Here is a 56,155-nt window from a genome sequence, read left to right as displayed (position 1 = left end):
GTGGATCGCCGACAGCTCGTCGAGGATCGCCTTGAACGCGGCGCCGTTGAAGATCTGGCGTACCTGCGCGCGGATTTCATTCTTCCACGAGACGCGGATGGTGCGGTCCTGCACCATGTCGAACACGGTGGCGTCGGGCTGTTCGGCCAGGCGCGCTTCGAACATGGCGTCCAGCTTTTGCAGGCCGAGCTGGTACATCTGCTCCTTCGCATCGGCCAGCGGCTGGTCCAGGTTGTCCAGCAGCCAGCGCCAGCGCGCTTCGGCTTCGGCCATCACTTCATCGGCCTGCTGCACGCGGTCGCCCAGCATTTCGTCGGCGCCGATCGCTTCGCCGGTGGCGTCATCGCTCTTGCCGACCGGGAGGTTGCCACCGGCGAGCCAGGCGCGCAGCTTCTCCACAAGCTGCAGCTTGTTCCTGATCGACAGCTCGATGTTGATGCGCTCGATGCCGTCGGTGTACTCGCCCATCCGGTTCAGCGGGATGACGACGTCCTCATTGATCTTGAAGGCGTTGGTGTGCTTGGCGATGGCCGCGGTGCGGGCGCGGTCGAGCCAGAACTTCTTGCGCGCTTCCGGGCTGACGGCGACGAAGCCTTCGCCTACGCGGGTGTTCGCGATGCGCACCACTTCGGAGGCGGCCAGCGCCACGGCGTTTTCGTCATCGCCGACGATGTCGCCGAACAGCGCCATCTTCGGCAGCACCGCGCGCTTCGACTTGGTGGCGTAGCCGACCGCGCGCAGGTAGCGCTCGTCGAGGTGTTCGAGGCCGGCCAGGCGCACGGTGGCGAACTGCGCGCCCTTTGCCGGCAGGCCGTCAAGGTAGTCCTTGATTTCGACGATCGACGGAATCGCGTCGCGCGCCTGGCCGAAGAATTCAAGGCAGACGGTACGCGCGTGCTGCGGCATCTTGTGCAGGATCCAGCGCGCCGAAGTGATCAGGCCGTCGCAGCCTTCCTTCTGGATGCCCGGCAGGCCGGAGAGGAACTTGTCGGTGACGTCCTTGCCCAGGCCCTCCTTGCGGAACTTGCGGCCTTCGATGGTCAGCGTTTCGGTCCTGAACGGCGCGTCCTTCGATTCGCCGCGCACGTTCGGGTGCGTCCATTCGAGCTTGAAAGTGGCCACCGGCGCGTCGTGGATCTTCGACAGGTTGTGGTCCATGCGTGTCACTTCGAGCCAGTCGCCGTTCGGATCGACCATCTTCCACGACGCCAGGTTGTCGAGCGCCGTGCCCCACAGGACGGCCTTCTTGCCGCCGGCGTTCATGGCGATGTTCCCGCCGATACAGGACGCTTCGGCCGACGTCGGATCGACGGCGAACACGAAGCCGGCGCGGTCGGCGGCGTCCGAGACGCGCTTGGTGACGACGCCGGCGCCCGAGTAGATGGTCGCGTAGTCGCGGTCCACGCCGGGCAGGCGCGTCATCTCGACCGGGCCGAGGTCGATGAGCTTTTCGGTATTGATCACGGCCGACATCGGCGTCAATGGAATGGCGCCGCCGGTGTAGCCGGTGCCGCCGCCGCGCGGGATGATGGTCAGGCCAAGCTCGATGCAGCCGGTGACCAGGCCGGCCATTTCGTCTTCGGTGTCGGGGGTGAGCACGACGAAGGGGTATTCGACGCGCCAGTCGGTGGCGTCGGTGACGTGCGAGACGCGCTTGATGCCGTCGAAGCGGATGTTCTGCTTGTCGGTGTAGCGGCCCAGCACCTTGACGGCGCGCTTGCGCAGGTCGTACGTGGCGCGAAATTCGGCGCCGAAGTCGTCCACCGCCTTGCGCGCCGCGGCCAGCAGCAGTTCGACGTTGGCGCTGCGGGTGCGCGCGATGTCCGGGTCGCCGCCCTCGTCGTCAATGGCCAGGCGGCGCTTGTCCACTTCGGCCAGCCGGTGGTGCAGCGCGTCGATCAGCTCCTGGCGCCGCTTCGGGTTGTCCAGCATGTCGTCCTGCAGGTACGGGTTGCGCCGCACCACCCAGATGTCGCCCAGCACCTCGTACAGCATGCGCGCGGAGCGGCCGGTCTGGCGCGAGCCGCGCAGCTCGTCGAGCAGCCGCCAGGACGACTCGCCCAGCAGGCGGATCACGATTTCGCGGTCGGAAAACGAGGTGTAGTTATAGGGGATTTCGCGCAGCCGGGTCGGTGCGGGACCGTTCGGCGTATCGGACAGCAGCGCCTGGAGGGGGACGGGGGCGTTCATGTAGTGGTGGACTTTGTGGCTGACCCAGTGGAAAACCATTCTAGCTTATTGCGCTGCACCACGCTGGCGGCCTTGCCATTCTGGATACTTGAGCAGTCAAGTAATTTGCGCGCCGCGGCCCAAGGGCTCGGGTCAGGTCCGCCGTACCTGACCCAGGGATTGACGCTGGCGCCTGCTATCCCAGCATGTGCGCGATCTGCTTCCAGAAGCCGTCGGGCACGTACAGCAGCAGCGCGGTCATGCTGACGTAGCGGACGAATTTGCCGATCGCCATGTAGATGACGCTGGGCCAAAACGGCATGTGCAGCCAGCCGGCCATGGTGCACAGCGGATCGCCGATGCCGGGCATCCACGACAGCAGCATGGTCTTCGGGCCGTAGCGCCCCAGCCAGGCGAACCAGCGCGACTCGCGCTCCTTGGCGAACGCCACCTTGGCGCGGTAGCCGATGAAGTAGTCGAGCGCCCCGCCCAGCGTGTTGCCGACGGTGCCGACCAGAATCGCCGGCCAGAACATCGCGCCGTTGGCCTTGACGACGGCGAACACCGCCGGCTCCGAGCCGAGCGGCACCAGGGTGGCGGAGACGAAGCTGATGATGAAGATCGAAGTCAGGCCCACGGCCGGGGCGGCGATAAGCTTGAGCAGCCAGATGACGGCGGATTCGATCATTAAGAGGTATGGGAAGCGGCGGCGCGAGTCGTCCATTATAATGAGGAAAACCCATCGCAACGACACGATACGCCCAGCCCGCTACCCGCGGCCGGCTTTCGCACTGCACGCCTCGGTCATCCGCCGATAAGAACAGTCACGCATTCGCCAACAACTTTTTGTCCGCAGACTATGACTATCGACTACCTGAAAAAAATCCTGACCTCGCGCGTCTACGACGTGGCCGATGAAACGCCGCTCGAGCTGGCGCCGACGCTGTCCGAGCGCTTCGACAACCAGATCTATTTCAAGCGCGAGGACATGCAGGGCGTGTTCAGCTTCAAGGTGCGCGGCGCATACAACAAGATGGCCAACCTGTCGCCGGCGCAGTTAAAGCGCGGCGTGATCTGCGCCTCGGCCGGCAACCACGCGCAGGGCGTGGCGCTCGCCGCCAGCCGCCTGGGCGGGCGCGCGCTGATCGTGATGCCGACCACCACCCCGCCGGTGAAGATCGACGCGGTGCGCGCGCGCGGCGGGCCGAACGTGGAGATCGTGCTGCACGGGGACTCGTACACCGACGCCCACAATCACGCGATCACGCTGGAAAAAGAGCAGAAACTGACCTTCGTGCACCCGTTCGACGACCCCGACGTGATCGCCGGCCAGGGCACCATCGGCATGGAGATCCTGCGCCAGCACTCCGGGCCGATCCACGCGATCTTTGTCGCGATCGGCGGCGGCGGGCTGGTCGCAGGCATCGGCGCCTACGTCAAGGAGGTGCGGCCCGACATCAAGGTGATCGGCGTGCAGACGCTGGACTCGGACGCGATGGCGCGCAGCCTCAAATCGGGCGAGCGTGTCACCCTCCCCGACGTTGGCTTGTTCTCCGACGGCACCGCGGTGCGCCTGGTCGGCGAAGAGACCTTCCGCATCGCGCAGAAGGTGGTCGACGAGATCATCATCGTCGACACCGACGCGATCTGCGCGGCGATCAAGGACGTGTTCCAGGACACGCGCAGCATCCTCGAGCCGGCCGGCGCGCTGGCGGTGGCAGGGGCTAAGGCTTATGTCGAGCGTTCGGCGCTGAGCCGCAACCCGGTCAAGGGCGAGACCCTGATTGCGGTGGCGGGCGGCGCCAACATGAACTTCGACCGCCTGCGCTTCGTCGCCGAGCGCGCCGAACTGGGCGAGTCGCGCGAGGCGGTGTTCGCCGTGACGATCCCCGAGCAGCGCGGCAGCTTCAAGCGCTTCTGCCAGCTGGTCGGGCCGCGCAACGTCACCGAATTCAATTACCGCATCAGCGGCGAGCGCGAGGCGCATGTGTTCGTCGGCATCCAGATCGCCAACCGCGGCGAGTCGGGCGTGCTGGCGCGCTCGTTCGAGGCGCACGATTTCCACACGCTCGACCTGACGCACGACGAGCTGGCCAAGCTGCACATCCGCCACCTGGTCGGCGGCAAGAGCGCGCTGGCGCATGACGAGCTGCTGTATCGTTTCGAGTTTCCCGAGCGGCCGGGCGCGCTAATGCGCTTCCTCGACAGCATGGCGCCGAACTGGAATATTTCGCTGTTCCACTATCGCAACCAGGGCGGCGACGTCGGCCGCATTTTGGTGGGCCTGCAGGTGCCGCCCGATGAAATGGGCGAGTTCCGCGAATTTCTCAATACGCTGGGCTATCGTTACTGGGATGAAAGCGCCAATCCCGTGTACAAGCTATTCCTATAACTGAGGGGTCAGCCCCCTAGATCAATGACTACTGCAGACCAATCGCCCCTCGGCAAAACCTCCGCCTACCAGACGCAATACGCACCCGACCTGTTGTTCCCGATTCCGCGCCAGGGCAAGCGCGACGAACTGCAGCTGAACGGCACCCTGCCCTTCTTCGGTGTCGATATCTGGAATGCCTACGAAATTTCGTGGCTGAACATGCGCGGCAAGCCGCAGGTGGCGATCGCAACCATCACGGCGCCGGCCGACACGCCGAATATCATCGAGTCGAAGTCGTTCAAGCTGTATTTAAATTCGTTCAACCAGACTCGCCTGGCCAACGAGGAAGCGCTGCTGGCCTTGCTGCGCGAGGATCTGTCGGCCGGCTTCGGCGCACCGGTCCAGGTCACGCTGACCTTGCCGGAACAATTCGAGACGCTGAAGATGGGCGAACTCGACGGCCTGCTGCTGGACCGCCTCGACATCGAAGTGGACCAGTATTCGCCGATGCCGTCGCTGCTGTCGGCCAGTCACGACGAGGCGCCGGTCGAAGAGAAGCTGGTGTCGCACCTGCTCAAGTCGAACTGCCTGGTCACCGGCCAGCCGGACTGGGCCAGCGTACAGATTCATTACATCGGCCCGCAGATCGACCAGGAAGGCCTGCTGCGCTACTTGATCGGCTTCCGCGAGCACAACGAGTTTCACGAACAATGTGTCGAGCGCATCTTCGTCGACATCATGCGCGCCTGCAAACCGCAGAAACTGGCGGTGTACGCCCGCTATACCCGCCGGGGCGGTCTTGATATTAACCCCTGGCGCACCAACTTTACCAGTGGGCGCCCGCCCAACCTGCGTAACGCGCGTCAATGAGCGATTGATACAACTCAACGATACCAACCGCCCGTGTTGACGTTATTACCACAACAGGAATAGCGTGATCAAGGGGCGCACCCCGTGTTGTTGAACAGTTGCGGGGCCAGAATTCGCAAGCCACGGCCGGGAAACAGGCCTATAATTCTGGCTCTCAAGCACCTTTGTGCGTCGCACCATCATTGTGTCATATGACGAACCTTAGCAAAATTTTATCTCTCGAGAACGTGTTGCTCGATCTCGAAGTGTCCAGCAAGAAGCGCGCTTTCGAGCAGGCAGGCCTGATTTTCGAGAACAACTGCGGCATCGCCCGCTCGACCGTGTCGGACAACCTGTTCGCCCGGGAGCGTCTGGGCTCCACCGGCCTGGGCCATGGCGTCGCCGTGCCGCACGGGCGCATCAAGGGCAGCAAGAGCCTCAAGTCCCCGCTGGCCGCGTTCGTGCGCCTGGCCGAGCCGATCCCGTTCGAGTCGCCCGACGGCCTGCCCGTCAACCTGCTGTTTTTCCTGCTGATCCCGGACCACGTGACCCAGCAGCACCTGGAGATCCTGTCCGAGATCGCCGAGATGTTTTCCGACGACGCCATCCGCACCGCGCTGGCGACCGATCCCGACCCGAAATCGGTGCATTCGCGCATCGTCAATTGGCAACCTAGCCTGCAAGCCTTGGGTTAAACTTCCGGTGCCGGGCGCGTGCCGCCCTTCACTTTTCAGAAGACCCGTTCATGCTGCAAACCCCGCTGACGATCCAACGGCTGTACGACGACAACCGCGAAAGCCTGCAGCTTGGCTGGTTCGCCGGCTTCCCCGGCGGCGAGCGGCTCATTTCGGGCGATGTGGCGTCGGCGGCCGACCAGGTCGGCCACCTGAACCTGATCCACCCCGGCCGCATCCAGGTGTTCGGACACCAGGAACTCACCTACTACCACCGCCTCAAATCGAGTTCGCGCAGCCACGTCATCGGCGAGCTGATTGCGGGCGGCCCGCCGGCGCTGATCATCGCGCAGGGGCTCGACACTCCGCCCGATATCCTCGCCATCTGCGACGAACAAAACATCCCGCTGTTCTCCACGCCGCTGCCGGCCGCGCAAGTGATCGACTACCTGCGCGTCTACCTGTCGAAGAAACTGGCGCAGCGGATCATCATGCATGGCGTGTTCATGGACGTGCTGGGCGTGGGCGTGCTGATTACCGGCGACTCGGGCCTGGGCAAAAGCGAGCTGGGTTTGGAGCTGATCTCGCGCAGCCACGGCCTGGTGGCCGACGACGCGGTGGAGTTCTCGCGCATCGCGCCAAACATGATCGAGGGACGCTGCCCGGCGCTGCTGCAAAACCTGCTTGAAGTGCGCGGACTGGGCCTGCTCGACATCAAGGCGATCTTCGGCGAGACCGCGGTGCGGCGCAAGATGCGCCTGAAGCTGATCGTGCACCTGGTGCGGCGCAGCGCGCTGGAAGAAGAAGTCGAGCGCCTGCCGTTCATGTTCCCGACAGAGGAAGTGCTGGGACTGCCGGTGCGCAAGGTCGTCATTCCCGTGGCGGCCGGCCGCAACATCGCGGTGCTGCTGGAGGCCGCGGTGCGCAACACGATCCTGCAGCTGCGCGGTATCGACACGCTGCAGGAATTCATGGAGCGCCAGCGCCAGGCGATGTCGGGCGACTAAGAATGGGGATTCGGCGTCCGCGTCGCCCTGCGGGACCAGCCCCCGGCCGTCCTCCCGGCGCATAACGAAGTCTGGGGTCTGGTCCTGCGGACTGTATGGCCGGGGGACATGGGTAACACTTTGTCGGGGGACATGGGTTACACACGAAGTCCGATTTTAGGCGGTTTTTCGAAGGTCGAGCGTGCGAATTTTCTGGCTGCAGTAGAAGACGTCCATGACTCCATCAATAGCGGACTGACGCACCGCCACGGGCTGTCCTTTCAATCCCTCGCCGATAAAGTGTTCGTCGCTGTTGTATTTGATCCGGCCGGTGCGCCGCACCATGCGCACCTCGTCTTCGGGTTCGTACTCAATCGTGGGCAATGACTCCGGATAGGCGCGGCCGCTGACCGAATACCGGGAAACGGGGGGACATTGCCCTAAGGCTTGGTGGGGCCGAATAAGGTTGTACTCGTCGCGCCAGCGATCAAAACTGGCTTGGCAAAGCTCAATCGAGTTGAACCCGTAGCGCTCCAACAATTCGCGCTTTAAGGTGCGGTGAAACCGCTCGTCCTTGCCTTGCGTTTGCGGATGGTATGGCGTGCTGTGGCCGACGCGAACACCGAGTCGTATCATCCACGCCTCCAGGGCCGACACAGTCCCGCGTCCGGCAGTTCCCCACGGCGGACCGTTATCGCAGGTGATCCGCTGAGGTAAGCCATACTTCCTGAATGCCTGGATCAAGGCAGTCTGTACCTGCTCGCCAGACTCTGCGGAACAGGCGATCAGGCAGATATTAAAGCGCGAATGGTCGTCGAGAACGGTCAACGGGTGACAGCGTCTGGCAGCAGCGTCAGTGAGCGGGAAATGACCTTTGAAGTCCATTTGCCAAAGCAGGTTCGGCGCTTCGTGTTCAAACCTGCTCAACGCAAGCTTGCCAGGGTTGGTCAAAGGGACCAACTCGCAGCCATTGCGCCGAAGGATGGAATCAATCGTGGAGTGGTGAAGGTCGGGAAACCCGTCTGGCAGAAGCGCCTTCAGTTTACGCGCCCCCCAGCAAGGATACGCACGATGCAGGTCGACGATCGTCGCTTCAACATCTCTGCTGCTTCGCCCTGGCGAGTTGGAAGGACGGCGTGAACGGTTTGCCAAACCATCGACGCCGCCTAATTCATGGCGCTGCAGCCATTTGTAGCCAGTCTTCCTGCTTATGCCGAACGCCGTACAAAGCGCTGAGATATTGGCGTCGTGAGCTTGGGCCAACCGCACAAATTCAAGCCGTGAGGACATCTGAGAACACTCCATCCAAGGCATCGTACGCTCCACATTTATTGGAAAGTACGATGATGATAAAAGTGTTACCTATGTCCCCCGACAAAGTGTTACCCATGTCTCCCTACAAAACACGGACCTGACCCCGTTTTTGTCGCGGACGTAGTTTTGACGACAAGTCTGTCTTCATACGATCCACCAGTGAGAAATGGCCATGAGACGATTCCTCGCCCTGTCAGTCCTGATGTTCGCTTCGGCCGGCGCCTGCTTCGCCAATGATCCAGCCGGCTGGAACGCAGAATCCTTATCCTCATGGGTCGGGAAATACCCGACCACTACGGTGAACAAAAAGCGCGTGAGCATCCTGGCGGCTGCACCCATCAACAAGATCTTCAACAGCGTCGTGCCCGCCAACGAACGCAAGCTGCTGGATGGCTACCATGTGGAGACTCCCGTCACCCAGATGGGAAATTTCTTGGTAATTAACAAGTGCAAGCCCCACGACTGTCCATCGGAACACGCTATGGTGGTAGTGGACATGGAGAAGCTGCGATTGTGGGCGGGCTTTTTCACCCGCGCGGAAAATCGGACCTCATTGCGTTGGTACGGAAACGGCGACGACTACTCAGTTCTTCCATCGGAAATCCAGCAAGAATTTCGGTCTCGGCACGGCGACTGAAACAGGGATCACGCAGGCGCCGATGACTGAAAGACGGCGACTAGGCGTCCCCGTCGTTCCCGCGGACCTGACCCCAAAGCGCAGCTTGCGGTATCATCGATACATGCGCATCGTACTTATCACTGGCATCTCCGGCTCCGGCAAGTCCGTGGCCCTCAACGTCCTCGAAGACGGCGGCTACTACTGCGTCGACAATCTGCCGCCCGCCCTGCTGCCCCAGCTGGTCGACACCTTGCATAACGAAGGCACCGAAAGCCTGGCCGTCGCGGTCGATGCGCGCAGCGCCGAGTCGCTGGTGGACCTGCCCGCCAACGTGCGCATGCTCAAGGACCAGGGCCACGACGTGAAGGTGATGTTCCTGACCGCGAACACGCATTCGCTGGTGGCGCGCTTTTCCGAAACGCGCCGCAGCCATCCGCTGTCGCACGAGCTGCGCCCGCACGCCAATCCGGCCGCGCGCCGTACGTTGATCGAATGCATCCTGGAAGAGCGCGAGCGCCTGTCGGCGATCGAGCAGCTGGGCCACGTGATCGACACATCGGAGCTCTCGGCCAACAAGCTGCGCGCCTGGATCAAGGAACTGGTGGAGATCGAACGCGCGCCGCTGACGCTGTTCTTCGAATCGTTCGCCTTCAAGCTCGGCGTGCCGCTCGACGCGGACTTCGTGTTCGACGTGCGCGCGCTGCCCAATCCCTACTACGACATCACGCTCCGCCCGCTCACCGGCATGGACGCGCCGGTGATCGCCTTCCTCGACGCCCAGCCCAGCGCGGCCGACCTGCTGGAGGACATTCGCGCCTTCATCGAGAAGTGGCTGCCCTCATTCAAGACCGATAACCGCAGCTACCTGACCGTGGCCCTCGGCTGCACCGGCGGCCAGCACCGCTCGGTGTACATGGCCGAACGGCTCGCCGCCTACTTCAGCCCCACCGAGCGCGTCGTGCTGCGCCACCGCGAACAGTCTTAATTCCCCAGGTCGCGCAGCGGGTGCGCCCGCTCCGGCCACGGCGAGTTGAAGAACTGCGCGACCATCTCGTCGGTCACCTCCGCCAGCGTCGGCGGATTCCATTTCGGCTCGTTGTCCTTGTCGATCACCAGCGCGCGAATCCCTTCGAGTACTTCGCCGTGCTCGAAATTGCGCCGCACCAGGATGCGCTCGAGGCGCAGGCAATCGGCCAGGCTCATGGCGGCGCCGCGGCGCAGCAGCTCGATCGTCACGCGCATCAGCAGCGGCGAGCGCTTCTTCATTGCGGCCAGCGCCTTCTGCGCGAACACGCCTTCGTCCTTCTCCAGCGACGCCATGATCGCTTCGACGGTCGACTCGCCGAAATGGTGGTCGATCGACGCGCGCTCCGCTTCGAGCACGCTCGGGCCGGCCGAGAACGGCGCGGCAAATTGCGTGATCGCCGCGCGCAGTTCGCTGCCCGGCGTATCTTCGATCAGTTGGGCCAGCGCGGGCATCTGGGCCTGCGGCACGAAGGTGTCGGCCAGGCCCGCGTACAGCGCATCGGCGGCGCGCACCGTCAGGCCCGTCAGGCCGAGGTAAAGGCCAAGCTTGCCCGGCGCGCGCGCCAGAAAGTAGCTGCCGCCGACATCCGGGAACAGGCCGATGTTCACCTCGGGCATAGCCAGCTTGGTGCCATCGGTAACCACGCGCAGGCCGGTGTCCGGGCCCGCTTCGGAGATGCCAAGGCCGCCGCCCATCACCACGCCGTCCATCAACGCCACGTACAGCTTTGGGTAGAAGTGGATCAGGTGGTTGAGCGTGTACTCTTCGGTGAAGAAGTCTTCCAGCGAGGCGCTGCCGCCGGTGGTCGGCAGGGTGCCGACGTCGTGGAAGTAGCGGATGTCGCCGCCGGCGCACAGCGCCTTGTCGGTGCTGCTGCGCAGGACCACGGCGTCCACCGCGGGATCGTCGCGCCATGCCAGCAGCACGTCGGACAGCGCGCGGATCATCTCCAGCGACAGCGAGTTGAGCGTGCGCGGACGGTCCAGGGTGATGATGCCGGTGCGGTTGGCGATGCGGGTTTTGACGAAGTCGGTCATGGTGGCTGTCGAAGACGGAAAAAGCGTATTTTATCCGACCGCGCAAATGAAAAGGGCGCCGACGGCGCCCTCGCTTTCAGGTGATGCCTGCCTTATGCGGCGGCGGGGAGCTCAGGCTCCTGCAAGTGCTTGATGGCCTGGTGGTTGTGCTCCTGCACTTGGGATTTGTATTTCATGACCTGGCGATCGAGCTTGTCGATCAGGGCGTCGATGGCCGCGTACAGGTCGGACGACAGGCTGGCGACGTTCACGGTTTTACCCGGCAGCCTTAGGTTGATTTCGGCTTTTTGCCGTTTTTCTTTTTCAGTCAGATTATCGACGGTGAGGATCACGGCGATATCGATCACTTGATCGAAATGGCGCTTCACTCGCTCCAGTTTGTTCTGTACGTATTCACGGATGGCTGGGGTCACTTCGAGATGATGTCCACTGATTGTGAGATTCATACACACTCCTTTGATGATGTCGCTAGCTGTTCGTGCGTCATAAGCGCAGAGGGACAGTGTGAGGTCGATCTACAAACTTTTGCGGAGGGCGACGGGCGGGATCTTGAGCGCTTCACGGTATTTGGCCACCGTGCGTCGTGCAATGACCATCCCCTGTTCCCCCAGCATGTCTGCGATCTTACTGTCTGATAAAGGGTTTTTAGGGTCTTCGGCTCCTGTGAGTTGCACGATGAGTGCCCGTATCGCCGTGGAGGATGCTTCCCCTCCTGCTTCGGTGGCGACGTGGCTCCCAAAAAAGTATTTCAACTCAAACATACCATGCGGTGTAAGCATGTATTTCTGGGTTGTCACACGAGATATCGTACTCTCGTGTAGTCCCAGTGTATCAGCAATTTCGCGCAGCACAAGTGGACGCATGGCAACCGCGCCGTGCGAGAAAAAGTTCCGTTGCCGCTCAACAATCGCCTCGGCCACGCGCAAGATCGTGTCGAAGCGCTGGCGCATATTCTTGATCAGCCACTTCGCCTCCTGCAGCTGGGCGCCCAGCTGGCCCTCGCCCTTGCCGTTCTTGAGCAGGTTGGCGTACATGCTGTTGACGCGAAGGCGCGGCATCACATCCTGGTTCAGCGACACGGTCCAGCCGTTCTTCGAGCGCCGCACGATCACGTCCGGCACCACGTAGTCGGAGGCGCCGGAGCCGAACGCGGCGCCCGGATGCGGATTGCACTGGCGAATCACGGCCTGCGCCTCGCGCAGGTCCTCGTCGTCGCAGTCGAGGGCTTTTTTCAGCTTGTTGAAGTCGCGCTGGGCGAACCACGCGAGGTGCTTGCAGACGATGTCGAGCGCCATGCGCCGCGTCACCAGCGGCACGTGGGGCATGCGGCGGATCTGCAGCGCCAGGCATTCGGACGCGTTGCGGGCGCCCACGCCGACCGGGTCGAAGCTTTGCAGCAGCGACAGCGCGGTCTTGAGTTCGTCGATGTCGATCTCGAGCTCGGGCGGCAGGCGCTCGAGGATCTCTTCGAGCGTTTCGGTCAGGTAGCCGTTGTCGTCGAGCGCGTCGATCATCAGTTCGACCAGCGCGCGGTCGCGCGTGTCGAGCATCGCCAGGCGCATCTGCTCCATCAAATGGTCGCGCAAGGTGGTGGCCGACGCTTCGATCTGCGGGCGCGAATCCTCGTCGTCGGGCGTCTTGTTGCGGCCCGCCTCGCCCCAGTCCTCGCTGTCGCCGCCGGCCGCCTCCGGGGATTCTCCCTCGCCGCCGCCCTCGCCTTCACCGGCGGCGGGCGCGTCGCCGCTGCCCTCGCCTGGCGGCGCGTCCTGCGCGCCCGGGGCCGGCGCGGCCTCGCCCGGCGTGGCGGGAGCGCCGATTGCGCCATCGGCCAGCAGGCGCACCGAGTTGTCGAGCGGGTCGTCGAGCCGTTCGAGCAGCGGATTATCGGACAGCAGCTGGGTCAGTTCCTGGTGCAGCTCGAGCGTGGACAACTGCAGCAGACGGATCGACTGCTGCAGCTGCGGCGTGAGCGCGAGGTGTTGGGAAGTCCGTAGTTGCAGTGACTGTTTCATGGCTTACATCCGGAAATGTTCGCCCAGGTACACGCGCCGCACCGATTCGTCCGCGATGATATCGTCAGGACGGCCCGAAGCGAGCACCGCACCCTGGTTGATAATATACGCGCGATCGCAGATGCCGAGCGTCTCGCGCACGTTATGGTCGGTAATGAGCACGCCGATGCCGCGCTCCTTTAGGAAGCGCACGATGCGCTGGATCTCGATCACGGCGATCGGATCGACGCCGGCGAACGGCTCGTCGAGCAGCACGAAGCGCGGATTGGTGGCCAGCGCGCGCGCGATCTCGACGCGGCGCCGCTCGCCGCCCGACAGCGACATCGCCTGGTTCTCGCGCAGCTTCTCGATCTGCAGGTCGGCCAGCAGCGTATCGAGACGCTCGTTGATCTGGTCCTTGGTCAGCGCCTTGCCGTCCACCTTCTGCAGCTCCAGCACGGCGCGGATGTTGTCCTCCACCGTCAGCTTGCGGAATACCGAGGCTTCCTGCGGCAGGTAGGACAGGCCCAGCACCGCGCGGCGGTGGATCGGCAGGCTGGAGATGTCGACGCCGGAGATGTCGATCGAGCCGGCGTCCGACGGCACCAGGCCGACGATCATGTAGAACGAGGTGGTCTTGCCGGCGCCGTTCGGGCCGAGCAGGCCGACCACTTCGCCGCATTCGACCTGCAGCGAAACGTCGCGCACCACCAGCCGCTTGCCGTAGCTCTTTTGCAGGCCGCGCACGATCAGGGTGTTACCGCAGGATTTTGTCTCCATCATTGCTTTCCTGGGGCAGGCGTGGCGGGCGCCGGACGCTTGGGATGGTCGAAGGTGAACTCCACGCGGCCGCCGCCAACCTTGCTCTGGCCGGAAGGGGTGTTGATCGCCGCGAACTGCTCCTTGCGACTGTCGTAGGAAAGGAAAGGCCCTTCGGCGCGGTCGGTCACGCGGCTGCCCTCCAGGTTGGTCACCCTTGCGCGGCCGGACAGCTTGATGATGTCGGTCTTGTTGTCGTAGTCGATGCGTTCGGCCTCGCCCTCGACCCACAGGTCGGCGCCGCCGTCACGCTTCTGGCGGAACGTCGCGAGCGCGCCCGGCGCCGCCGTCAGCGTGGCGAAATTGTAGCCTTCCGGGTCTTCGGTGAGTTTCAGCTTGTCGCCCTTCATGACCACCGTGCCGCGGGTGAGCACCACGTTGCCTTCGAACGTGCCGCCCTGCTTGACCATGTCGGCCGTGCCGGTATCGGCCTTCACGTTGATCGGCTTGAGCGAATCGGCGCGCTCGGCCAGGGCGGCGCCGCCGGCCAGCATGCCTACCGCGATTGCCAACAAAATCTTCTTCATCTTTGCTCCCTGTTTCTTCTTGCCTGGTCCGCGTCAGCGTGCGCGCGGCGGAAAATTGAGCTGAACCCGGTTGTGCACGTCGAGCCGGCCGGTGGCGTTGTTGGCCTTCATGCCCACGCCGGCGAGGTTTGTCGTGCCAATCACGAGCTGGAATGGCTGCGCGGTTTCCATCCGGTCCTCGTCCGGGAACACGGTCAAGGCGTCGGTCTTGAGCGACATCGCCTGCATTGCGCCCTGCTGCGGGCGGCGGATGTCGACATCGCCCGCCAGGTCGACCAGGTTCTTATCCTGATCGACATGCGCGGTCTTCGCATGCATTGTCATCGGCGGCTTCTCCGAGCCGATGTTCAACACCACCGGCGCGACGATGTCGAAGGTGTCGTCGCTGGGACGGTGAGTCAGCTTGTCGCCGGAAATGATGTAGCCCGGCTTGCCGGCCGGCGTCATGCGCACGAAGCTGAACTTCTCGACGATGTAGTCAGGCTCGCTCTTGAGCGGGTCGGACGACGTGGCGACGTCGCCGCCATTGATCACCTGGACCAGCCAGAAGCTGCCCAGCGCGAACACCAGTCCGGCGGCGATCAGGCCGCCGACCTGCCAGCGATGCGCGGTGCGCTTGTGGGTGGCCCGGCTCATCGTCAGGCGAAGTACGGCGCCAGCGCCGCGTCGTAGTTGCCCTGCGCGCGCATCACCATGTCGCACACCTCGCGCACGGCGCCGCGCCCGCCCGGCGCACGGGTGACGTAATGGGCCCGGTGCTGCACTTCGGGATGGCCGCTCGGGACGGTGACGGCGAAGCCGACCTTGCGCAGCAGCGGCAGATCGATCACGTCGTCGCCGATGTAGCCGCACTGCTCCGCCGTGAAGCCGGTGGTGTCGAGCAGGTCGGCAAAGGCCACGCGCTTGTCGTGCGTGCCCTGGTAGACGTGCATGATCTTCAGGTCGGCCGCGCGCCGGATCACCACCGGCGACTTGCGCGCGCTGATGATGGCGACCTGCACGCCGGTCTTTTGCAGCAGTTCGATGCCCAGGCCGTCGAGCACATTGAAGGTCTTGGTCACTTCGCCGTGCTCGCCGTAGGTCAGGCTGCCGTCGGTCAGCACGCCGTCGACGTCGAGGATCAAGACCTTGATGGCGGCGGCGCGGCGGATGTGGTCGAGCGTGGTATCGGTCATCAGATCACCTTGGCGCGGGTCAGGTCGTGGATGTGCAGCGCGCCCACCAGCTTGTCGTCGGCGTCCACCACCAGCATCTGGTTGATGCGGAATTCTTCCATGATCGCCACCGCGTCGACCGCCAGCTGCTCCGGATGGATGCGGCGCGGGTTGGCGTGCATCACGTCGCGCATGGTGATCTTGGTGAAGTCCTGGACCTTCTCGATCATGCGGCGCAGGTCGCCGTCGGTGAACACCCCGACCGGGCGGCCGGCATCGTCCACGATGGCGGTCATGCCCATGCCCTTCTGGGTGATTTCGAGCAGCGCGGCCGGCAGCAGCGCGTCGGCGCTCACTTTTGGCACGTCGTCGCCGCTGCGCATCACGTCGCGCACGTGGGTCAGCAGGCGCCGGCCCAGCGCGCCGCCCGGATGCGAGCGGGCGAAATCTTCCTCCTTGAAGCCGCGCGCGTCGAGCAGCGCGACGGCCAGCGCGTCGCCCAGCGCCAGCGTGACGGTGGTGCTGGCAGTCGGCGCCAGGTTCATCGGGCAGGCTTCCTTGGCCACCGAGATGTCGAGGTGGACGTCGGCCAGCTGCGCCAGGCTCGAATTGGGCTTGCCGGTCATCGAGATCAGGGGCGCGCCCATGCGCTTGACGATCGGCAGGATCGCCATCAGTTCGGCCGCTTCGCCCGAGTAGGAAATGGCGATGAAGGCGTCCTGCGGCGTGACCATGCCCAGGTCGCCGTGGGCCGCTTCGGCCGGATGCACGAACATCGCCGGCGTGCCGGTCGAGGCCAGGGTGGCGGCGATCTTGCGGCCGATGTGGCCCGATTTGCCGATTCCCGACACCACCACGCGGCCGGTGCAGGCCAGCAGCAGGCCGACCGCATGGCCGACGCTGTCGTCGGTGGCCAGGCGCTGGTGCAGCGCGCGAATCGCGTCGCCTTCGATCTCAAGGGTCTCGCGGGCGAGCTCCATCGAGCGGCGGGTCAGGTTTTCGTCAAAAGCTTTCAACATTGTTTTTTCATCGGTTACACTCGTTCCAGCAGTATAAACGAATTGGGAAAGCAAAAAACTTGCCAGTCACAGTTAAACACAATTTCGCCACGGCGGCGCGCGGCCCATGGTATCAGGACTAGAACTCACATTACTGTTGCTGGGCAGCGCCGTGCTGGGCGTGGTGGCGTTTCGCATGCTGCACTTGCCGCCGATGCTGGGCTACCTGGCGGTCGGCATCCTGATCGGCCCGCACGCGATGGGCATGGCCGAAAACAGCGCCACCACCCACGCGCTGGCCGAATTCGGCGTGGTATTTCTGATGTTTTCGATCGGGCTGGAATTCTCGCTGTCGCAATTGAAGGCGATGCGCTCGATCGTGTTCGGACTGGGCATGGCGCAGGTGGTGCTGACCATCGCCGCCACCATGCTGTTCGGCTGGGTCATCGCCACCCAGCTGCCGCCCTCGATCCACATCGGCTGGCAAACCTCGTTCGCGCTGGGCGGCGCGCTGGCGATGTCGTCCACCGCGATCGTCTCGAAGATGCTGACCGAGCGGATGGAACTGGAAAGCCCGCACGGGCGCCGCATCATCGGCATCCTGCTGTTCCAGGACTTGGCGGTGGTGCCGCTGCTGATCCTGATTCCCTCGCTGGCGCAGGACCCGGCCCGGCTGGCCACCACCCTGGCCTGGGCCAGCTTCAAGGCCGTCATCGTACTGGTGCTGCTGCTGTTCTTCGGCCAGAAGCTGATGCGCAAGTGGTTCACGCTGGTGGTCAAGCGGCGCTCGCAGGAGCTGTTTATGCTCAACCTGCTGCTGGTGGTGATGGGCGCGGCCTGGATCACCGAGAAGGCCGGCCTGTCGCTCGCGCTCGGCGCCTTCGTGGCCGGCATGCTGGTGTCGGAGACCCAGTACAAGCACCAGGTGGAAGAAGACATCAAGCCGTTCCGCGACGTGCTGCTCGGGCTGTTCTTCATCACCGTCGGCATGCTGCTCAACATCCGGCTGGTGATCGAACACTGGTGGGTCGTGCTGATCCTGCTGGCCGGGCCGGTGCTGCTCAAGTTCGCGCTGATCGCGCTGCTGGCCAAGCTGTTCGGCGCCTCGGACGGCGTGTCGATGCGCACCGGCCTGGCGCTGGCGCAGGCCGGCGAATTCGGCTTCGTGCTGCTGAACCTGACCGCCGGCGCGCACCTGATGGACCCGTTCATCATCCAGCTGGTGCTGGCCTCGATGGTGCTGTCGATGCTGGTAGCGCCGTTCATCATCGCCAAGTCCGACCAGATCGTGATGAAGATCGCCACCAACGAGTGGATGATGCAGTCGCTGCAGCTCACGCAAATCGCCAGCCGCACGATGGCGCTGCAGAAGCACGTGATCGTCGCCGGTTTCGGGCGCAGCGGGCAAAGCCTGGCCACCCTGCTGGGAGAGGAAAAGGTCGCCTACCAGGCGCTCGACCTCGATCCCGAGCGGGTGCAGGAAGCGCAGACGGCCGGCGCCAACGTCGCGTACGGCGACGCCGGGCGGCGCGAGAGCCTGGTGGCGGCGGGTATTTACAGGGCCAGCGCGCTGGTGATCACGTACGCGGACACGCCGTCGGCGCTGAAGGTGCTGAACCTGGTGCAGGAACTGGCGCCGACCCTGCACGTGATCGTGCGCAGCCATGACGACACCGACCTGGACCTGCTCAAGCGCGCCGGCGCGGCCGAAGTGGTGCCGGAAGCGCTCGAGGGCAGCCTGATGCTGGCCTCGCACGCGCTGGTGATGATGGGCGTGCCGCTGCGGCGCGTGGTGCACCGGGTGCAGAGCGCGCGCGACGAGCGCTACGCGTCGCTGCGCGGGTATTTTCACGGCGCCAGCGATGCGTCGGACGATCCGGAGCACATGTACGTGCGGCTGCATTCGGTGATCCTGCGCGACGACGCGGGATCGGTCGGCAAACGCATCGAGCAGCTGCAGCTCGATGACGTGGGGGCGGAAGTGACAACCATCCGGCGCGGCAAGGAGCGCATCGATGTGACGCCCAATACGATGCTCAATGCCGGCGATGTGGTGGTGCTGCGCGGATCGGGCGATGCGGTGACGCGGGCGGAAGGCCGGCTGCTGCAGTAAGGGGTCTGGTCCTGCGGACCTGACCCCATCTTGCGCTAACTACTATCAAAAATGGGGTCAGGTCCGCAGGACCAGACCCCTTGCCTACTCCTCGTCGAAGCTGACCACTTTGTTGCGGCCCGCCTCCTTGGCCTGGTACAGCGCCGAATCGGCCTGCGCCACCAGCTGCTGCGCCACGCCTTCGATCGCGTGGTCGCGCTCGAAATCGTCCAGCGTCGCCACGCCGATCGACACCGAAATCGGCAGCTTCTCGCCCGTCGACAGCTCGAACGGCGTGTCGGCCACGCTTGCGCGGATCCGCTGCGCGCAGATCGCCGCGCTTTCCACGTCCGCGTCCACCAGCAGCACCACGAACTCCTCGCCGCCGAAACGCCCCAGTGCGTCCGACGCGCGCAGCTCGGTCTTGATGCGCGCGGCCACTTCGCGCAGCACTTCGTCGCCGCCCTGGTGGCCGACGCTGTCGTTGACCGCCTTGAAATGGTCGATGTCGATGTACATGCACGAAATCCGGTAGGCCTGGCGCCGCGCGCGGCCGATCTCCTCCAGCAGGCGGCGGTCGATGTAGCGGCGGTTATAGACGCCGGTCAGCGAATCGGTCAGCCCAATGTACTTGAGCATCTCGTTGCTGATGACGTTTTCCAGGCAGATCGCGATGATCGACGCCATGTGCTCGATGAAGTCGGTGCCCAGCGCCGGCGTGAAGCGAGCCGGGTCGAGGCTGCCGAGGTTCAGACTGCCGATGATGCGCTTGTTGCGCAGCAGCGGCACCAGCGCGACGCTTTGCAGCCCGGCCGGCGCCTGCGGGAACATCGCCTGATGCATGCGCGGCACCCAGGGTCCCATCAGCGGCTTGGGCGGCGTCGCGGGCGACGGCCCGAAGCCGAGCGCGCTGACGTTGTCGACAAATACCAGGTGCGGCAGCACGGTGAAATCGACGCCCAGCCGCTGCATCACGGTCTGGATGTCCGCTTCGGGGTCGACCAGGCACAGGGTGACGATGTCAAGGTCGGAGATGATGGGCAGCGTGCGAAAGATCGTGCCGACCAGTTCGGGGAAGGTGGCGGCGCCGACGATCTCGAGGTCGAACGCCTGGTGCCGGCACATGATCGAGTGATTGCGTTCGGCCTGCTCCATCAGGTAGTTCATGCGCGCGCGCAGGGACTCGTTTTCGGCTTCCAGTTCACGCGGCGAGGCGCCCGGTTCAGTCATATCGCTCCTGGCTGGTCTGTTGGATAAGCGGATTTTCCCGCAATTAGCGCAACCTTACGCCATCTTTGCGCGATTGCCCACCCCTGCCCTATTAAAACGCCAGCGTCACGTTTACCTGCTGGCCCACTTTCAGGTGCTCGCCGGCGCCCGCGGTGACGATGCAGTTCATGCCGAAGCAGACCGCGTCGTCCAGCTGCGGCTTGCGCCGGTACGATTGCAGGATGTCGAGCGGGTCCGGGCCTGGCACGCCGGTGGCCTGGTCGATCGATGGGATCGGACAGCGCGGGCATGGCTTGACCGGCTTGATGGCGGCGGCGCCGATGGTCAGCGATTCGGCGTAATCCTCCTCGAAGGCGCCGATGCCGTCGACCACGAGGTTGGGACGGAAGCGGTTCATGGGCAGCGCCTGGCGGCCGGCTGCGGCCAGTTTTTCGTTCATGTCGGCCAGCGAGGCAGCGCCGATCAGCAGCAGCGGGTAGCCGTCGGCGAAGCGCGTGGGGGCGGCGACGCCACCAGTCCAGCTGGTGCCGGTCCAGCGCCGCGCGGCGTTCGGGAAACGCACCAGCCGGCACGGCGCGCCAATCGCCTGGGTGAACCAGGCGGCCGTGGCGTCACCGCAGTCATCGGCCTGCACGCTGTCGCCCCAGATGGCGACTGCGCGCGTGGGAGCGGCGGAAGGAGCGATCGCGATTGCGTGTGACGCGCTGCCGGGCGCGGACAGTTCCAGCTTCCCGTCTATCAGCTTTGGCACGATCAGCGCCATGCGCGGATATTCACGCTGGGTCAGGAAGTGGCCATGTTCATCCACCACCATCCATTCGCGGTCGCAGACGCCGTCCACTTGCAGGCCGGCTTCGGTCAGCACCGCTTCCGCTACCGAGATGCCGGCGCATGATTTGACGGGGTAGAAAACAAGTTCGGACAGGGTGGCCATGAGACTTCGACGCGATAATTTGGATGCGAATAATATCGCAGATGGCAGGCGGAGTGACCCAACCGCTTATTAGGCCTGCCCGATCACAATGCGGCGCACGACATCGACCAGGTAGCTGTCGCCGCGTTCGGACACGATGCGCAAGGTGCCGTCGGATTGGGCAGTGATGCTTTCGATGAAAACGTCCTGCTTGTCGCCCTCGCGCCCCTCGTCGTAGTCGATGCGATAGACCCGGAGCGTCCACAGTTCGGCACCGCTCGCCGGGTCTTGCGCGGCGATGATTCCGCCGTTCTGCCCCAAGCCACGCGCCCTGCCCCAAGGGACGGCTGCGTAGCTTACGCCTGCCACGATGACCGGCGCAGGGTCAGGACAATCCGCGCGCTCTTTTCCGATCTGTTCCGTCATGCCTGAGTTCCTCCGCTCCGATTGAGAATAACCCGGTTCAGGGTGCGGCGCGCTCCTCGCCAAGCCGCTTGTCGAGCATCTTGGCCGCGCCGGCCGCATATTCGCGGCAAGCACCGCTGTCGATGAATGGATTGCGCTCGGGCGTGCGGGCAGCGGCCTTGGCGAAGGTATCGGCAAAGAACGGATGGGCCGCCAGCAGGATGTCGCACTTTAGTCCGCCGACCTTGGCGATGCTGGCCGCGAAGGCGCCCGAGATATCCGGCTCGCCGCCCTTGCCGGTGAAGTGGAAGCCGTCGCGCGAGATCGAAGTGAGGCTGTCCGCGTACACCACGTCCATGCATTTTCCAGCCTCGCAGGACTGCCATGACCAGGTAGTGCTGCCAGGCGTGTGGCCCGGCGTCATGTGCGCGGTTATGCCGATCGGGCCGACCGTCAGGGTTTCGCCTTCGCGCACTTCCCTGACCTTTGCGACCTTGGGTACATGGACATCGTTGGCGTAGTACTGCGGATCGTCGGTGACGTGCGTGCCGCTCTTGAGCGCGATCGCGCCCGATGCACTCGCCGCCACCACGGCGCCGCTGGCGCGCTGCAGCGCCGCGATGCCACCGGCGTGGTCCCAATGCGCGTGGGAGTTGACGATCAGCTTGACGTCCCGCATGCGAAAGCCCAGCGCCTTGATGTTCGCTTCGATCAAGGCAGCCGATTGCGGCAGCGCGCCGTCGATCAGGATGTGGCCTTGCGGCCCCGTGATCAGCACCGACGAGAGCCCGTTGACCCCGACGTACCAGGTGTTGCCATAGACGTTGAACGGCTTGACCGGCATGTTCCATTCCTTGCAGGAGCCGCAGGTGACGAAGTTTTCGTCGGCGTGCGCCAATCCGGCGAAGCTCATTGCGATAGTTGCGGCGATGATTTTGAATTTAGTCATTTGGTAGCGTTCGATTGAGAATTCATGCGGCTCTGGAATCGGGTCAAAAAAAAGGCGCCCGCGGCGCCCTTCTATTGTTCTATGCTGCTTATATGGCTCAGTCTTATTTTTCCGGCAAATTGTACCCGGTTTCTTCCCCGGCGCATTCATTAAAAACTGCGCTATTGCTGTGGAGCCGGCGTCGCCTTCCGCGCGGGGAATTTTCGGTCAAGTACAAAACGCTCCTGCGGAAGACGTAGCTCCTTGCCGTCGATATCGAAGTGCCGCACGTACCCCACGCCTGGCGCCGACGTTTGATCTTCCGCCGTTGCCGCGCGCTGCGCCCCCGGCGCCGTGACATTGACCGTAATGTCGATGCTCGCGAACGCTTCGAAAGCATCATGGCTGCTCGCCGACGCATGGCGAATGGCGACCGTCGCCGCGCGTGAGTTATCGATATGGATGCGCCCGGTGAGCTCGCGCCGTCGATTGTCGTCGGCCCATGCCTCGCGCAGTTTTTGCGCGCTTGCCAAGGTCTCGCGCGAGATTGCAGGCCAGTAGACTGCCTCTTCGACGACTTCGCCGCGCGCATTGATGCGCGCCCACGCGAACGAGTCCGGCACGGCAATCCCGTCAACGACGCGCTGCAGGACCGAGTAGTAGGCTTTCACCTTCGGCGCTGCCCGCACCGCGTCATCGCCGCGGCCTGTGGCCTCGAGCAGCATCCGACCCTGCGCACTGCCGATCTGATCGGCCGGGATGCCGCTCCGGCGAAAATAGTCCGTCACGGAAGCGTCATGCTCGGCCGGTGACTTGCCGAAAGGCGCGAGTTGCTGCGACCGCGCGTTCGCCTTGGGCACGCCATAGGCGCTGCCGTTGACCGTGTCGACCGCAAACGTTCCTTCGCTGCCCGTAAGCTTCGCGTAGCCATGCTCGCCCAATCGCACGCTTTGCACGCCCGCCACGAAGCGCGTGCGATCCGCGCCATGTTGATAGCCGGCCGCACCACCAGCCGACGGGATCGTGCCCGAGGGCGGCGGGGGAGTCGTCATGCGACTGGCGCAGCCTCCCATGCAAAGCGCAGCTACAAAAAAAGCGACGGTCGCCAGGGTGTCGTGGGTGCTGTTCATTATTTGAGCTCGAAAATGGTGTCGTCAGTAATCTGGCTGGTCCAATTGCACAGCCACCGCGCCCAATACACGGCGTTTCCCTTTGCATCCCAGCCGTCGTTCTTGAGCTCGGACCAGTCTTCGTCGAGATGCTTGAGCGCGCGTTCGGAAGATTCATCGTAGGCGATGACGAAATGGCAGCCGCTCATATCGAAGCCGCCGCCGGGAATCGCATTCATTGCAACCAGCCAGGACTGCGACACCGAGCTGCCGCTGTCCTGCGCCCAGCGCTTGCCGAATGCCGCGCCGCGCTGCGGATCATTCAGATAATCGCCGGTGACGGGCAAGGTCGTTGCAAGAAAGTGGACACCGGCCATCGCCGCGTGCGTTTGTTCGTACCAGAACGACGCCAGCACTCCCCAGCTGGAGTCGAGCACAACGAGATTCGTGCCGCCGTCCGTTCCCGCGCCGGCCCAGGGCCCGGAATTCTTGCTCTCGCCCCATTTCGCCCGCCCGCCACTATAGTTGGCGACATGGCCGAACTGATCCTTGCTGCTGAACGTGACGAGGCTTCGATCGTTGTAGTAGACGCATTGCGAGGTGTCGCCGACCGCGTGACCCGGCGTTCCCGCAGCCTTGCAAATGCCGCGTGGTCCGGCTTGCGGCGGCGGCGTCTTGCATTCTGAGGAATGGCTGCACCTGTGGGGAGGGCTCTCACCGTACGGCCCGGTAAGTCCGTGGCCGGAGAAAAACGAAATGGCGGCGCCAGGCTGGTCGAAATTACTTTCATCCCAAGTCTTCTGGTCCAGAAAATCGGTGTCCCACACGTCCGGATCTTTCCACCGCGCGAGGACGCGCCATTCGTCGTTTCCGTCCGGCGGCGTCAGGGCCGCGATAAATCCGTCGCCATCGGCGTGCGAGTTTGGCAGGCGGCTCCCAATCGGACCATATTCAACGACGGTCTCGACCACCAGGCCATTGCTGGCGCATCCGGCAATGACGAAACCCGTGGCGAGCGCCCCGAGTGCGGACAGAATCCTCATGCTCATTCCTTTCGACCGGCGCGCGGCAGCCCGCGCGAATCAACGCTGAGCACGAAACAGTCTGGCACTCATCCGTTTGACTATGCGCCGAAAAGGGATGGCGATATTGATATCGCTTCGGGGGCGTGACGATTGCCGAGCCCGTAAAAAAACCCCATCTTCCTCGGGAAGCATGGGGTTTTTTCTGTCCGCCAAAATCCGGCGGAATTCGAACTGTGGGTTAGACGTTGAACAGGAAGTTCAGCACGTCGCCATCCTTGACCACGTATTCCTTGCCCTCGGCGCGCATCTTGCCCGCTTCCTTGGCGCCGGCCTCGCCCTTGTAGGCGATGTAGTCGTCGTAGGCGATGGTCTGGGCGCGAATGAAGCCGCGCTCAAAGTCGGTGTGGATCACGCCGGCCGCCTGCGGCGCGGTGTCGCCAACGTGGATGGTCCAGGCGCGCACTTCCTTCACGCCCGCGGTGAAGTAGGTCTGCAGGCCGAGCAGCTTGTAGGCGGCGCGGATCAGGCGGTCCAGGCCCGGCTCTTCCATGCCCATGTCGGCCAGGAAGGCGCCCTTGTCGGCGTCGTCGAGGTCGGCGATTTCCGATTCGATCGCGGCGCAGATGGCGACGATCGGCGCGTTCTGCTCTTTCGCGTAGGCGGTCAGTTGGTCGAGCAGCGGGTTGTTGGTGAAGCCCGTATCGGACACGTTGGCCACGAACATGGCCGGCTTGGCGGTGATCAGGCACAGGGTCTTGATCAGGGCCATGTCGTCGGCGTCAAGGCCGGCGGTGCGCACAGGCTTGCCTTCGTTCAGGTGCGGCATCAGGCGCTCGCACACGGCGACCAGCTTGGCGGCATCCTTGTCGCCGGAGCGGGCCTTCTTGTTTTCGCGGTGGATCGCCTTTTCGACGGCGGCCATGTCGGCCAGCGCCAGCTCGGTCTGGATCACTTCGATGTCGTCCAGCGGGCTCACCTTGCCGGACACGTGGATCACGTTGTCGTCCTCGAAGCAGCGCACCACGTTGACGATGGCGTCGGTTTCGCGGATGTGCGACAGGAACTGGTTGCCCAGGCCCTCGCCCTTCGACGCGCCCGCCACCAGGCCGGCGATGTCGACGAATTCGACGATGGCGTTGACCATGCGCTCAGGTTTGACGATGTCGGCCAGCGCTTGCATGCGCGGATCGGGCACCTCGACCACGCCGACGTTCGGCTCGATCGTGCAGAACGGATAGTTCTCGGCCGGAATGCCAGCCTTGGTCAGGGCGTTGAAAAGGGTGGACTTGCCGACGTTAGGCAGGCCGACGATGCCGCATTGGAGACTCATGGGAAAACTTTCTAGATCGATGGACGGGGCCGCGCGCGCGCAGGTTTCCCCAAAACCCCACATTGTACCCTTGGACGGGGTACGCTGCCGCAAAATCGGGCGATTTCGGTGAGGCGGGGGCATCGCAAGGCGGGGTCAGGTCCGGCGGACCTGACCCCATTTTGCTGCGGCCGCGTCTCAGATGGGCTGCACGCGCGACATGTCGGGTCGCGCCACGAACTCGGCAAACTCATCGCGCAGGCGCTCGCCCTCGCCGATCGCGCGGCGCCAGTCCGCCATGCGGGCGTCGTGGTCGAGTCCGTGATGGGCGAAGTCCTTGCGGTCGGGCAGCTTGGCGCGCGGCAGGCGGCGCAGGAATTCGGCGGATGGCGCGAAAATGATGACGTTGTCGAGCCAGCTCTTGCGCGGCCCGCGCGCGGCGCGGCGCCACGGCATCGCCTTGTCCAGCCAGCCGGGCACGATGTGCTCGCCGAAGTGCGGATACAGCACCAAGTCCTCGCCCAGCCGCGAATATGGCAGCACCAGGTGGTAGTCGATGATGCCGCCGTCCCAGTAGTTGCCGGGCGGCGCGCCGGCCAGGCCGCGCACCGGCTGCATGATCAGCGGCAGGCTGCCGGATGCCAGCAGCGCCGGCGCCAGATTGTCTTGAGTCAGCGCGGCGAAATGGGTGGTGAAGCCGTCGAAGCGTTCGCGCAACCAGCCGGCGCCACCGCGCGGATCGCCGACGACGACGCGCTCCATCACGCCAGCCAGCAAGCCGCGAGAGACTATGTTGCGCAGCGCAGCCGTCGCAAATCCGCGCATCTCGGAGTTGCGGCCGATCGGCTCCGCCAGTGCGCCGATGCCGCGGTCAGTCAGCAGGTGCAAACGGTAGTGTGGATGCATAAGAATATCTAATGCATGGGAGCCGAGGAAACCGGCGAGCAAGTCGCGGCAAACGTCGTCGATTTCCTGCTGCGATGGCTTGGTGCTGGTATAGCGCTGGCCGGCGTAGAGTTCGCCGAGCCGTGCGAAAGCGGCGACCGGGTCCGGCTGGCAGGCGGCGGCCATGCGCCAGGCGCCGATCGACGAGCCGATCAGCGTGCGCTCGCGCGGGAATTGCGGCAGCCAGTGGCCGAACAGGAATTGGTCGAGCGACTGGAAAATCAGGCCTTTCGGGCCGCCGGCGGCTGCGGGGATCACGCCGATGTCGGCAGCGCGCAAGCCGTACTCGCGGAGGCGAGCCATCGCTGTCGGCCCCGCGTGGAAGGAAAGTGAACTCATCGGCAAATTATCGCAGCAACGCTGAAAATGGGGTCAGGTCCGCAGGACCAGACCCCGGACTTCGTCAGGCGGTGTGGAGTTGCATCGTGGCGGCGTCGAACTTGCCGTCAAAGACCAGCGGCAGCACGCGCAGCGCCTTGTCGATCGATTCGTCGATCAGGCTCTGCTCTTCCTTGCGCGGCCGGTGCAGCACGAAATCGGCCACCGCCTGCTGCGAATTGCTGCTGCGCGGATGGCCGATGCCGATCCGCAGGCGCCAGTAATCCTGCGTGCCCAGCGCTGCGGTGATGTCTTTCAAACCGTTGTGCCCGCCCGACGAGCCGCCCTTCTTCATCTTGACGATCCCCGGCGCAAGGTCGAGCTCGTCGTGCACGACCAGGACTTCATCCGGACTGATCTTGTAGAAGCGCGCCAGTTGCCCGACCGACTGGCCGGAGCGGTTCATGTAGGTCAGCGGCTCGAGCAGCCACAGGTCTTCGCCGCCCACTTTGGCCTTGGCGACCTTGGCGTTGAAGCGCGACTCGTGCTGCAGCCGGCAACCGGGCAAGGTATTGGCCAGGTTGTCGACCAGCCAGAAGCCGGCGTTGTGGCGGGTTTGTTCGTATTCGGGGCCAGGGTTGCCGAGGCCGACGATCAGGCGAATGGACATGATGGTAATTTCAGGCGAAAACGTGATTATCCAAGAAAAAACCCGCCGGGCGCGAGCCGGGCGGGCTTTTTAATGCCAGCGAAGAAGAATTACTTCTTTTCTTCAGCAGCAGCAGCGGTTGCTTCAGCGGCGACGTGGCCAGCTGGAACAGCAGCGGTAGCGACGGTCAGGTTCTGGCCGTGGGTCACAGCGGTCACGCCTTTTGGCATGGCCAGGTCAGCAACGTGGATCGAGTGGCCGACATCGATGTTGGCCAGGTCGACGTTGATGAACTCAGGCAGGTCTGCTGGCAGGCAGGAGATTTCCAGCTCGGCCAGGACGTGCGACACGGTTGCGCCGTGCAGCTTGACTGCTGGCGAAACGTCAGCGTTGATGAAGTGCAGTGCTACTTTCTTGTGCACAGCGGCGTTGGCGTCGACGCGCTGGAAGTCAGCGTGCAGAACCATCTGCTTGTATGCGTGCATCTGGAAGTCGCGCAGCAGAACCTGCTGGGTCTTGCCGTCGATTTCCATGTCCAGGATCGAACCGTGGAAGGCTTCTTTTTTCAGCGCGTGGTACAGCGCGTTGCCGTCGAGGGCGATCAGCACAGGGGCTTCAGCGCCACCGTAGATGATGCCAGGCGTCTGGCCGGAAGTACGCAGGCGGCGGCTCGCTCCGGACCCCTGCAAAGTGCGATTGAATGCGATAACTTTCATGTGTTACTCCAAAAAGTGCGGCGCTTGATCGCGCCGCGTTGTGAAGCCCCCGCGACCAGGGGCTCCGAGATCGGGCGCCAAAACTGGAACCCGAGAAAACGTCAACGGCGCACTAGCAATTTGCTGGTGCGCCGCGTAAAGCAAATGGGGTCAGGTCCGCAGGACCAGACCCCACCTAATCGTATTTCCTAGTCGATGAACAGCGAAATCACCGAATCGCCCTTGATGATGCGCTTGAACGTCTCGGCCAGCAATGGCGCGCAGGTCAGTTGGCGAATCTTGCCGCAGGCGGCAGCCGCAGGCGACAGCGGGATCGTGTCGGTCACCACCAGCTCGTCCAGCGACGAAGCGGAAATGCGCTCGATCGCAGGACCGGACAGCACAGGGTGGGTGCAATACGCCACGACTTTCTTGGCGCCGCGCTCTTTCAGCACTTCGGCAGCCTTGGTCAGCGTACCCGCGGTGTCGACCATGTCGTCCATGATCACGCAGTTGCGGCCTTCGACTTCACCGATGATGTTCATCACTTCCGACACGTTCGCCTTCGGGCGGCGCTTGTCGATGATCGCCAAGTCACAGCCGAGGCGCTTGGCCAGCGCACGGGCGCGCACCACGCCGCCGACGTCAGGCGAGACCACCAGCAGGTCGTCGTAGTTTTTCTTCTGCAGGTCGCCCAGCAGGATCGGCGATGCGTAGATGTTGTCTACAGGAATATCGAAGAAGCCCTGGATCTGGTCGGCGTGCAGGTCCATGATCAGGACGCGCTCGACGCCGGCTTCTTCCAGCATGTTGGCGACGACCTTGGCCGAAATCGCCACACGCGCCGAACGCGGACGGCGGTCCTGGCGGGCGTAACCGAAGTAAGGGATCGCGGCGGTGATACGGCCAGCCGAGGCGCGCTTGAGAGCGTCGACCATCAGGATGATTTCCATCAGGCTGTCGTTGGTCGGGGCGCAGGTCGACTGCAGCACGAAGACGTCTTTACCGCGGACGTTTTCGTTGATTTCGACCATCACTTCGCCATCGGAGAACTTGGAGACGACTGCCTTGCCAAGCGGAATGCCAAGGTTTTTTGCGACTCCTTCTGCCAGCGCCGGATTAGCGTTGCCGGTAAAAACCATCAGGTTTTCATAAGCCATGGGAGTCCCAAGAGAAGTAACGTTGAATTCTTGAAAAGACGCCAGCCCAGTGACTGACGCTATGCTAAGGATGACTCGCGGAGGGCGAGTCCATCGATCCCGCCGGCTGGACGCACGCTTCGCATCGACAGTCCGACAAAATTAATGGCAGGGGAACAAGGATTCGAACCTTGGTATGCTGGAATCAAAATCCAGTGCCTTAACCAGCTTGGCGATTCCCCTACGCAACTTACTGCTTGTCGCTGTGCCCGACATTGTAGCGTCAAACATCACGACAAACCAAATTCTATTCTATAACTCACTCAACTTGCAACAGCGCTTGAATCGGATGGCGCTTCAGCGACCTGGCTTTCCATGCACGCCATTTCCGGGGCATCTCGGCCAGCACCGCGTCGGCTTGCGCTTCGTCGGCAAACGCGCAAAACACGCATGCTCCCGAACCGGTCATCCTGGCGTCGCCGTAGTTTCCGAGCCATTCGACCGCCTCTGCTACCGGCGGGAACAAGCGCGTCGCTACGGACTGCAAGTCGTTTTTACCGAACCCCTTCTGATCGTTTTCAACCATGAGGTGTCTGGAAAAGTCCGTTATTCTGACGGGTTTGCTGTCCCTTGTCAAATCCCCGGCGCAAAAAATTGCCGCGGTCGGGACCGCGACGCCGGGCTCGATCACCACGTACCAGCAGTCCGGCGTGGCCAGCGGCTGCAACCGTTCGCCCACGCCTTCGGCAAAGGCGTTCTCGCCGAAGATGAAAAACGGGATGTCGGCGCCCAGCGGCAGGCCCAGCGCCATCAGCTCGTCGCGGTCCAGGCCGGCTTGCCACAGGTGATTCACCGCCATCAGCGCGGTGGCGGCGTCGGACGAGCCGCCCCCCAGCCCGCCGCCCATCGGCAGGCGCTTGTCGATCGCCACGTCCACGCCGGGCGGCAGGCGGCCGTGGCGGCGCAGGAACTCGGCCTGCAGCAGGCGCAGCGCTCGGATGATCAGGTCGTGCTCTTCCGGCACGCCAGGCATGTCGGTGACGCGCCGGATCTGGCCGTCGTCGCGCAGGTCGAAGTGCAGGGTGTCGCCGTGGTCGACCAGCTGGAACGCCGTCTGCAGCAGGTGGTAGCCGTCGGCGCGGCGGCCGGTGACGTGCAGGAACAGGTTGAGCTTGGCCGGGGCCGGGCAATCGTGCAGCGAACGTCCCGTCATGCTCAGCCTTGCGGGTCGATGACGATGCGGATCGCCAGCTCGTCGGCGGTGGCGCTGGCGTTGCGCTCGGCGTCGATGCGCTTGGGCACCGGCCGCGCCGCGTTCTCGTCCTGCCACGAGACGAAGCGCAGGCGCCAGCCGTCGTTGGTGGTCACGGTGTTGCGGGCCGGCGAGGCGGCAAAGCGCTTGCCGTCGGCGCCGGTGGCGTAGCCCTGCAGCCAGTCTTTCAGGCCCGACACCGGCAGCGACCAGCCGAGCTCCTGGGCGGTCAGGGTGTCGATGTCCTTCGCCACGCGCGGCGCCTTGTCGGCTTGCACCAGGGTCGCGGACTCGGGCGTGATGCTGATTTTGGCGATGGTCGCCATCGGCGAGGACAGGCTGACGTCGATCCGGCCCGGCGTTTGCGACCAGTTGAATTTGCCGGTCAGCGACTCCGGATTGCCGTCCTTGCGGTAGTTCACCGACAGGCGGCCGACGGCGTCGAAGCTGTCGCGATAGTCCGCCACTGGCTGCTGCGAAACGCTGGCGCAGCCGGCCAGCAGCGCCGCGCTCAGGGCGGCGACGATCATTTTTTTTGCTTGCATCGTGTCTTTCAAAGGCTCAGGCGCAAGCGCGCGAGCGTGTTTTTGAGGGTGTCGTTCTGCGGATCCTTGGAGCGCGCTTCGCGCCACAGTTTTTGCGCATCGGCCTTGTCGCCCTTCTGCCACAGCACCTCGCCCAGGTGCACGGCGATCTCGGGATCGCTGCGCAGCGCGTAGGCCTGGCGCAGCTGCGCTTCGGCCGCGGACAGGTTGCCGAGGCGGTACTGCACCCAGCCCATGCTGTCCATGATGAACGGGTCGCCCGGCGCCAGCTTGAGCGCCTTGTCGATCAGTTCGTACGCTTCCTGCAGGCGCACGTTGCGCTCGGCCAGCGAGTAGCCCAGGGCGTTGTAGGCGTGGTGGTTGTCGGGCACTTCACGCATCACCTTGCGCAGGCTCGCTTCCATCACGTCGAGACGGCCGGTTTTCTCGGCGAGCAAGGCAAAGTCGTAGAGCAGGTCGGGGTTCGTCGGGTACTTCTCCACGCCCGCCCGCATCACCGCGTAGGCCGCTTCGACCTGGCCGGCGTCGCGCAGGATCTGGCCGTCGGCCAGTACCAGCTGCGCCTGCTCGGCCGGCTGGGTAGGCGCCAGGCCGGCGACCAGTTTGCGCGCGCCAGGCACGTCGCCCTGCTTTGCCACCAGCGCGGCGCGCTTGAGCTGCGCGTTGAACCAGGCGCCGCCCTCGCCCTGCTCCACCTTGTCGAGCCACTGCAGCGCCGCCTTCGTGTCGCCGCGCTCTTCGGCCAGCTGCGCCAGGATGACGAACACTTTCGAGCCGTCCGCTTCGCTGTCCGGCTTGGCCGCGAGCGCTTGGGCGAAGCGGGTGAAGTAGTCCTCCGCGCCCTTGTTGTCGTTGAGCTGGAGCGACATGACGCCCAGCGCGTACAGCGTGCCGAGGTTGTCCGGCTGGCCCTTGAGCAGCGCGAGGAATTCGTCGCGCGCGGGGCCGTACTGCTTGCCGCTGACCAGCGTGCGCGCGTGCGCCGAGCGCACCTCGCGCGCCCCCGGGTGGGCCGCCAGGAATTGCGCCAGCACCTTTTCGGCGGCCGCTTCGTCGCCGCTGACCTGGGCGAGCATCAGCACGGCGATTTCCGAGTCGGGCTTGATCGCCAGCGCGGCGGCCGCCTCCCGGGCCGCGCCCTCCTTGTCGCCGCGTCCGTAGGCGGCCTGGGCCAGCACCACGTGCGCTTCCAGCGTGGCCGCGTACGGCGCGACCAGGCGCTCGAGCATGGCCGCGGCGCCGGCCTTGTCCTTGGCGCGCGCCAGCAATTGCTGGGCCTGGAACATGGCCAGGCCGCGCTCACCCGCGGCCGCCGTCTTCAGCCGTTCGGCCAGGATGGGCTCGGCCTCGGCGATGTTGTCGGACATGACGATAAACGCGAGGTGGTACTGGGACGCCTCTTCCGACTCCGGCGCCAGTTCGCGCCACAGGCGGATCGCCGCCAGCGTCGGTTCGCCCTGCCGCGCCGACATCGCCATCTCGGTGGCGCGCTGGGCCAGGCGCGGGTCGCGCGTCTGCTGCGCCGCCACCATCATGCTCAGGTACGCCGGCTGCCAGTTCCCCTTGCGAAATTCGAGCTCGGCCTTCATCAGCTTGTACAGCAGCTCCTTGCTCAGGGCGACGTTCGGCAGGCGCTGTGCCGGCGCGGGCGCCTCTTCCGGCTCCGCAACGGCGGCAACCGGCTCTGGCTCCGGCGCGGTAGCCGACGCGGCAGCCGGCGCGGGCGCGGGCGCGGCCGGCTCCGGCGCAGCCTGGCGCAACGGCGCCGCGCACGCGGTCAGCAGCCCTGCGAGGGTTACAATGGCGAAAGCGTTTTTCAAGGCAATTCCAAGATGACACGAATGATTCCAGATTCTACGCCCAACCCCGGCGCCGCGTGTGCGCCCGCTTTGACCGTGCGGTGCTGAGATGCCGGAATTGCCTGAAGTCGAAGTCACCCGGCGCGGCGTCGCGCCCCACCTGGAAGGGCGCGTGGTCGAGTCCGTGCTGCTGCGCCGCGAAGGCCTGCGCTGGCCGTTCCCGCCGGACTTACCAAAGCTGCTGGCCGGGCGCCGCATCCTGTCGACCGGGCGGCGCGGCAAGTACCTGCTGCTGCACTTCGAGCACGGCACCCTGATCATCCACCTGGGCATGTCCGGCCACCTGCGCGTGCTGCCGCCTGACACCGAACTGAAAAAGCACGACCATTTCGACCTGGTGGTCAACGGCCCCGAGGGCAAGCGCGTGCTGCGGCTGCACGATCCGCGCCGCTTCGGCGCCGTGCTGTGGCATCCGCATGACGACGGCGAACTGGACCAGCACCTGCTGCTGCGCGGGCTCGGCGTCGAGCCGCTCGAGCCGGGCTTCGACGGCGCCACACTGTTTCGCGCCAGCCGCGGCCGCAGCGCGCCGGTCAAGCAGTTCCTGCTGGCGGGCGACGTGGTGGTCGGCGTGGGCAACATCTACGCCTGCGAGAGCCTGTTTCGCGCCGGGATCCATCCGAAAACCAGAGCCGGCCGCATCTCGCGTGGCCGCTACGACAAGCTCGCCATTGCCATTCGGGAAATCCTGGCCGAAGCCATCGTCCAGGGCGGCAGCACGCTGCGCGACTTTATTGCGGTGAATGGACAATCCGGCTATTTCCAACAGACATATTTCGTCTATGATCGTGCAGGAGTGCCGTGCCGCAACTGTGGTTCCCCTATACGCCAGATCAAGCAGGGTCAGCGGTCCACGTTTTATTGCGTAAATTGCCAGAAATAAGCGCTCAAAAAACAACACAACCGGCAGGAAAACATGATGGTGCACGATTTTCAACATTACAGCGAATGGCGCGAGGGCGTGGCGGGCGCGTTGGCGAGCTACCAGATGTGGGTCAACGCGGCCGAGCTGACCGACGCCGCCACCGAGCAGCGCATCGCGCGCGCGCTTGGGCGGCTGGCCGACGACAAGCTCTCGATCGCCTTCGTCGCTGAATTCTCGCGCGGGAAATCGGAGCTGATCAACGCGATCTTCTTCGCCGACTACGGTCAGCGCATCCTGCCCTCGGCCGCCGGCCGCACCACCATGTGCCCGACCGAGTTGATGTACGACCCGGCGTGGCCGCCGTCGCTGCGCCTGCTGCCGATCGAAACGCGCGCCGGCCACCAGTCCACCAGCGACTACCGCGACGACGCCTCGGCGTGGACCGTGTTCCCGCTCGCGCTCGACGCCGGCGACGCCATGCACGAGACCTTCAAGCAGGTCGGCATGACGAAGCGCGTTCCGGTCGAGGAAGCGCAGCGCTACGGCCTGTTCGACGATACCGACCCGGATGTCGCGGGCACGGTGGACGCCGACGGCATGGTCGACATTCCGCTGTGGCGCCACGCGATCATCAACTTCCCTCACCCGCTGCTGAAACAGGGCCTGGTGATCCTCGACACCCCGGGCCTGAACGCAATCGGCACCGAACCCGAACTGACGCTGAACCTGATCCCGAACGCGCACGCGGTGCTGTTCATCCTGGCCGCCGAAACCGGCGTGACCAAGAGCGACATCGAAGTGTGGCGCAACCACATCGGCCCAGGCGCCGGGCGCATCGTAGTGCTGAACAAGATCGACGCGATGTGGGACGAGCTCAAGACCGAGGCGGAGAATGACGCCGAGATCGAGCGCCAGCAGGCCAGCGTGGCGCAGCTGCTCGCGCTCGAGCCGCGCCAGGTGTATCCGGTGTCGGCGCAGAAGGCGCTGGTCGGCAAGATCAACGAAGACATGGCGCTGCTGGAGAAGAGCCGTCTCGGGCAGTTGGAGGCGGCGCTGTTCAACGAGCTCATTCCGGCCAAGAAGGACATCATCCGCAAGCAGCTGTCGGACGACATGGCGCAGCTGGTGGGCGCGCAGCACGCGATGCTCAACGCGCGCATCCGCGACATCGTCGAGCAGCTGCATGAACTGAAAAGCCTGCGCGGCAAGAACCAGAGCGTGGTGGCGCACATGATGCGCCGCATCGACGTCGAGAAGAAGGAATTCGACGCCAGCCTGATGACGCTGGCCGGCACCCGTTCGGTATTCGCGCGCCTGTCCACCGAGCTGTATTCGTCGCTGGGCATGGACACCGTGCAGGCGGAGATCGAGACCGTGCGCGAAGGGATGCAGGCGAGCCGCTTCGCCACGCGCATGCGCGGCCCGGTCAAGGTGTTCTTCGACCAGGTGCGCGGCCATCTCGCCGAGTCCGACGTCAAGATCGCCGAGATCGGCGCGATGATGGAATCGATGTACCGCAAGTTCACCACCGAGCACGGGCTGTCGCTGTCGCTGCCGATGCTGTTCTCGCTCGAAAAATACCTGCTCGAGATCGACACGATCGAGGCGGTCTACCAGAAGCAGTTCGGCACCACGACGCTGCTGATGACCAGCCGCGGCGCGCTGATGGAACGCTTCTTCGATTCGATCGCCTCGCGCGTGCGGCGCAACTTCAGGGCGGCGAACGCCGATGTCGAAGCGTGGCTGAAGGTGATCATGGCTCCGCTCGAAGCGGAGATCCGCAAGCACAAGGAGCAGCTCAAGCACCGCGTCACCTCGATCCAGCGCATCCACGAAGCGACCGACAGCCTGGAACAGAAGATCGAGGCGCTCGAGGCCACCCAGGGCGACCTGGAACGGGTCAAGGCGCAGCTGCAGCAGCTGGCCGGCGGCGTGACGCAGGCGCTGCAATCGGAACGCGTAGCGCTGGAAGCGGCGGCGTGAAGCGCCTGACCGAATTCGACGAGCTGGCCGATCCGACTTTTTCCGCCGCCGTCATCGACTGGCAGCGCCAGCACGGCCGCCACGCGCTGCCGTGGCAGAACACCACGGACGCCTACCGCATCTGGCTGTCCGAAATCATGCTGCAGCAGACCCAGGTCGCCGCGGTCCTCGGCTACTACGCGCGCTTCCTCGAACGCTTTCCGACGGTGGAATCGCTGGCCGAGGCGCCATCGGAAGACGTGATGGCGCTGTGGAGCGGACTTGGCTACTACACCCGGGCGCGCAACCTGCACGCCTGCGCCAAGCGCGTGGTGGCCGAGTATGGCGGACAGTTCCCGGCCGATCCGGCGCTGCTGGCCGAGCTGCCCGGCATCGGCCGCTCCACCGCCGCGGCGATCACCGCGTTCGCGAACGGCACGCGCGCGGCTATCCTCGACGGCAACGTCAAGCGTGTGTTCGCGCGCGTGTTCGGCATCGACCAGTACCCGGGCATCAAGCCAGTGGAAGACGCGCTGTGGCGGCGCGCCGACGCGCTGCTGCCCGAAAGCGGCATCGAGCGCTACACGCAAGGCTTGATGGACCTGGGGGCAACGCTGTGCACGCGCTCAAGTCCTTCGTGCGAGCGTTGTCCGCTGCGCGAACGCTGCGTCGCCTTTGCGAGCGGCCGCACGGCGGAACTGCCGGTGCGCAAACCGAAAAAGACCAATCCGGAGAAGCGCGCGGCGATGCTGGTGATTGTCCACGGCAGCCAGGTACTGCTAGAGCAGCGCGCCGACAGCGGCATCTGGGGCGGCCTGCTGTCGCTGCCGGAAGCGGATGGTCATCTGTCCGTGGATGAAGCGGCGCCGGACGTGCTGACGGCCGCGGGCAGGTTCGGCGAAGTGGAAGAGGTGCAGGCGCTGCTGCCGCTGGTGCACGTGTTCACGCATTACAAGCTGCATATTTATCCGCACCGGATCGCGCTGGCGCAGCGCGCGCAGGTCGATGGCTGCATGTGGTGGAATCTGGATGCGATCGCTGACGCTCCCCTGCCCGCGCCGGTCAAGAAGCTGCTGATCGAGCTTTCGCGCCCCAGCCTCTTCGCCTGAAAGATGGGGTCAGGTCCGCAGGACCAGACCCCGGCTTCGTTGGCGTTCGCAGGCTGGGGTCTGGTCCTGCGGACCTGACCCCATTTTGATTCACAGCTCGTCGATCGAGAAAATGCGGCGGTGCTCGCGGATCGCGTAGCGGTCGGTCATGCCGGCAATGTAATCCGATATTTTGCGCGCCTGGCGCCCCACTTCCCCACTCGCATCCTGGTAATCGGGCGGCAGCAGCACCGGATCCTTCATGAACGCGTCGAACAGCTCGGTGACGATGCGACTCGCCTTCACGCGCATCCGGTTGACCTGGAAATGCCGGTACAGGTTCGCGTGCAGGAAGCGCTTGAGCGCCGTCGTGTCGGCCTTCATCTGGTCGGAGAACCGGATCAGCGGAGGCCCCGCGCGCACGTCGTCGATGCTGCGCGGCGCGGCGTCGGCGATCCGCTCGGCCGATGTCGCCACCACATCGGCCGTCATCACCGTGATCATGCGGCGCGATGTTTCGTACAGCGCGCGCCGGCCCGGCAGGCCCGGATACTGCGCTTCCACCGCGCGGCGGTGGCGCGCAAACAGGTCGACCTCTTCCATTTGCGCCATCGTGATCAGGCCCGAACGCAGGCCGTCGTCGATGTCGTGGTTGTTGTAGGCGATTTCGTCGGCCAGGTTGGTCAATTGCGCTTCCAGGCTGGGCTGGGTCTTTTCCAGGAAGCGCAGCCCGAGTTCGCCCAGCGTGCGCGCATTGGCCGCCGAGCAGTGCTTGAGGATGCCCTCGCGCGTTTCGAACATCAGGTTCAGGCCGTCGAAGTCGCCGTAGTGCTCTTCGAGCTTGTCGACCACGCGCAGGCTTTGCAGGTTGTGCTCGAAGCCGCCGTAGTCGCGCATGCATTCGTTGAGCACATCCTGGCCGACGTGGCCGAACGGCGTGTGCCCGAGGTCGTGCGCCAGCGACACCGCTTCGACCAGGTCTTCGTTCAAGCGCAGGCTGCGCGCCAGCGTGCGGCCGATCTGCGCCACTTCGATCGAGTGCGTCAGCCGCGTGCGAAACAGGTCGCCTTCGTGGTTCAGGAATACCTGGGTCTTGTATTCGAGCCGGCGGAAAGCGGTCGAGTGGATGATGCGGTCGCGGTCGCGCTGGAATTCGCTACGCGAGCCGGGCGGCGCTTCCGGGAAGGCGCGCCCGCGCCCTTGCGCGGAATGGGCCGCGTAGGGCGCGAGGCGGTCGTCGAAGTTCATGGCGCCACCACGCAGGCGGCGAGCGTCTCGAGCAGCAGCGCGCGCGGGGCGCCGCCGATGCTCGGGCTGCCCAACGGCTTGAGCAGGATGAACTTGATGTCGCCGCCTTCGTTTTTCTTGTCCACTTCCATCAGTTCGAGCCAGCGCTCGGCGCCCAGGTCGGGCGCGACGGTCGGCAGCCCCGCCGCGGCCACCAGCGCGCGCACGCGCCGCACCGCGGCGTCGTCGATGTAGCCCATGCGGCGCGACAGGTCGGCCGCCATCACCATGCCGCAGCCGACCGCTTCGCCGTGCAGCCAGACGCCGTAGCCGAGGCCATTTTCGATCGCGTGGCCGAAGGTGTGGCCGAAGTTGAGGATGGCGCGCAGGCCGCCCTCGCGCTCGTCCTGGCGCACCACGTCGGCCTTGATCTCGCAGGAGCGCGCGATCGCGTGCGCCAGCGCGGCCTGGTCGCGCGCCACCAGCTTGCCGATGTTCTGCTCGATCCAGTCGAAGAAGGCGGCATCGATGATCGCGCCGTGCTTGATCACTTCGGCCAGGCCGGCGGCCAGCTCGCGCGCCGGCAAGGTGGCCAGCGTGGCGGTGTCGGCCAGCACCGCGCGCGGCTGATAGAAGGCGCCGATCATGTTCTTGCCAAGCGGGTGGTTGATGCCGGTCTTGCCGCCCACCGACGAGTCGACCTGCGCCAGCAAGGTGGTCGGCACCTGCACGAACGGCACGCCGCGCATGTAGCTGGCGGCGGCGAATCCGGTCAGGTCGCCGATCACGCCGCCGCCCAGCGCCACCAGCGTGGTCTTGCGGTCGCATTTGTTGGCCAGCAGCGCGTCGAACACCTGCATCAGCGTTTCCATCGTCTTGTACTGCTCGCCGTCCGGCAGCACGATCTCGATCACTTCGCGTCCGGCAGCGCGCAACGGCGCCGCGACCCGTTCCAGGTACAGCGGCCCGACGGTGGTGTTAGTGACGATGGCAACCTGGCGGCCCTTGATGTGCTGCGCCAGCGGCGCCGGGTCGGACAGCAGGCCGGGGCCGATCGCAATCGGGTAGCTGCGCTCGCCAAGGTCGACAGTGAGGGAAATGGTGGAGTGCTGGGTCATCGATGAAGTGGCCGGCGTGCAGCGCGCGCGGCGCGTGGCCTCGAGCGCCTCGAGCTGGTCGAGTATGGTCTGGACCATCGATTGTACGTTAGGCCGGCCGGTATCGATGACCAGCTCGGCGATTTCGCGGTACAGCGGCTCGCGCTGCGCCGTCAGTTCCTCGAGCTTGCGGCGCGGATCGGCCGTCTGCAGCAAGGGCCGGTTCTTGTCGTGCGCGGTGCGCACCATGATGCTGTTGACGTTGGCGCGCAGGTAGACCACGGTGCCGCACGATTTGAGCAGGGCGCGGTTCTCGGCGCTGAGCACGGCGCCGCCGCCGGTGGCCAGGACGATGCCGCCTTCGGCACACAACTCGCGGATCACTTCCGATTCGCGGCGCCGGAAGCTTTCCTCGCCTTCTATTTCGAAGATCCACGGAATCGAGGCGCCGGTGCGCGCCTCGATCTCATGGTCCGAATCGACGAAGCGCATGCCCAGTTTCCTGGCGAGGATGCGGCCAATTGTCGTCTTGCCCGCCCCCATCAGTCCTACTAAAAACACATTCTCCATCGGCACCGCTTGCTTGGTTAGTTGGCGTCTCCGCAAGTCGACGACCGTCCATAAGGGCTGACCGCACCTGGCGGGGCCGTGTTCGGGTTGCCGAAGTCGGCGGCAGATCCGCGAAGCACAGTATAGCCTAGGTAGCTTCCTTCCGAGCCGGCCACCTGGCCGCGGATGATGAAATCGACGTCCATCCAGTAGGCGCGATCGCGCGGGTAGAGCAAGGAAACTGTCGCGGTTCCGCTGGCGTCGGTCTTGCCGCTCGAAGTGATGTTCATTGGAATCACTGGGTCGAGCCGGCCGTTGTGGTTGGCGTCCTCACTCGCTGCAAGCACGCCGTCGCGGTTGACGTCTTCGTTGTTGCAGGGGGCCGGCGTCGATGGCTGCGGCACCCATGGGCCGCTCGGGCCAGACAACACCATGATCCCCTTGCCATAGGTCCGTGGCGACACCGAGGCGGTGATCGTCACGTTGGGAACGGCATTGCCGGCCGCGTCCGTGACGAACACCACGTAGTCGACCTGGTAGGTCGACGATGTCGGCGTGATCACCGTGTTGCCGGTGCCGGCGCTGATGAACAGCGACTTCTTCGCCACCGTCAGCGTCGCGGTGGCGCTGGCGGCGGTCACCGGACTCTGGATCGTTGCGCGGATCAGGACGCCATCGGCGGCGGTGGCGGTGGTGCCGGCAGTGTAGCTGACGGTCGCTGAACCGTCGCTGCCCGTCATTACTTCGGAAGGCTGGGTTAGCGTGCCGCCGCTGGCATCGCTGACGATGGAGAAAACCACCTTGGCGTTCTTGACCGGGTTGCCCTGGTTTGCGCTGTCGAGAACGACGGCGCGCAGGGTTGACTGCTCGGTCGAGCTGCCGGCGGCGTTCGCGCCGATTACCGCGGGAGTGGCCTGGAGGCTGATTACGGACGTTGCGGTCAGCGGCGCCACGAATTCGAGGGCGCGCTGCACGCTCGAGCCGGTGGCGCTGGAATTGGCGGTCAGCGTGGCCACGCCTGGGCTGTTGGCCGAAAGGTATACACGAGCCGATCCCGATGTCAGCGGCACCGCCGTGTTCAGCGGCGATGCGCAGGCGGCGTCGCTGTACACGGTGCCGCGGGAAGAACTCACGGAAACCGTGCCGCCTTGCGGTACGCCGGCCACGAAATTAGTGACCGCAACCGGCACGCAAACGTTCGTGCTGGCCGTCGACAGGGCCGCGCCATTGGCGTCGACCGCGCTGACCGTGAAGTTGGATGCGACCACCATGACCGCCGCCGTCGCGGTTTCGCCGAGGGCGCGCACGGTGATGGTGTCGCTACCGGCTTTGGCCGCCGTGTAGGTCAGGGTCAGCTTGCCCGCGCCGTCGGTCGCGGCCTGGCTGGTCGCGCCCGACTTGCTGACAACCGTGTTCAGCGCGGCCGAGAACGTGACCATGCGGTTCGACAGCGGAGTACCGGCCGAATCGACCAGCAACACGGTGACATCGCTGACGGCGCCAACGTTGGCGGTGCCGGGCGCATTGATCGCAAGCTTGGTGCCGACCACATTGACGGTCACGGTGGTTGCAGCAGCGCCGGCCGCGGTGCCGGTCACGGTGATGGTGCGGGTGGTCGGATCGGCGCCGGTGTCGAGGCTGACGATGGCCACGCCGGACGTGTCGGTTTTCTTCTGCGAGGCCGACAGCGAGCCCGAATCGGTGGCGAACGAGACGGTGGTGCCGGGCATGACGACGTTGTTCGAATCGAGCACCAGCGCGCGGATTTCGACCGCGGTGCCGGCCGCGCCGGACGACGGCAGGCTGCCGCTGGCGGCGGTCAGCACCAGCTTCGGCGCGGTCGCCGCGGCGCTGACGACCTTCACGACCCTGGCAGCCGAAGTGATGCTGCCGGCCGACGCGGTAATGGTGATATCGCGCGGGCTCGGGTCGCCCTTGACGCTGAGCTTTTCGGTCACCGAGCCGGTGGCGTCGCTGACGCGGTTGGTGTTGCTGATGGTGCCGGAATCGGCCTTGAACGACACCGTCGCGCCCGGCAGCGCATTGTTGTTGGCATCCTTGACGATCGCCGTCAGCGTCACTTCGGTGCCGTCGGCGCCGGAGGCGGAAATCGTCGCCGCGCTGGCGATCAGGGTGATCGACGCCGGCGCGGTGCCGGTGCTGCTGCCGCCGCCGGTCTGGCCGGGCACCGTGCCCGGGCTGCCGCCGCCGCCGCCGCATGCCGCGAGAACGGTCGCGGCCAGGCTGCCGGCCGCCAGGGCTCGGACTTTATGCCATGAAAGATTGTTCAGGTATGCAAACATTTGTTTGTTCCAGTAATTGAATTGGTGAGTGCGGTTGCGTGTCAGCGCGTCGGCGCGGTGTCGGCCACAATCTTCGGCGTCAGGAACACCAGCAGCTCGGTCTTGGTCGACTCGCGCCCGGTGGTCTTGAACAGGTGGCCGACGACGGGCAGGTCGCCCAGCAGCGGGACCTTGCTTTCGTTGTTGCGGTCGGCCTGCTGGTAAATGCCGCCGAGCACCACGGTGCCGCCGTTTTCCACCCGCACCTTGGTCTTGACGTGCTGCGAATTGATCGCGAAGCCGGCCGGCGTGACGTCACCCTTGGAGTCCTTGTTCACTTCCACTTCCAGCACGACGTTGCCGTCCGGGGTGATCTGCGGCGTCACTTCCAGCCGCAGGTTGGCCTTCTTGAAGCTGATCGACGTGGCGCCGCTGGCGGTGGCGACCTGGTACGGCAGCTCGATGCCCTGCTCGATGACCGCGACCATCTTGTCTTCGGTCAGCACGCGCGGGTTCGACAGGATCTTGCCCTTGCCGTCCGCTTCGAGCGCCGACAGTTCGAGGTTCAGGAAGCGGTTGGCGGCGGCCGAGAACAGGCTGAACGCCACCGTGGCCGGCGGCACCGAGCCGATCGCCGCGGCCGGCAGGTTGAGGAACTGCGAGTTGGCGAACGCGTCGGCGCCGCCGACCTGGCCGGTGGTCTGGCCGACACCGTTCAGGTTGCCGCCGATGGCGACCCGGTTGTTGCCATTGACCTGGTAGCCGGAGTCGCCGCCGCGCTGGGTGCGCAGGTCGGAGAAGCCCAGCTTGGAGCCGAGCGTGCGGCTGAAGCTGTCGTTGGCCTCGACCAGGCGCGCTTCGATCAGCACCTGCTTGGAAGCGACGTCGGTCTTGAGGATCAGCTTGCGGATGTCGTCGAGCTTGGAGGCGATGTCGGTGATGAACAGCTGGTTGGTGCGCGCGTCGATGATGGCGCTGCCGCGCTTGGACAGCACGCGGTTGGCGCCGCCGTCCAGGCCGATCACGGTGCGGAAGGCCTCGGCCTTCTGGTAGTTCAGCTGGAACACTTCCGAGCGCAGCGGCTCGAGGTCGGCGATCTGGGCGCGCTGCTCGAGTTCGAGCTTCTCCTTGGTCAGCAGTTCTTCCTTCGGCGCGATCCACAGCACGGTGCCGTTCTTGCGCATGTCGAGGCCCTTGGCCTGCAGCACCACGTCGAGCGCCTGGTCCCACGGCACTTCCTTCAGGCGCAAGGTCAGGTTGCCCGTCACCGAATCGCTGGTGATGATGTTCAGGCCCGAGATATCGGCGATCGCCTGCAGCGCGGCGCGCACTTCGACGTTCTGGAAGTTGAACGACAGCTTCTCGCCGCGGTAGCCCTGGGTGCCCTGGGTCAGGCGGTTCGGGTCTTCCTTGATCGGCTTGACGTCGATCACCAGCTGGGTGTCGCTCTGGTAGACGGTCTGCTCCCACAGGCCCTTCGCTTCGATCTTCATGCGCACGTTGTCGCCCTGCGGCACGGTGGTGATCTGCGACACCGGGGTGCCGAAGTCGGTCACGTCGAGGCGCCGGCGCAGGCTAGGCGGCAGGCCGGTGTTCATGAAGTCGACCAGCACGGTGTTGCCGACCTGGCGCACGTCGACGGCGACCTGGCTGTTCGGCAGATCCACCACGATGCGGCCTTCGCCGTTGGCGCCGCGCCGGAAGTCGAGGTCGCGCAAGACCTGGCGGGCGGCGGCCGGGCGGGCCTGCGCGGCGACCGGCAGGCCGGCGCTGTTGACGGCCTGGGCCACGCCGCCGGAACCTTCGACGGTGACGATCACCGACTTGCCGTCGATCGCGGTGGCGTAGTTCAGCGCCCGCTTGAGGTTGAGCACCAGGCGGGTTCGCTCGCCGGCCTGCACCACGTTCACCGCGCGCACGTCGCCCAGGTTGATGTCCTGGGTGCTCTTGCCGGTGGCGTTGCTGGTGGCGCCGAAGTCGAGCGCGATGCGCGCCGGGTTGGTGATCGAAAAGCCGATCGGCAGCTTGGCCGGCGCGTTCTTCATGGCGATGTTGACCACCACGTTCGAGCCCTGCTGGTTGGCGGTGATCGATTCGATCGCGTTATCCTGCGCCCACGCCGTCGCCGCCGAGAAAGCCAGGACCAGCAGTGCGCCCGCGCGCGCCAGCGAACCCGTCAGGGCGGCGGCGCCGTTCATTTTGAATGCGATCATTTCCTGCTCTCCTTACTTTCCTGCAATTCCAGCTTCGACAGGCGCTCGACCCACTCGCCGGCGGCGTCCTGAACCACTTCCTTGATTTGCACCACGTTCTCGCTCACCCCGGTGACCAGCCCGTAGTTCTGGCCGATGCGCTGGCCGGCCTTGACCTGGTACACCGACCGGTCCACCTGCAGCAGCGCGTAGTTGACGCCGCCCTTCTGCAGCACGCCGACCATGGTGAAGGCGTCCAGCGGGAAGTTCTCCAGCAGCTCCTTGCGGCGATTCATGTCCGGCTTGTACTTGTTGTCGTCCGACTTTTCGGCCGCGCGCGCCAGTTCGGCCAGCAGCTTGTTCGGGCTGAACGGATCGACCTGCTCGCGCGCCGTGTAGGCAAACGGGATAAAAGTTTTCGGCTCGGCGATCGGCACCACTGTGACCTTGGTGTCCTTCTTGACCTGGGCCATCCAGTCCTTCACTTCGCGGACGTCGCTGGCGCCGCAGCCGGCCAGCAATGCCGCCAGCGCTATCGCAGCTATGCGCTTGATCGTCATTTCGGTGCCCCCTGCTGTTTCTTGGCCGCAGCGCGCGCCTTGCGCTGCGCGCTCGCTTCCTCGGGATCGAGGTAGCGGAAGGTCTTGGCCACCGCGTCGAGCATCAGCACGCCGTCCTTGCCCGCGGTCAGGGTCATGTTGTTGAGCGTGACGATGCGCGGCAGGTTCGCCATGTCGGCGGCGAAAGCGCCGATGTCGTGGTAGCTGCCCGACACCTTGATGTCGATCGGCTGCTCGGCGTAGTAGTCGCGTACCACCACCTGGCCCGGGCGGAACAGGTCGAACTGCAGGCCGCGGCCAAGGCCCGCCTGGTTGATGTCCGACAGCAGCGCCGCCATCTCGGCCTTGTTCGGCAGCTGCTTCTGCAGGCGGTCGACGTACTGGTCGACCTGCAGCTTTTGCGCCTGCAGGGCGTCGAGGTTGATCGCCTGCGCGATTTTCAGCTTGTATTCCTCGCGCAGCTTCACTTCGGTCTGGGCCAGCGTGTCCTCTTCCTCGAACTGGCCGCTCCAGTAGCCGAAGTAGCCGAGCGCGACGACGGCGGCCATCACGCCGGCGGCGCACAGCACGCGCGGCGCCAGCGGCCACATGCCGGGATGGCGCCCCGCCAGGCCCTGGAACTGGCCAGCCAGCGATGCGCCGATGTCTTTGAGATTGATATCCATAAACGGTCCGTTGCGCGCTACTTGATCGGGGCTGCGGCCGGCACGGCGGCGCCGGCGGCGACGGCCTTGGCGGCGTCCTGGTCGCGCGGGCGCTTGATGCCCACCGCCAGCGTGAACTCGACCACCTTCTTGCCGGCCTTGCCCTGTGCCATCGTCGAAGCCTTCACTTCGGTCAGCTCGGGACGCTCCAGCCACGGCGAGGCGCCGGTCAGGTTGCGCAGCAGTTCGGCCACGCGCTCCTGCGACTGGGCGTAGCCGGACAGGACCACGCGCTGGCCCTCCTGGCGGAAGTTCTTCAGGTACACGCCGGACGGTGTCTGGCGCACCAGTTCGTCGAGCAGGTACACCGGCTGGTTGCGGTCGCCTTGCAGGTCCTCGACCGCCTGCTGGCGGGCCTTGAGCGCTTCGATTTCCTGCTTGAGGGTGGCGATCGCCGCGATTTTCTTGTCGAGTTCGGCGTTGGACTGGGTCAGCACCAGGTTGCGTTCGTTCTGGATCGAGATGCGCGAGGCGTTGTAGCCGCCGACCACCAGCACCACCGCCACGCCGAGGATGCCGCCTAAGGCCATCAGCGCCACGAAGGCGGTTTTCTTGAGCTTGCGCTTCGCTTCCCGGTGTGGAAGCAGGTTAATTCTGATCATCAGCCAAATCTCCTCAGCGCGAGGCCGCAGGCGACCAGGTAAGCCGGCGCTTCGGTGCGCAGTTGCGACTCGCGCACGTCGGCGCCGAGCTGCATGCCCTTGAACGGCGACACCACCGCGGTCGAGATCTTGGTGCGGCTGGCGACGATGTCGAGCAGGCCGGGGATCATCGCGCAGCCGCCGGCCAGGTACAGCTGGTCGACGCGGGTGTACGGGGTCGAGGTGTAGAAAAACTGGATCGCGCGCGTCACTTCCAGCGCGGCGTTCTCGAGGAAGGGGCCGAGCAGTTCGGCCTGGTAGCCCTCCGGCAGGTCGCCGGTTTTCTTCTTGGCGTCGGCCTCCTCGAACGACAGGCCGTAGGCGCGCACGATATCCTGGGTCAGCTGGTTGCCGCCGAACGGCTGCTCGCGCTCGTAGATTGTTTCGCCGCCGGCCATCACCGAGATGTGCGTCACGCCGGCGCCGATCTGGAACAGCGCGACGATCTGGTCGGCCGCGCCGGGCATGGCCGCGGTGACCCGCTCCAGCGCGGCGCGCGCGGCGTACGATTCGATGTCCATCACGGTGGCGGTGAGGCCGGCCGCTTCGGCGATCGCCACGCGGTCCTCGACCTTTTCCTTGCGCGCCGCGGCCAGCATGACGTCGATGTCGTCGGGCGAGTTGGCGGCCAGGCCCAGCACGTCGAAGTCCAGGCTCACTTCGTCGAGCGCGAACGGGATGTACTGGGAGGCTTCCGACTCGACCTGCACCTCGAGCTGGTCTTCCGACAGCCCGGCCGGCAGGATGATTTTCTTGGTGATGACGGAGGCGGGCGGCATGCCCAGCGCGACCAGCTTGACGCGGGTGCCGCTTTTTTTCCAGACGCGGCGCACCGCTTCGGTGACCTGCTCCATGTTTTCGATATTGCCGTCAACCAGGGCGCCGCGCGGCAGCGCTTCGGAGGCGTAGCGCTCGAGGCGCAGCACGCCTTTGCCGGCGTCGGCCAGCTCGACCAGGCGCACGCCCGACGTGCTGATATCCAATCCCACCAAGGGGGGACTGGATTGTCCGAACAAGGAACTCAGATTGACCATGACGCGCGTGCTCCTCACCTGCCCACTGCAACCGCTGCAAAAGTTTCCTTGCAGAACGAATAATGAAACTGCCCGAAACCGGGTAATTTGTTTATAAAACCGCCACTTAGGTCACCCAAGGTGAGGCATTACATTAAATCGTAGCAACATTAAGACGGGAGTGTAAAGGTATTTCTGCACTGGAACATTCTGGGTACGGGCGGATAAACGACACTCTATGAACCGGGCGACATCTTAGTTGTCGGCCGGTTCACAGCCATCTTGAGCGGGGGTGTCGGCACACCGCGGCGCGTGCATAATGCACCTACCTTATAATGAGCCGCATCAATATATAGAGAGAATCGACCCGCATGAGTGTTTCGACAACCGACGGCAAAAAACCGGCGCCTGGCCGCAAGGGCCCGATGACGCCGCGGCGCATCGCCTTCATCGTCCTGGGCGTACTGGCCGGCACCGCGCTGGCCGCGCTGCTGGTGGTGGTGTTCGCGCTGGCGATGGCCTACCCCAACCTGCCGGCGCTCGACACCCTGACCGACTACCGTCCCAAGATGCCGCTGCGGGTGTTCTCCGCCGACGGCGTGCTGATCGGCGAATTCGGCGAGGAGCGCCGCACCCTGACGCGCTTCAAGGACATCCCGGACGTGATGAAGAAGGCCGTGCTGGCGATCGAGGACGACCGCTTCTACCAGCACGGCGGGGTCGACTACACCGGCATCCTGCGCGCGGCCGTGCACAACGCCGCCGGCGGCGCGCGCCAGGGCGCCTCCACCATCACCCAGCAGGTGGCGCGCAACTTCTTCCTGTCGTCCGAGCAGACCCTCAAACGCAAGGCCTATGAAGTGCTGCTGGCCTGGAAGATCGAGCAGAACCTCACCAAGGACCAGATCCTCGAGGTCTACATGAATCAGATCTACCTGGGCCAGCGCGCGTTCGGCTTCTCGTCGGCGGCCCAGATCTACTTCGGCAAGAACATCAAGGACCTGACCGTGGCCGAAGCGGCGATGCTGGCCGGCCTGCCGAAGGCGCCGTCCGCCTACAACCCGGTGGTCAACCCGAAGCGCGCGCGCACGCGCCAGCAGTACATCCTGTTCCGCATGCACCAGCTGGGCTACATCACCGACGCCCAGTTCGAGCAGGCCAAGGCCGAGCCGCTGAAGATCAAGACCGACAGCGCCGAATTCGGCGTGCACGCCGAGTACGTGGCCGAGATGGCGCGCCAGCTGGTGTACGAGCAGTTCAAGGAAGAGACCTACACGCGCGGTCTGAACGTATTCACCACCGTGACCAAGGCCGATCAGGATGCGGCCTACCTGGCGCTGCGCCGCGGCGTGCTCGAATACGAGCGGCGCCACCCGTACCGCGGGCCGGAAGCCTACATCGACATCCCGTCGTCCAAGGAAGAAGCCGACGAAGCGATCGAGACCGAGCTGGCCGAGCATCCGGACAGCGACGACATCGTCGCCGCGATGGTGCTGGCGGCCAGCCCGGCCGGCATTACCGCGGTGACGGCGTCCGGCGAGGAGATCAAGATCAGCGGCGCCGGCCTGGCGTTCGCGCGCGAGTGGCTCACCGAAAAGGCGGCGCCGAACCGGCGCATCAGGCGCGGCGCGGTGATCCGCGTGACCAAAGAAGGCGGCCCGGCCTGGAGCATCATCCAGATGCCGGAAGTCGAATCGGCGTTCGTCGCCGCCGACACGACCGACGGCGCAATCCGCGCGCTGGTCGGCGGCTTCGACTACAACCGCAACAAGTTCAACCACGTCACGCAGGCGTGGCGCCAGCCGGGATCCTCGTTCAAGCCGTTCATCTATTCGGCTTCGCTCGAACGCGGCCTGTCGCCGGCGACCGTCATCAACGACGCGCCGATCAGTTTCGATGCCGGTCAGACCGGCGGCCAGGCGTGGGAGCCGAAGAACTACGACGGCAAGTACGACGGCCCGATGACGATGCGCAAAGGTCTGACCAAGTCGAAGAACATGGTCTCGATCCGCATCCTGCACAAGATCGGCGCCAAGTACGGCCAGGAATACACGACGCGCTTCGGCTTCGATCCGGACAAGAACCCGCCTTACCTGACGCTCGCGCTGGGCGCCGGCGCGACCACGCCGCTGCAGATGGCCGGTGCTTATTCGGTATTTGCCAATGGCGGCTACCGCGTCAGCCCGTACCTGATCTCGAAGGTGACCGACGCCGACGGCAAGGTGCTGTCGCAGGCGATTCCCGACAAGGCCGGCGTGGACGCCAACCGCGTCATCGACGAGCGCAACGCCTTCCTGGTCGACTCCATGCTCAAGGACGTCGTCAAGTACGGCACGGCGACCAAGGCGCTGGTGCTCAAGCGGCCCGACATCTCGGGCAAGACGGGCACCACCAACGACTCGATCGACGCCTGGTTCGCCGGATATGCGTCGCACCTGGTGGGCATTGCGTGGATCGGCTACGACCAGCCTAAGAACCTGGGCAACAAGGAAACCGGCGGCGGACTGGCGCTGCCAATCTGGATCGGCTACATGCAGAAGGCGCTGAAGAACGAGCCGGTGACGGAGCGCGTAGTGCCAGCCGGGCTGGTGCAGGCGAGCGACGGCGAGTACTACTACGCAGAGAATCCGCCGGGGACGGGGGTGCAGAGCCTCGATGTCGGCACGCGCGGCACGCCGGCGGAAGAAAAGACCAAGGACGCGGTCAAGAACGAGCTGTTCTGATCGAAGATGGGGTTAGGGGGCTGGCCCTGCGGAACGGCCCCCTCATGAGTTGTAGTAGCTCAGACTCGACCTGACCACATCGGTCGCATCAGTTAAAACGTATCTTCGTCCGCTACCGGCCAGAAGCGGACATAATTTTCACATCGGCGACCCATCTTCGATCCACTTAGGCGCTACCTATGACTGCTAACGCGAAACGAATCTGCTGCTGGTCGGCTGCTGCTGCACTGTTGATAATCGCGTTGTACTCCGCAATGGGCGTCCTCCAAGCTGGCAGCATCTATGATGGCGAGCGCGCGCTCCAGAACCTTCGCTTCTGGGGATCGATCACAGTATTTAGTCTTGTCGGGAGCATCGTCTTGAGTCTTTACGCAATGCGTTTGAGGAATACCACGCCGCGACAATAGGATGAAAGCAGATGTCCGCTTCGGGTCGCAAGCGGACGGCCACACTAGGTCCGCTAACGGCCAAAAGCAGCCGTTCCCGTTACTTCGCACGCCTACATGGAGCTATGCGTTATGAAGCTAGGTACAAAGACTCTTTCTGTGATCTTTGCTACGGCGATCGTTCCACTCGATAGCTTTCTCATTATTTCTTATAGTCAGGAAGCGGCGGATAGCATTGGGTGGTGGACGATCGCAGGTGCAGCCTTTACACAAGTTGTTGTTTTCTTAGTCGGTGTGATTGGAGTGGCAAGGAAAATCAGCTTGATACGTCAGGGACAATTCAAAGAGCCGGGACACAGCTACGGAAACTACATACCGGTGGTTGTCCTTGGTTTCGTGGTCGCTGGACTTGGCCTCTCGGCTACTTTATTGCAAATTGGAATAGTATGTCCCAATAGCAGACTACCTGCCGTGCGCGGGCAGCCGACGTGCCCACCTCACAATCGCCAGTAATACCGGGCGGAAGCGGACACAGCCGCCCTAGTGTTGCGCACAATCGTCATCAAGCGGCCAATAGCGGCCGGTCAGTGAGGAATCCCTTCAGTGTATTGAAAGAAAGCCGTCGTATGAAAAAACTTGGTGATTTTCTTGTAATCATGGGGTTCGGATTGCTTTTATTCTGGCAAGCTTCGTACTCCATTAGCGGCGGCGGAGTAAGACCAGTTCTCACGATCGAGTTTGCGAAGATAGAAAAATATGGCCGCCCATGTATCCCCGTTGATGAAGTAAGTGCAATTGCGATAGACACGGCGCATCGGATGTATGACGCGCAGCCTTTGTATGTCATTCCCGGTTGTTTAATGTTATTAGGTTTTCTGTTGAGTCGTCGGCGCAATCCGATCAATCAAAAGGATGAATGATCGGGTCATTGCACTTGAGTGGTCGAACATGTGAGCCATCGACCGATGTCTGCTTCGGGGCGGAAGCGGTCGCCCAGCAACGGCTTCAATCGGCCAATAGCGGTCATAACGAGGCGTGCAGCGTGTACCTAGTGTTCCCCCTTATCACAGTGAGCTCCGTATGCCTGAATACTTAAGCCACAGCGATTATGTCAATTCCAAACGACGGCAGGTAGTCGAGACAGCACAGGCGATGCTGGATGGGCAGTTATGTTACTTGATCGGCTCACGACGGCTTTCTGCTCTTCGTCATGAGGTTGATATAGCGAATAGTGACGCTGACTTTCTAATCTTTGTCGGCATCGATTCTGATACCGATGCGCTTCCGCTTGGCGAGGTACGACGGCACTGGAGTGCGGAGGCGTTAGCCAAACTAGAGCCTGAAATTCAAAGCGCCGAGGCGTGGGCAGCTAAGGTAGGCAGCGAGGCTTGCAGATCGTTGATAGCGCGATTCGCTGAGCAAGAGGCGGGATGATTTAAGGTTATTCGCGGACGTCTGCAATGGGTCGGTTGTGATCTACCACCTGCAGGCAGCACCCGGCTAATAGCGGATCTTCGGATATGGTATTTCACATGTTAGTCTTGTGATATGGCACAAGTCAAAAAATTCGCCCGAAACGCATCTCGCGCTATCGCGATTGTGGTGTCAGTCGCGGCTTGCGCGTTCGTTTTCCAATATTACATTCGTCTTCGGTTGCTGGAGCATACCGTCGTGGTCGTCGTGCCCGGGAAATGGGTGTGGGTCGAGTGCCGGACGCGGTTGTTTTCGGCAACGATAGAGGAAGTGAGGATGTCGGGAATAATGGTCTCTGTCGACGCGCCGCTACCTGTCGGATTACCGTGCAACGAACTCGGCATCACTGCTCAGCGCGACGGCAAGTATTTTTTCCCTTTTCGCACGGTGCTGGGCTTAACAGTAAATGGTGACAGAGTCTGGTCAAATCCGAATTCAATTTAAATTCTGCCTTGCACCGCCGTTGAGGTAGGTTATGCGGTATCAAACGACTGCTTTGGTTGTGGGAGCTGCCGATTATGGAAGGCTGAAACCGGCCAATAGCGGTCGATTGATGCTGCGCTCGAGGACGTGATAATGCAACCTAACCAAAAAACATACAAAGCAATAATTTGGGAAACCCCATCGAGTGTTGGGAAGCGAGTTAATGTCGTAGCCGAATGCCTTGACGACGCGCGACTCAAGCTCGAAGAGAAGTTCGGCAAAGGCACGGTATTCAATTTACACAACTAAATTGACGCTTCAATGCCGAGATAAATCAGTCCGCTTCGGGTCGCAAGCGGACGGCCACACTAGGTCCGCTAACGGCCAGTAGCAGCCATACCGATGCCTGAGGATTAAGAGACTAATGCGGCTACTACCCCATCAACAAAACGTGGATGCATTACGCGACCTGGCTTGCGCCGGACTCGACATGCTATCGACGAATCAGTTTGAATTGCTAGTAGAACGTTATGGCTACGCAACGGCGCTCGGACGTGATCCAGTCGAGGCAGTAAGGGGCGACTTGGTCCAAGCACTATCGGATGCATCAGGAAGTGAACTTCTACCAGTGAGGTCGAGCGACGTGCCCGTAGCCTATTATCAAGGGAATGCCTCGTGCCTTCGCGCTGCGATTGATTGTGAGGTGCCTACCCAAGGCGGCAGAAGCGTATGGATTAGCTTCGTCGTTACCGGGACTGAAAGCGAGCAATTCTTTATCTTGGAAGACATTTGCGCAAACGCTTCGCCAGAGTCTTGAGGTCTGCGCAGGCCGGTTGCATGGTAGCTGAAGGTCCGCAATGGGTCGAAAGCGGCCCGTCGTCCGACGTTGCCGAATGACTTGCAAGTACTTTATTGCACGAGCTCTTGGCACCGAGCGAAGTTGCGTTTCGGATGTGAAAAAGCCGCCCAACTGAGCGGCTAGTTCGTCCCAAGCAGAAGCCAACTGAATGGACAAGGCAAGGGACGAGTGGTAGTTGAATCAATCAACTTATTGACGCCCTTGTCAACAACTCTCCGCGTCTACAGCGTGACCGCGACGCCACCCTGGGCGCTGGCCAGCGCCGACAGCGCCGCGAACAGCTCGCTGCCGTCGCGCGTGTTGATCCACTGGCCATCGACGCGCTTGTAGTGGAAGCCGCCCGACTTGGCCGCCACCCACATCTCCTGCATCGGCGCCTGGCTGTTGATGATGATCTTGCTGCCGTTGTCGATGAATTCGATCTCGAGTACATTGCCGCTGCGCTTGCACTCGACATCGAGCAGGTCCTCGTCGTTGAGCTGGTCCATCTTCGATTCGATCTGGTCCAGCGTGGATTGGGCCAGGTCCAAAAATTCTGTTTCGCTCATGCTACACTCCAAGGTCTGCTAATCAAACCGTGATTCTAATCGTGAAGTCCACCCTTGCGCTCGTTATCGGCGCCGCCGCGCTGCTGGCCGGCTGCGGCCAGACCGGCCCGCTGTACATGCCGAAGCCGCCCGCCAGGCCGGCGCCGGCCGCCACGCCAGTGCAGCCGCCCGCGATTCCGGTTGCCCCCGTCACCATCCCTACTCCCGCTGCCCAACAATAAACATGTCGCACTTTAATTACCAAGACGGCGTCCTGCACGCCGAAAGCACATCCCTGTCCGATATCGCCGCGCAATTCGGCACGCCGACCTATGTCTATTCGAAGGCGGCGCTGGTGGAAAACTTCGATTCCTACGCCAACGCCTGCACCGGCCGCGACGCGCTGGTGTGCTATGCGATGAAGGCGAACTCGAACCTGGCGATCCTCGACATCCTGGCCCGCCGCGGCGCCGGCTTCGATATCGTCTCGGGCGGCGAACTGCTGCGCGTGCTGGCCGGCGGCGGCGACCCGTCGAAGGTGATCTTCTCCGGCGTCGGCAAGACCGTCGATGAAATGCGCCTGGCGCTGTCGCACGACATCCTGTGCTTCAACGTCGAGTCGATCCCGGAGCTGCACCGCCTGAACGAAGTGGCGGGCAGCATGGGCCAGACCGCGCGCGTGTCGCTGCGCGTGAACCCTAACGTGGACGCCAAGACCCACCCTTACATCGCCACGGGCCTGAAGGCCAACAAGTTCGGCGTCGCCTTCGTCGATGCGCTCGACACCTACCGCGCCGCGGCCGCGCTGCCGCACCTGGAAGTGGCCGGCATCGACTGCCACATCGGCTCGCAGCTGCTGGACGACGCGCCGCTGCTCGAAGCGCTCGACAAGCTGATCGAACTGATCGACACGCTGGGCTCCGAAGGCATCGTGCTGCACCACCTCGACATCGGCGGCGGCCTTGGCATCGACTACGGCGAAGCGGGCGAAGCGGCGCCAGTGGCGGTGGGCGACTACCTGGGCCGCCTGTTCAAGCGCATCGACGCCTGGCGCGCCGAGCGTTACGACGGCGCCCCGATCAAGGTGATCTTCGAGCCGGGCCGCTCGATCGTCGGCAACACCGGCGTGCTGCTCACCACGGTGGAGTTCCTCAAGCAGGGCGAAGAGAAGAATTTCTGCGTGGTCGACGCGGCCATGAACGACCTGATGCGCCCTGCCCTGTACCAGGCCTGGATGGGCGTGCAGCCGGTGGTGCAGCGCGACGGCTCGGCCAACCTGTACGACGTGGTCGGCCCGGTGTGCGAGTCGGGCGACTGGCTGGCGCGCGACCGCATCCTGTCGGCGCAGCAGGGCGACGTGCTGGCCATCATGAGCGCCGGCGCCTATGGCCTGACGATGTCCTCGAACTACAACACGCGCGGCCGCGCCGCCGAAGTGATGATCGACGGCGGCCAGGCCCACCTGATCCGCCAGCGTGAAAATCCGGCCGACCTGTTCGCGCTCGAATCGCTGATCAAGTAAGCGATCCGCCGCGCCGCGCGTTTGCCTGCACGGGCGCGCGCGGCGCCGGCTTCACCAGCTTCCAGTACAGTCTCACTCCCAGCAGCACCGCGACGATAACGCCGAAAATGATCGGCTGCTGGAAGTCATGCTTGCCCGCCTTCATCCACCAGAAATGCAGGATCCCCAGCGGCGCGATCACGTAGATCAGCCGGTGCAGCCACTGCCAGCGCTTGCCGCCCAAGCGCTTGATCATGCCGTTGGTGCTCGTCACCGCCAGTGGAACCAGCAGCACGAACGCAGTGAAGCCGACCGTGATGAAGGGCCGCTTGAGCACATCCTTCCACATCTCGGCCAGGTCGAAGAAGTGATCGAACCAGATGAACGTCATGAAGTGCAGGCAGGCGTAGAAGAACGCGAACAGCCCCAGCTCGCGGCGCAGTTTAATGAGCCAGTTCCAGCCGGTGAAGCGGCGCAGCGGCGTCACCGCCAGCGTGATGCACAGGAAGTACAGCACCCAGTCGCCTGTGCCGCGCGTGATGTGTTCCAGCGGCTCGACCAGTTGCTGCGTGAGGGTCAGGTAAGCCATCTTCGCCACCGGAATCAAGCCCAGGGCGAAGATGCCGGCCTTGATCGCGAAGACCTGGCGCGGGGTCGGGTTCAGTGCCATGATCAGTAGTTCTTCTTCAGGTCCATGCCGGTGTACAGCGAGGCGACCTGCGGGTACCCGTTGAACATCAGCGTCTTGCGCTTCTTGGTGAAAAAGCCGTCCTCGCCAATGCGGCGTTCGCTGGCCTGCGACCAGCGCGGGTGGTCGACCTCGGGATTGACGTTCGAGTAGAAGCCGTACTCGTTCGGCGCCGACACGTTCCACGCGGTTTTCGGCTGGTCCTTCACGAAGCGGATCTTCACGATCGACTTGGCCGACTTGAAGCCGTACTTCCACGGCACGATCACGCGCACCGGCGCGCCGTTCTGGTTCGGCAGCACCTGACCGTACATGCCCACCGTGAGCAGTGTCAGCGGATGCATGGCCTCGTCCATGCGCAGGCCTTCGACATACGGCCAATCGAGCACGCGGCTGCCGACGCCGGGCATCTGCTTGCGGTCGGCCAGCGTGGTGAACTCGACG

At 64.2% G+C, this 56,155-nt stretch carries 52 protein-coding genes and 1 tRNA gene (2 of these 53 running past the window's edge); 16 read left to right on the top strand and 37 right to left on the bottom strand.

Translation table 11 applies throughout. From position 1 onward, the window contains the following. A protein-coding gene (locus Q4S45_RS23025) for an FAD/FMN-binding oxidoreductase (RefSeq protein ID WP_305512182.1) crosses the window boundary here: on the bottom strand, positions 1-2,190 show its 5' portion. Its footprint begins 1,827 nt before the window's first position; only the first 2,190 of its 4,017 coding nucleotides appear in the window; its start codon is at positions 2,188-2,190; its stop codon lies beyond the left edge, outside the window. 175 nt (positions 2,191-2,365) lie between these two features. Then, positions 2,366-2,857, bottom strand: coding sequence for a YqaA family protein (locus Q4S45_RS23020; RefSeq protein ID WP_305507929.1), 492 nt, complete (start codon positions 2,855-2,857; stop codon positions 2,366-2,368). Positions 2,858-3,028: 171 nt separating this feature from the next. Between Q4S45_RS23020 and ilvA the strand changes: the two genes are divergently transcribed. The 4 genes from ilvA to hprK all read left to right on the top strand — a co-directional run bounded on the left by ilvA (position 3,029) and on the right by hprK (position 7,073). Further along, positions 3,029-4,561, top strand: coding sequence for a threonine ammonia-lyase, biosynthetic (ilvA, locus tag Q4S45_RS23015; RefSeq protein ID WP_305507927.1), 1,533 nt, complete (start codon positions 3,029-3,031; stop codon positions 4,559-4,561). 24 nt (positions 4,562-4,585) lie between these two features. Continuing rightward, positions 4,586-5,413: an NADPH-dependent 7-cyano-7-deazaguanine reductase QueF gene (queF, locus tag Q4S45_RS23010; RefSeq protein WP_305507926.1), complete on the top strand. Its 828-nt coding sequence runs from the start codon at positions 4,586-4,588 to the stop codon at positions 5,411-5,413. A gap of 191 nt (positions 5,414-5,604) precedes the next feature. Continuing rightward, entirely contained in the window at positions 5,605-6,087 is a 483-nt protein-coding gene (locus tag Q4S45_RS23005) for a PTS sugar transporter subunit IIA (RefSeq protein ID WP_305507924.1), read from the top strand. Positions 6,088-6,137: 50 nt separating this feature from the next. Then, a complete protein-coding gene (gene hprK, locus Q4S45_RS23000) occupies positions 6,138-7,073 on the top strand; it encodes an HPr(Ser) kinase/phosphatase (RefSeq protein ID WP_305507922.1) in 936 nt (311 codons plus the stop codon). A 156-nt stretch (positions 7,074-7,229) separates the two neighbouring features. On the opposite strand, the gene Q4S45_RS22995 is transcribed toward hprK, so the two are convergent. Next, a complete protein-coding gene (locus tag Q4S45_RS22995; protein ID WP_305507920.1) occupies positions 7,230-8,366 on the bottom strand; it encodes an IS481 family transposase in 1,137 nt (378 codons plus the stop codon). A gap of 172 nt (positions 8,367-8,538) precedes the next feature. Here Q4S45_RS22995 and Q4S45_RS22990 point away from each other — a divergent pair, with 172 nt between their 5' ends. Beyond that, the gene (locus Q4S45_RS22990) at positions 8,539-9,003 is read left to right on the top strand and encodes an Ivy family c-type lysozyme inhibitor (RefSeq protein ID WP_305507919.1); all 465 of its coding nucleotides are present in this window, start codon (positions 8,539-8,541) and stop codon (positions 9,001-9,003) included. A gap of 103 nt (positions 9,004-9,106) precedes the next feature. Beyond that, on the top strand, positions 9,107-9,970 hold the full coding sequence (gene rapZ, locus Q4S45_RS22985; protein WP_305507917.1) for an RNase adapter RapZ: 864 nt from the start codon (positions 9,107-9,109) through the stop codon (positions 9,968-9,970). Here rapZ and Q4S45_RS22980 read toward each other — a convergent pair. From Q4S45_RS22980 to Q4S45_RS22945, 8 genes are all read right to left on the bottom strand, one after another. Next, positions 9,967-11,049, bottom strand: a complete 1,083-nt coding sequence (locus tag Q4S45_RS22980; protein WP_305507915.1) for an enoyl-CoA hydratase/isomerase family protein — start codon at positions 11,047-11,049, stop codon at positions 9,967-9,969. The genes rapZ and Q4S45_RS22980 overlap by 4 nt on opposite strands. A 92-nt stretch (positions 11,050-11,141) precedes the next feature. Further along, positions 11,142-11,495, bottom strand: a complete 354-nt coding sequence (gene hpf / locus Q4S45_RS22975; protein ID WP_305507913.1) for a ribosome hibernation-promoting factor, HPF/YfiA family — start codon at positions 11,493-11,495, stop codon at positions 11,142-11,144. A 69-nt stretch (positions 11,496-11,564) separates the two neighbouring features. Continuing rightward, on the bottom strand, positions 11,565-13,061 hold the full coding sequence (locus Q4S45_RS22970; protein ID WP_305507911.1) for an RNA polymerase factor sigma-54: 1,497 nt from the start codon (positions 13,059-13,061) through the stop codon (positions 11,565-11,567). A gap of 3 nt (positions 13,062-13,064) precedes the next feature. Beyond that, positions 13,065-13,823, bottom strand: a complete 759-nt coding sequence (gene lptB, locus Q4S45_RS22965) for an LPS export ABC transporter ATP-binding protein (protein WP_374046068.1) — start codon at positions 13,821-13,823, stop codon at positions 13,065-13,067. After that, positions 13,820-14,386, bottom strand: a complete 567-nt coding sequence (lptA, locus tag Q4S45_RS22960; RefSeq protein ID WP_305507909.1) for a lipopolysaccharide transport periplasmic protein LptA — start codon at positions 14,384-14,386, stop codon at positions 13,820-13,822. Before lptA ends, lptB begins: the two co-directional genes overlap by 4 nt. A 33-nt stretch (positions 14,387-14,419) precedes the next feature. Then, a complete protein-coding gene (gene lptC / locus Q4S45_RS22955) occupies positions 14,420-15,022 on the bottom strand; it encodes an LPS export ABC transporter periplasmic protein LptC (protein ID WP_305507907.1) in 603 nt (200 codons plus the stop codon). 2 nt (positions 15,023-15,024) lie between these two features. After that, entirely contained in the window at positions 15,025-15,561 is a 537-nt protein-coding gene (locus Q4S45_RS22950) for an HAD family hydrolase (protein ID WP_305507905.1), read from the bottom strand. After that, on the bottom strand, positions 15,561-16,559 hold the full coding sequence (locus Q4S45_RS22945; RefSeq protein WP_305507903.1) for an SIS domain-containing protein: 999 nt from the start codon (positions 16,557-16,559) through the stop codon (positions 15,561-15,563). Before Q4S45_RS22945 ends, Q4S45_RS22950 begins: the two co-directional genes overlap by 1 nt. A gap of 106 nt (positions 16,560-16,665) precedes the next feature. Here Q4S45_RS22945 and Q4S45_RS22940 point away from each other — a divergent pair, with 106 nt between their 5' ends. After that, the gene (locus Q4S45_RS22940; RefSeq protein ID WP_305507901.1) at positions 16,666-18,651 is read left to right on the top strand and encodes a monovalent cation:proton antiporter family protein; all 1,986 of its coding nucleotides are present in this window, start codon (positions 16,666-16,668) and stop codon (positions 18,649-18,651) included. 84 nt (positions 18,652-18,735) lie between these two features. On the opposite strand, the gene Q4S45_RS22935 is transcribed toward Q4S45_RS22940, so the two are convergent. From Q4S45_RS22935 to Q4S45_RS22865, 15 genes are all read right to left on the bottom strand, one after another. Beyond that, a complete protein-coding gene (locus Q4S45_RS22935) occupies positions 18,736-19,860 on the bottom strand; it encodes a diguanylate cyclase (protein ID WP_305507899.1) in 1,125 nt (374 codons plus the stop codon). 91 nt (positions 19,861-19,951) lie between these two features. After that, entirely contained in the window at positions 19,952-20,794 is an 843-nt protein-coding gene (locus Q4S45_RS22930; protein WP_305507897.1) for an MOSC domain-containing protein, read from the bottom strand. Positions 20,795-20,863: 69 nt separating this feature from the next. Then, on the bottom strand, positions 20,864-21,199 hold the full coding sequence (locus tag Q4S45_RS22925; protein ID WP_305507895.1) for a hypothetical protein: 336 nt from the start codon (positions 21,197-21,199) through the stop codon (positions 20,864-20,866). A 37-nt stretch (positions 21,200-21,236) separates the two neighbouring features. Beyond that, entirely contained in the window at positions 21,237-22,127 is an 891-nt protein-coding gene (gene bla, locus Q4S45_RS22920; protein ID WP_305507894.1) for a subclass B3 metallo-beta-lactamase, read from the bottom strand. Between the two features lie 161 nt (positions 22,128-22,288). Next, the gene (locus Q4S45_RS22915) at positions 22,289-23,236 is read right to left on the bottom strand and encodes a hypothetical protein (protein ID WP_305507892.1); all 948 of its coding nucleotides are present in this window, start codon (positions 23,234-23,236) and stop codon (positions 22,289-22,291) included. Further along, positions 23,236-24,258 carry a hypothetical protein gene (locus tag Q4S45_RS22910; protein WP_305507890.1) on the bottom strand — a complete coding sequence of 341 codons (1,023 nt, stop codon included), beginning with the start codon at positions 24,256-24,258 and terminating at the stop codon, positions 23,236-23,238. The genes Q4S45_RS22915 and Q4S45_RS22910 overlap by 1 nt, the downstream gene beginning before the upstream one ends. Before the next feature lie 220 nt (positions 24,259-24,478). Next, on the bottom strand, positions 24,479-25,570 hold the full coding sequence (ychF, locus tag Q4S45_RS22905; RefSeq protein WP_305507888.1) for a redox-regulated ATPase YchF: 1,092 nt from the start codon (positions 25,568-25,570) through the stop codon (positions 24,479-24,481). Between the two features lie 177 nt (positions 25,571-25,747). Next, complete coding sequence (locus Q4S45_RS22900; protein WP_305507886.1) at positions 25,748-26,833, bottom strand: patatin-like phospholipase family protein; 1,086 nt, start codon at positions 26,831-26,833, stop codon at positions 25,748-25,750. Between the two features lie 64 nt (positions 26,834-26,897). After that, entirely contained in the window at positions 26,898-27,482 is a 585-nt protein-coding gene (gene pth, locus Q4S45_RS22895) for an aminoacyl-tRNA hydrolase (RefSeq protein WP_305507884.1), read from the bottom strand. An 89-nt stretch (positions 27,483-27,571) separates the two neighbouring features. Further along, the gene (locus Q4S45_RS22890) at positions 27,572-28,177 is read right to left on the bottom strand and encodes a 50S ribosomal protein L25/general stress protein Ctc (RefSeq protein WP_305507882.1); all 606 of its coding nucleotides are present in this window, start codon (positions 28,175-28,177) and stop codon (positions 27,572-27,574) included. A gap of 188 nt (positions 28,178-28,365) precedes the next feature. Continuing rightward, positions 28,366-29,316: a ribose-phosphate pyrophosphokinase gene (locus tag Q4S45_RS22885; protein WP_305507880.1), complete on the bottom strand. Its 951-nt coding sequence runs from the start codon at positions 29,314-29,316 to the stop codon at positions 28,366-28,368. 145 nt (positions 29,317-29,461) lie between these two features. After that, a tRNA-Gln gene (locus tag Q4S45_RS22880) sits at positions 29,462-29,538 on the bottom strand. A 76-nt stretch (positions 29,539-29,614) separates the two neighbouring features. Next, positions 29,615-30,508 carry a 4-(cytidine 5'-diphospho)-2-C-methyl-D-erythritol kinase gene (ispE, locus tag Q4S45_RS22875; RefSeq protein WP_305507878.1) on the bottom strand — a complete coding sequence of 298 codons (894 nt, stop codon included), beginning with the start codon at positions 30,506-30,508 and terminating at the stop codon, positions 29,615-29,617. A gap of 2 nt (positions 30,509-30,510) precedes the next feature. After that, a complete protein-coding gene (locus Q4S45_RS22870; protein WP_305507877.1) occupies positions 30,511-31,092 on the bottom strand; it encodes an outer membrane lipoprotein LolB in 582 nt (193 codons plus the stop codon). Positions 31,093-31,100: 8 nt separating this feature from the next. Beyond that, complete coding sequence (locus Q4S45_RS22865; RefSeq protein WP_305507875.1) at positions 31,101-32,912, bottom strand: tetratricopeptide repeat protein; 1,812 nt, start codon at positions 32,910-32,912, stop codon at positions 31,101-31,103. 88 nt (positions 32,913-33,000) lie between these two features. On the opposite strand from Q4S45_RS22865, the gene mutM reads away from it, so the two are divergent. The 3 genes from mutM to mutY are packed head-to-tail and all read left to right on the top strand — an operon-like array spanning position 33,001 to position 36,887. After that, positions 33,001-33,834: a bifunctional DNA-formamidopyrimidine glycosylase/DNA-(apurinic or apyrimidinic site) lyase gene (gene mutM, locus Q4S45_RS22860; protein WP_305507873.1), complete on the top strand. Its 834-nt coding sequence runs from the start codon at positions 33,001-33,003 to the stop codon at positions 33,832-33,834. Positions 33,835-33,870: 36 nt separating this feature from the next. Then, positions 33,871-35,799: a dynamin family protein gene (locus Q4S45_RS22855; protein ID WP_305512180.1), complete on the top strand. Its 1,929-nt coding sequence runs from the start codon at positions 33,871-33,873 to the stop codon at positions 35,797-35,799. Continuing rightward, complete coding sequence (mutY, locus tag Q4S45_RS22850) at positions 35,796-36,887, top strand: A/G-specific adenine glycosylase (RefSeq protein ID WP_305507871.1); 1,092 nt, start codon at positions 35,796-35,798, stop codon at positions 36,885-36,887. Before Q4S45_RS22855 ends, mutY begins: the two co-directional genes overlap by 4 nt. Before the next feature lie 90 nt (positions 36,888-36,977). On the opposite strand, the gene Q4S45_RS22845 is transcribed toward mutY, so the two are convergent. From Q4S45_RS22845 to Q4S45_RS22810, 8 genes are read right to left on the bottom strand one after another with little or no spacing between them, the layout of a single operon-like run. Further along, positions 36,978-38,114 carry a deoxyguanosinetriphosphate triphosphohydrolase gene (locus Q4S45_RS22845; RefSeq protein WP_305507870.1) on the bottom strand — a complete coding sequence of 379 codons (1,137 nt, stop codon included), beginning with the start codon at positions 38,112-38,114 and terminating at the stop codon, positions 36,978-36,980. Next, positions 38,111-39,733 carry a bifunctional shikimate kinase/3-dehydroquinate synthase AroKB gene (gene aroKB / locus Q4S45_RS22840; RefSeq protein ID WP_305512179.1) on the bottom strand — a complete coding sequence of 541 codons (1,623 nt, stop codon included), beginning with the start codon at positions 39,731-39,733 and terminating at the stop codon, positions 38,111-38,113. Before aroKB ends, Q4S45_RS22845 begins: the two co-directional genes overlap by 4 nt. A 44-nt stretch (positions 39,734-39,777) precedes the next feature. Beyond that, positions 39,778-42,042, bottom strand: coding sequence for an Ig-like domain-containing protein (locus Q4S45_RS22835; RefSeq protein ID WP_305507869.1), 2,265 nt, complete (start codon positions 42,040-42,042; stop codon positions 39,778-39,780). A gap of 41 nt (positions 42,043-42,083) precedes the next feature. Continuing rightward, positions 42,084-44,234 (bottom strand): type IV pilus secretin PilQ, encoded by a 2,151-nt coding sequence (gene pilQ / locus Q4S45_RS22830; protein ID WP_305507867.1) that lies wholly within the window; start codon positions 44,232-44,234, stop codon positions 42,084-42,086. Next, positions 44,231-44,773: a pilus assembly protein PilP gene (locus Q4S45_RS22825; RefSeq protein ID WP_305507865.1), complete on the bottom strand. Its 543-nt coding sequence runs from the start codon at positions 44,771-44,773 to the stop codon at positions 44,231-44,233. The genes pilQ and Q4S45_RS22825 overlap by 4 nt, the downstream gene beginning before the upstream one ends. Beyond that, positions 44,770-45,438, bottom strand: a complete 669-nt coding sequence (locus tag Q4S45_RS22820; RefSeq protein WP_305507863.1) for a type 4a pilus biogenesis protein PilO — start codon at positions 45,436-45,438, stop codon at positions 44,770-44,772. Before Q4S45_RS22820 ends, Q4S45_RS22825 begins: the two co-directional genes overlap by 4 nt. A gap of 17 nt (positions 45,439-45,455) precedes the next feature. After that, positions 45,456-46,079 (bottom strand): PilN domain-containing protein, encoded by a 624-nt coding sequence (locus tag Q4S45_RS22815; RefSeq protein WP_305507862.1) that lies wholly within the window; start codon positions 46,077-46,079, stop codon positions 45,456-45,458. After that, positions 46,079-47,152 (bottom strand): pilus assembly protein PilM, encoded by a 1,074-nt coding sequence (locus Q4S45_RS22810; RefSeq protein ID WP_305507861.1) that lies wholly within the window; start codon positions 47,150-47,152, stop codon positions 46,079-46,081. Before Q4S45_RS22810 ends, Q4S45_RS22815 begins: the two co-directional genes overlap by 1 nt. A 350-nt stretch (positions 47,153-47,502) precedes the next feature. Here Q4S45_RS22810 and Q4S45_RS22805 point away from each other — a divergent pair, with 350 nt between their 5' ends. The 4 genes from Q4S45_RS22805 (at position 47,503) to Q4S45_RS22790 (ending at position 51,674) form a co-directional block, all read left to right on the top strand. Next, positions 47,503-49,854 carry a penicillin-binding protein 1A gene (locus tag Q4S45_RS22805; protein ID WP_374046067.1) on the top strand — a complete coding sequence of 784 codons (2,352 nt, stop codon included), beginning with the start codon at positions 47,503-47,505 and terminating at the stop codon, positions 49,852-49,854. Between the two features lie 518 nt (positions 49,855-50,372). Further along, the gene (locus tag Q4S45_RS22800) at positions 50,373-50,753 is read left to right on the top strand and encodes a hypothetical protein (protein ID WP_305507860.1); all 381 of its coding nucleotides are present in this window, start codon (positions 50,373-50,375) and stop codon (positions 50,751-50,753) included. A 113-nt stretch (positions 50,754-50,866) separates the two neighbouring features. Next, positions 50,867-51,160, top strand: a complete 294-nt coding sequence (locus Q4S45_RS22795) for a hypothetical protein (protein ID WP_305507858.1) — start codon at positions 50,867-50,869, stop codon at positions 51,158-51,160. 160 nt (positions 51,161-51,320) lie between these two features. Then, entirely contained in the window at positions 51,321-51,674 is a 354-nt protein-coding gene (locus tag Q4S45_RS22790; RefSeq protein WP_305507856.1) for a DUF2489 domain-containing protein, read from the top strand. Between the two features lie 1,542 nt (positions 51,675-53,216). On the opposite strand, the gene cyaY is transcribed toward Q4S45_RS22790, so the two are convergent. After that, the gene (gene cyaY, locus Q4S45_RS22785; RefSeq protein ID WP_305507854.1) at positions 53,217-53,543 is read right to left on the bottom strand and encodes an iron donor protein CyaY; all 327 of its coding nucleotides are present in this window, start codon (positions 53,541-53,543) and stop codon (positions 53,217-53,219) included. Between the two features lie 41 nt (positions 53,544-53,584). Here cyaY and Q4S45_RS23255 point away from each other — a divergent pair, with 41 nt between their 5' ends. Both Q4S45_RS23255 and lysA read left to right on the top strand, forming a co-directional pair. Then, complete coding sequence (locus tag Q4S45_RS23255) at positions 53,585-53,764, top strand: lipoprotein (RefSeq protein WP_374046066.1); 180 nt, start codon at positions 53,585-53,587, stop codon at positions 53,762-53,764. Positions 53,765-53,766: 2 nt separating this feature from the next. Continuing rightward, a complete protein-coding gene (gene lysA, locus Q4S45_RS22780; RefSeq protein WP_305507852.1) occupies positions 53,767-55,044 on the top strand; it encodes a diaminopimelate decarboxylase in 1,278 nt (425 codons plus the stop codon). Here the strand turns inward: lysA and Q4S45_RS22775 are convergent. Together Q4S45_RS22775 and msrP are read right to left on the bottom strand one after the other, a co-directional pair. Then, entirely contained in the window at positions 55,037-55,693 is a 657-nt protein-coding gene (locus tag Q4S45_RS22775; protein ID WP_305507850.1) for a sulfite oxidase heme-binding subunit YedZ, read from the bottom strand. The two genes, lysA and Q4S45_RS22775, sit on opposite strands and share 8 nt — an antisense overlap. A 2-nt stretch (positions 55,694-55,695) precedes the next feature. Further along, positions 55,696-56,155, bottom strand: the end of a protein-coding gene (gene msrP, locus Q4S45_RS22770) for a protein-methionine-sulfoxide reductase catalytic subunit MsrP (protein ID WP_305507845.1). It continues 518 nt past the right edge of the window; 460 of the gene's 978 nt are visible here — the last part of the coding sequence; its start codon lies off the right edge, out of view; its stop codon occupies positions 55,696-55,698.

The sequence above is a fragment of the Massilia sp. R2A-15 genome (assembly GCF_030704305.1).
Classification (GTDB): Bacteria; Pseudomonadota; Gammaproteobacteria; order Burkholderiales; family Burkholderiaceae_D; genus JAFCUW01.
This window is presented reverse-complemented; position numbering and strand designations above follow the sequence as displayed.

Excerpts from the sequence above, each read along its gene's own strand:
- Q4S45_RS23020 (WP_305507929.1), bottom strand. The coding sequence starts at position 2,857 with ATGATCGAATCCGCCGTCATCTGGCTGCTCAAGCTTATCGCCGCCCCG.
- ilvA (WP_305507927.1), top strand. The coding sequence starts at position 3,029 with ATGACTATCGACTACCTGAAAAAAATCCTGACCTCGCGCGTCTACGAC.
- queF (WP_305507926.1), top strand. The coding sequence starts at position 4,586 with ATGACTACTGCAGACCAATCGCCCCTCGGCAAAACCTCCGCCTACCAG.
- Q4S45_RS23005 (WP_305507924.1), top strand. The coding sequence starts at position 5,605 with ATGACGAACCTTAGCAAAATTTTATCTCTCGAGAACGTGTTGCTCGAT.
- hprK (WP_305507922.1), top strand. The coding sequence starts at position 6,138 with ATGCTGCAAACCCCGCTGACGATCCAACGGCTGTACGACGACAACCGC.
- Q4S45_RS22995 (WP_305507920.1), bottom strand. The coding sequence starts at position 8,366 with ATGCCTTGGATGGAGTGTTCTCAGATGTCCTCACGGCTTGAATTTGTG.
- Q4S45_RS22990 (WP_305507919.1), top strand. The coding sequence starts at position 8,539 with ATGAGACGATTCCTCGCCCTGTCAGTCCTGATGTTCGCTTCGGCCGGC.
- rapZ (WP_305507917.1), top strand. The coding sequence starts at position 9,107 with ATGCGCATCGTACTTATCACTGGCATCTCCGGCTCCGGCAAGTCCGTG.
- Q4S45_RS22980 (WP_305507915.1), bottom strand. The coding sequence starts at position 11,049 with ATGACCGACTTCGTCAAAACCCGCATCGCCAACCGCACCGGCATCATC.
- hpf (WP_305507913.1), bottom strand. The coding sequence starts at position 11,495 with ATGAATCTCACAATCAGTGGACATCATCTCGAAGTGACCCCAGCCATC.
- Q4S45_RS22970 (WP_305507911.1), bottom strand. The coding sequence starts at position 13,061 with ATGAAACAGTCACTGCAACTACGGACTTCCCAACACCTCGCGCTCACG.
- lptB (WP_374046068.1), bottom strand. The coding sequence starts at position 13,823 with ATGATGGAGACAAAATCCTGCGGTAACACCCTGATCGTGCGCGGCCTG.
- lptA (WP_305507909.1), bottom strand. The coding sequence starts at position 14,386 with ATGAAGAAGATTTTGTTGGCAATCGCGGTAGGCATGCTGGCCGGCGGC.
- lptC (WP_305507907.1), bottom strand. The coding sequence starts at position 15,022 with ATGAGCCGGGCCACCCACAAGCGCACCGCGCATCGCTGGCAGGTCGGC.
- Q4S45_RS22950 (WP_305507905.1), bottom strand. The coding sequence starts at position 15,561 with ATGACCGATACCACGCTCGACCACATCCGCCGCGCCGCCGCCATCAAG.
- Q4S45_RS22945 (WP_305507903.1), bottom strand. The coding sequence starts at position 16,559 with ATGTTGAAAGCTTTTGACGAAAACCTGACCCGCCGCTCGATGGAGCTC.
- Q4S45_RS22940 (WP_305507901.1), top strand. The coding sequence starts at position 16,666 with ATGGTATCAGGACTAGAACTCACATTACTGTTGCTGGGCAGCGCCGTG.
- Q4S45_RS22935 (WP_305507899.1), bottom strand. The coding sequence starts at position 19,860 with ATGACTGAACCGGGCGCCTCGCCGCGTGAACTGGAAGCCGAAAACGAG.
- Q4S45_RS22930 (WP_305507897.1), bottom strand. The coding sequence starts at position 20,794 with ATGGCCACCCTGTCCGAACTTGTTTTCTACCCCGTCAAATCATGCGCC.
- Q4S45_RS22925 (WP_305507895.1), bottom strand. The coding sequence starts at position 21,199 with ATGACGGAACAGATCGGAAAAGAGCGCGCGGATTGTCCTGACCCTGCG.
- bla (WP_305507894.1), bottom strand. The coding sequence starts at position 22,127 with ATGACTAAATTCAAAATCATCGCCGCAACTATCGCAATGAGCTTCGCC.
- Q4S45_RS22915 (WP_305507892.1), bottom strand. The coding sequence starts at position 23,236 with ATGAACAGCACCCACGACACCCTGGCGACCGTCGCTTTTTTTGTAGCT.
- Q4S45_RS22910 (WP_305507890.1), bottom strand. The coding sequence starts at position 24,258 with ATGAGGATTCTGTCCGCACTCGGGGCGCTCGCCACGGGTTTCGTCATT.
- ychF (WP_305507888.1), bottom strand. The coding sequence starts at position 25,570 with ATGAGTCTCCAATGCGGCATCGTCGGCCTGCCTAACGTCGGCAAGTCC.
- Q4S45_RS22900 (WP_305507886.1), bottom strand. The coding sequence starts at position 26,833 with ATGAGTTCACTTTCCTTCCACGCGGGGCCGACAGCGATGGCTCGCCTC.
- pth (WP_305507884.1), bottom strand. The coding sequence starts at position 27,482 with ATGTCCATTCGCCTGATCGTCGGCCTCGGCAACCCTGGCCCCGAATAC.
- Q4S45_RS22890 (WP_305507882.1), bottom strand. The coding sequence starts at position 28,177 with ATGAAAGTTATCGCATTCAATCGCACTTTGCAGGGGTCCGGAGCGAGC.
- Q4S45_RS22885 (WP_305507880.1), bottom strand. The coding sequence starts at position 29,316 with ATGGCTTATGAAAACCTGATGGTTTTTACCGGCAACGCTAATCCGGCG.
- ispE (WP_305507878.1), bottom strand. The coding sequence starts at position 30,508 with ATGACGGGACGTTCGCTGCACGATTGCCCGGCCCCGGCCAAGCTCAAC.
- Q4S45_RS22870 (WP_305507877.1), bottom strand. The coding sequence starts at position 31,092 with ATGCAAGCAAAAAAAATGATCGTCGCCGCCCTGAGCGCGGCGCTGCTG.
- mutM (WP_305507873.1), top strand. The coding sequence starts at position 33,001 with ATGCCGGAATTGCCTGAAGTCGAAGTCACCCGGCGCGGCGTCGCGCCC.
- Q4S45_RS22855 (WP_305512180.1), top strand. The coding sequence starts at position 33,871 with ATGGTGCACGATTTTCAACATTACAGCGAATGGCGCGAGGGCGTGGCG.
- Q4S45_RS22845 (WP_305507870.1), bottom strand. The coding sequence starts at position 38,114 with ATGAACTTCGACGACCGCCTCGCGCCCTACGCGGCCCATTCCGCGCAA.
- aroKB (WP_305512179.1), bottom strand. The coding sequence starts at position 39,733 with ATGGGGGCGGGCAAGACGACAATTGGCCGCATCCTCGCCAGGAAACTG.
- Q4S45_RS22835 (WP_305507869.1), bottom strand. The coding sequence starts at position 42,042 with ATGTTTGCATACCTGAACAATCTTTCATGGCATAAAGTCCGAGCCCTG.
- pilQ (WP_305507867.1), bottom strand. The coding sequence starts at position 44,234 with ATGATCGCATTCAAAATGAACGGCGCCGCCGCCCTGACGGGTTCGCTG.
- Q4S45_RS22825 (WP_305507865.1), bottom strand. The coding sequence starts at position 44,773 with ATGACGATCAAGCGCATAGCTGCGATAGCGCTGGCGGCATTGCTGGCC.
- Q4S45_RS22820 (WP_305507863.1), bottom strand. The coding sequence starts at position 45,438 with ATGGATATCAATCTCAAAGACATCGGCGCATCGCTGGCTGGCCAGTTC.
- Q4S45_RS22815 (WP_305507862.1), bottom strand. The coding sequence starts at position 46,079 with ATGATCAGAATTAACCTGCTTCCACACCGGGAAGCGAAGCGCAAGCTC.
- Q4S45_RS22810 (WP_305507861.1), bottom strand. The coding sequence starts at position 47,152 with ATGGTCAATCTGAGTTCCTTGTTCGGACAATCCAGTCCCCCCTTGGTG.
- Q4S45_RS22805 (WP_374046067.1), top strand. The coding sequence starts at position 47,503 with ATGAGTGTTTCGACAACCGACGGCAAAAAACCGGCGCCTGGCCGCAAG.
- Q4S45_RS22800 (WP_305507860.1), top strand. The coding sequence starts at position 50,373 with ATGAAGCTAGGTACAAAGACTCTTTCTGTGATCTTTGCTACGGCGATC.
- Q4S45_RS22795 (WP_305507858.1), top strand. The coding sequence starts at position 50,867 with ATGAAAAAACTTGGTGATTTTCTTGTAATCATGGGGTTCGGATTGCTT.
- Q4S45_RS22790 (WP_305507856.1), top strand. The coding sequence starts at position 51,321 with ATGCCTGAATACTTAAGCCACAGCGATTATGTCAATTCCAAACGACGG.
- cyaY (WP_305507854.1), bottom strand. The coding sequence starts at position 53,543 with ATGAGCGAAACAGAATTTTTGGACCTGGCCCAATCCACGCTGGACCAG.
- lysA (WP_305507852.1), top strand. The coding sequence starts at position 53,767 with ATGTCGCACTTTAATTACCAAGACGGCGTCCTGCACGCCGAAAGCACA.
- Q4S45_RS22775 (WP_305507850.1), bottom strand. The coding sequence starts at position 55,693 with ATGGCACTGAACCCGACCCCGCGCCAGGTCTTCGCGATCAAGGCCGGC.